The following is a 55,737-nucleotide window of genomic DNA, read 5'->3' on the forward strand; positions in this document are numbered from 1 at the left end:
TGGCTCCCCGAACAGGACTCGAACCTGTGACCCAATGATTAACAGTCATTTGCTCTACCAACTGAGCTATCGGGGAATGACCCTATCGATCACAATGCTCCGTGTGGCTCCCCGAACAGGACTCGAACCTGTGACCCAATGATTAACAGTCATTTGCTCTACCAACTGAGCTATCGGGGAATGACCCTATCGATCACAATGCTCCGTGTGGCTCCCCGAACAGGACTCGAACCTGTGACCCAATGATTAACAGTCATTTGCTCTACCAACTGAGCTATCGGGGAATGACCGGAACACGCGACGTAGTATAAGGATTGGTGGCGCAAGGTCAAGGCCAGTGTGTAAATTCTCACCATAATCCATGGCGAATCAATCACCTGACGCCACAACCAAACCGAAGCAGTGCTGAGCCTGACCGAGACCCATATACGAAACAGGCCCGCACCATCGGTGCGGGCCTGTTGTCTTGATTCCTGGTGGCTACGCCCTGATTCGAACAGGGGACCCCATCATTATGAGTGATGTGCTCTAACCAGCTGAGCTACGTAGCCACACCGCTACCGATGGCTTAGCGCTCGGTAACGGGGGCGTATTATGCATGCCCCAGCTACGCTTGGCAAGCATGCGATGGTAACGAGCTGGTTTAAATATCCAGCGCCTGCTTCACCGCGGGCAAACCTGACTCACCGTCTACGGTGGTCACGCCCTCAAGCCAACCCTCAAGGACTGCCGGGTTGGCCTGCAGGTAAGCGCGTGCAGCCTCGCGCGGCTTTTCCCCGTCGTCCATGATGTTACCCATCAGTTGGTTTTCCATCTCCAGGGTAAAGGATAGGTTATTGAGAAGCGTTCCAACATTGGCACATTCCTGCGCATAGTTGGCGCGGGTGTTGGTATAGACGGTAGCACCGCCCAAGTTAGGGCCAAAGTAGTCATCGGCGCCTTCAAGGTAGGCAATGTCGAAATTGGTGTTCATCGGGTGCGGCTCCCAGCCCAGGAACACCATCCAGTCCTCGCGGCTGGAGCGAGAGCTCAACTCGGCCAACATGCCCGCCTCACTGGAATCGATCAGCTCCCAGTCGCCAAGGCCAAAGGCTTTGTCATCAATCATGTCCTGGATCAACATGTTGCCGTCGTTGCCGGCTTCGATGCCGTAAATTTCGCTATCGAACTGTTCGGCATGATCGGCCAGATCCGCCACACTGGTAACACCAGCGTCATAGACATACTGCGGCACCGCCAGGGTGTACTTGGCACCCTCGAGGTTGGCGTTCAAACGATCCACCGTACCCTGCTCGACGTAGGGGTCACTGATCGACGCCATTGACGGCATCCAATTGCCCAGAAAGACATCAAAGTCGCCGTTCTTCATGCCAGAGTAGGCGATCGGCACAGAGACCGTATCGACCCGTGTCTCGTACCCCAGCGCCTCGAGCACCTCGGAGGTCAGGGCGGTCGTCGCGGTGATATCGGTCCAGCCCACCTCAGCAAAGCGCACTTTCTGGCAGGATTCCGGAGCAGCCGCCTGGCTCTGTGTCGCCGCCAGGGTGAGCGCGCCGGCGCTCAGGGCCATCAAGGACATCTTGAGAGTCGGGATCGTCTTGGACATAGGGATCGAACCTCTTATTGGTCTAAAAAAGGGAGCGACTGAGCCATGCAGAACGGGACGCGCAAGACATCGCCTGGTGCACGGCAAGCCCCCGGATCATAGGCCGAGTTGGCCGACATCTTTTATTGATTGAACGTTCAATAAAAAAGATGCATACTTAACACCATAGAACATTTGCCTTCCCCTGCCCACCCGGCATGGGAAAGACCAAACAGAAGAGGAGTTGCCACGGTGCCGAAAGTCGGAATGGAACCCATCCGCCGCCGTCAGCTGATCCAGGCCACCATGGAGGCCATCGACGAAGCAGGCCTGGCCGATGCCACCGTGGTTCGCATCGCCCGGCTGGCAGGGGTCTCGGCAGGCATCATCAGCCACTACTTCGGTGGCAAGGATGGGCTGCTGGAGGCCACCATGCGCCAGATCCTGAAAGACCTGGGCGATGCGGTTCATCAACGCCGTCAGGGGCTGCCCAAACATGCCCCTCGGGCCCACATGCGCGCCATCATCGACGGCAACTTCGACCGCAGCCAGGTCAGCCAGTCGGTGATGAAGACTTGGCTGGCCTTCTGGGCAAGCAGCATGCACCGCACCACGCTGCATCGGCTGCAGCACGTCAATGATCGTCGGCTTTACTCCAATCTCTGCCATCAGTTCAGGCAGTGCCTGCCGAAGCAGCAGGCCCGGGAGGCCGCTGGCGGGCTGGCTGCCATGATCGATGGCCTCTGGCTGCGCGGTGCCTTGGCGCCCGAAGGGCTCGATGTGGATCGTGCCCGCAAGCTTGCCTACGACTACCTGGACGAGAAACTTGCCCACGGCGCAGAGCACAGTGCACTGCGCAGGGCCTAACGCACACTTTTAGGAGGTTCTCATGACGACACTTCCCACTCAGCAACTCTATATCAACGGAAAGCTGACCGACGCCACCTCCGGCGAGACCTTCTCCGTCACCAACCCGCTCGACGGCTCGCTGATCGCCAACATCCAGCAGGCTAGCCAAGCCGACGTGGATGCCGCCGTCGCTGCAGCCCGTGAAGGACAAAAAGTCTGGGCAGCCATGAGCGGCATGGAGCGGTCACGTATCCTGCTCAAGGCCGTGGCACTCCTGAGAGAGCGCAATGACGAGCTGGCCAAACTCGAGACCCTCAACACCGGCAAGCCGATCAGCGAGACCGCGGCGGTCGATATCGTCACTGGCGCCGACGCCCTCGAATACTTCGCCGGACTGGCGCCTGCCATCGAAGGCACCCAGATCCCGCTGCGTGAGGACTCCTTCGTCTACACTCGCCGGGAGCCGCTGGGCGTAATCGGCTCGATCGGCGCCTGGAACTACCCGATCCAGATCGCCTGCTGGAAGGCCGCCCCAGCCCTGGCCGCCGGCAATGCCGTGGTCTTCAAGCCCAGCGAAGTGACCCCGCTGACCACCCTGAAGCTTGCCGAGATCTTTACCGAAGCCGGCCTGCCCGCTGGTGTCTTCAACGTGGTGCAGGGCGATGGCCGCGTCGGCCAGATGCTGACCGCCCACCAGGGCATCGACAAAGTGTCCTTCACCGGTGAAGTCGGTACTGGCAAGAAAGTCATGTCCGCCTCGGCAAGCTCGAGCCTCAAGGACGTGACGATGGAGCTAGGCGGCAAGTCTCCGCTGATCGTCTTCGAAGACGCCGATCTTGATCGCGCTGCCGATGCGGCGATGATGGCCAACTTCTATTCCAGCGGTCAGATTTGCACCAACGGCACCCGCGTATTCGTTCATGCCAGCGTCAAGGAGGCCTTCGAGGCTAAGCTCGTCGAGCGCGTCAAGCGCATCAAGGCCGGCGACCCGATGGACCCGGCGGTCAACTTCGGTCCGCTGGTCAGCTTCGAGCATCAGGAGAAAGTCCTGTCCTACATCGCGCTCGGCAAGCAAGAAGGCGCTCGCGTGCTGATCGGCGGCGAAGCCTGGGACCAGGGCGATGCACACGGAGTCGACTGGGCCAAAGGCGCCTGGGCGGCCCCGACCGTGTTCACCGACTGCACCGACGAGATGCGCATCGTGCGTGAGGAAATCTTCGGTCCAGTCATGTCCGTGCTGGCCTTCGACGACGAAGACGAAGTGATCCGCCGCGCCAACGATACCGAGTACGGCTTGGCCGCAGGCGTCTTCACCGAAAACCTGAACCGAGCGCACCGCAGCATCCATCGCCTTGAGGCTGGCATCTGCTGGATCAATACCTGGGGTGATTCCCCGGCGGAGATGCCGGTGGGCGGCTACAAGCAATCGGGCGTAGGCCGTGAGAACGGTATTTCGACCCTGAATCACTACACCCAGATCAAGTCCGTGCAGATCGAGATGGCGCCCTTCGAATCGGTGTTCTGATTCTCCCCTGACGCCACCCTGGAAAACGGCACGACCCACGCCTGCCATGCCCCATCAGGGCATGGCACGGTGTTTTGCGTCCTTTCTTCTGAGGCCGTCGTTTTCCTGCGTCACTCAGTGTTTGTTCGTTACTCCAATTTACTGATCAGGAGGGCTTGTCGATGACACAGCCTAGAGAGTTCGATTACATCATCGTTGGCGCTGGCTCGGCCGGCAATGTGCTCGCCACTCGACTGACCGAGGACGCTGACGTCTCGGTACTGCTGCTCGAGGCCGGCGGCAAGGACCATCGCTTCGATTTCCGCACCCAGATGCCGGCGGCCCTGGCCTATCCGCTGCAAGGCAAGCGCTACAACTGGGCCTTCGAGACCGATCCTGAACCGCACATGGACAACCGTCGCATGGAATGCGGTCGTGGCAAGGGCCTCGGCGGCTCCTCGCTGATCAATGGCATGTGCTACATCCGCGGTAACGCCCTGGACTATGACAACTGGGCCAAGAACTCGGGGCTCGAGGACTGGACCTACGCCGACTGCCTGCCGTACTTCCGCAAGGCCGAGACCCGCGACATCGGCCCCAACGACTACCACGGTGGTGACGGCCCGGTCGCAGTGGCCACCCCGAAAGCGGGCAACAACCCGCTCTATCACGCCTTCATCGACGCAGGCGTCGAGGCCGGCTACCCGCGCACCGAGGACGTCAACGGCTACCAGCAGGAAGGCTTCGGGCCGATGGACCGTTTCGTGACCCCCAACGGCCGTCGCGCTTCCACCGCCCGCGGCTACCTGGACACCGCCAAACAGCGCTCCAACCTGACCATCGTCACCCGGGCCACCACCGATCGCATTCTCTTCGAGGGCAAGCGTGCGGTGGGCGTCAGCTACCTGCACAAGGACCAGGCGGTCGAGGCCCGCGCCCGCCGCGAGGTGCTGGTGTGTTCCGGTGCCATCGCTTCACCGCAACTGCTGCAGCGCTCCGGTGTCGGCAATGCCGAGCTGCTCAAGCAGTTCGACATCCCGGTGGTCCATGACCTCAAGGGCGTGGGCGAGAATCTCCAGGATCACCTGGAGATGTACATCCAGTACGAGTGCAAGAAGCCGATCTCCCTGTACCCGGCGCTCAAGTGGTACAACCAGCCGAAGATCGGCTTGGAGTGGATGCTCAACGGTACCGGCATCGGCGCCAGCAACCAGTTTGAAGCGGCCGGCTTCATTCGCTCGAGCGATGACGAAAAGTGGCCTAACTTGCAGTACCACTTCCTGCCGATCGCCATCAACTACAACGGCACCAGCGCCATCCAGGCACACGGCTTCCAGGCCCACGTCGGCTCGATGCGCTCTGAGAGCCGCGGTCGCGTCAAGCTGACCTCGCGCGACCCCAAGGCCGCGCCGAGCATCCTGTTCAACTACATGTCCACCGACAAGGACTGGCAGGAGTTCCGCGACGCCATCCGTCTGACCCGCGAGATCATCGCCCAGCCAGCCATGGACGAGTTTCGTGGTCGCGAGCTCGCCCCCGGCCCGGACGTGCAGTCCGATGCCGAGCTCGATGCCTTCGTGCGCGAGCATGCCGAGACCGCTTACCACCCCTGCGGCACATGCCGCATGGGCGAGGGCGAAGATGCCGTGGTCGATGGCGCCGGCCGCGTGCACGGCCTCGAGGGTCTGCGGGTGGTCGATGCCTCGCTTTTCCCGCTTATCCCTACCGGCAACCTCAACGCACCGACGATCATGCTGGCCGAGAAGATGGCCGACAAAATCCGTGGCCGTGAGCCCCTGGCTCCCTCCAAAGCGCCCTACTACGTCGCTGAAGATACACCGGCCCAGGCGGCGCCCCAATACCGCCTGAACTAATCAAAAGCACTAGATATGCATGCACTTAAAAGCCCCCGAAGGTTAGGCCTTCCGGGGCTATTTTTTTGCTTCTTTTCGGTGAGACCTCACCTGCCACAATTCGTCTCCAAAAAGTGACCACCAACATAATATCCTTGCAGCACTCTCAACTTGCGCCTGATTAGTTTTGTAACACTACAAGTATTAGGCATCTAATATATTAATGTATTAGAAAAACCACATCACAGAGAAATTGACGCCCCAACTAGTGAGTGCCAGTATGAGTCCGAGCGTAAAGAAACGTTACAAAACGTATCCGCTCATTCCATCGTCGAGCCAGTGGATGGAATTACGACGATATCTCATCGCTATACAGCAAGGGTGATTAAAATGAAAAAACTTCTCCTCTCCGCAAGCATTATGGCCATCATGTCCACTCCGGTCCTGGCGGATAGCAATGAAGTATATATGGAACAGCTGGGCATTATTAACCAGTTCAACTCCGACCAAAGCGGAAACAACAACACTATTGGCTCTTCTCGTAATGCGGCCACCCAGGATGGTACTGGTAACTACGCAGACCTGGATCAGACTGGGAATCGTAATGGCATCGATCGCTTCATGCAAGATGGCAACTATAACCGTGCAGACATCGACCAAGTCGGCTATGGCAACGACTCCAACACCTACCAAAAAGGCGATGGCAACCAGACAAATGTCGCCCAATATGTCTATGACAACGAATCCAACACCGTGCAAGTTGGCGATGAAAACGTAATTGGCGCCTTCCAGTTTGGCTCCCAGAACGATATTTACGCAGAACAGCGTGGCGATGGCAACACCATCAATGCCAGCCAAGTTTTAAACAACAACGACCTCGATGCTGAACAATTTGGCAACGGCAATATGCTAACGTCATCACAGTTCGGTTCCTACAACCGTATCGATTCTCACCAGCATGGCACTGACAACATGGCACACCTGAGCCAGCAAGGTATCGGAAACCGCGCCAATGTCGTTCAGCACTGATTAAGGGCTGAAACCTTCAAGATCTGCCGGGCATCCAGTGGGGTGCCCGGGTTTTCTCAAGGTGCAATGCATGATGCCCCACAGCACAGCATGGAACATCAGACGCTCGAGAACGCTATCGAAAGCACTGATCGCTGGCTTTATCACGATCAGTACTGCTCCCTCGGCCATGGCTCAACAGGTATTCACTCAGCTCAATTGCAAAATTGTCATCGAGCGTGAGGCAGAGGCTGTCAGGGCGACAAGTGTTATCGAGGCTAACAAGCCGACCCGTGCCGACTATGTCTTGAGGACACTCAAGATTGATGCCGCCGGCTCCGGAACAAGCGAACAATCCGGTTCCATTTCACTGCTACCCGGTGAGTCCGCTACTACTGCACAGACAATTCACCGACTGGCTAAGACAGGTTGGCTCGAATTCCATTTACGCGTTACTGAGCGGTTGACAGGGACCTCGTGTGAGGCCAAGGAAATCGTTAGCCCAATGTAGCATCAGCCAATACAACCACCTGCTAACGTATCGATTAAAAAGGTAAGTGCCATGCAATCAAGAACCTCCCATTATCTCGCTGCACTGGTATTTACCTTTTTACCAGCACTTGCATCAGCTAGTGACAGCAGCGCATTCATTACCCAGATCACTAGGAATGATGCTCCAGAGCAGGCTAATGAACGTCAAATCGCTAATTTCTCAACACCTGGAACCGGCCAACTCGGCGCCTTGGATATCGACCGTCTGGCACTTTCGCAAGTATCAGCAAGCAACCAGCACGGCACACTTTCGGTTGCTAACCAGCAGGGAAAAGACAATCGCCTCTCCGTTGTCGCCATGGGTAGGGGAAATATCACCCTGCAGCAACAGCAGGGGGTAGGCAACACATCGGATATAGCGCTTGCTGGTCAACGCAATGCTATTTCAGTAGATCAACGTGGCAACTACCTAGACTCAGACATAAAGGTAGTAGGAAGTAATAAAGTCATTTTCCACTTTCAGCGAGGCACCGGTCAGAGTGGCCATCAACAGCCACTACTTTATACGGGGAACCAGCGAGAAGCACAGGTCATCCTCGACACCCCCAAGGGGCGGCTGACCAAAACAATAGCCAACTGACAATCGTCCTTAGAGGAAGATACGTAAATGAAGACTACTACGCCACTCACTATCTCATCACTTACTGCCGCCTCATCACTTACTGTCTCATCACTTACTATAATAGTGGCAGCTACTCTGCTCTTTCCCATTAGTGCTTGCGCAGGCGATCTGACCTATCGCCCCATCAACCCTTCATTTGGCGGCGACCCCTTCAATAGCTCTCATCTGCTGCAAATGGCTGACATACAAAATCAGTACAAGGACGATGGTAGCGACCTTGACTCACTGTTCGCGGAGGAAACGGCTGCTGATCAGTTTGTCTCCTCAATGCAAGGCACGATGATTTCCGGCGCATCCTCACAACTGAGAGAAGCCATCTTCGAAGATGGGGCACCACCCTCGGGAACCTTCACATTGAACGGTGCCACAGTGACATATGAGACGGTCAACAGCCGTGTCCTAGTAAAGGTGTCGGATGGCATCACTACCAATTCCTTTGACATCCCTAAGCCCAATACTAACTAATCAGCATTTACGCGCAGGGAATATCATGAAAACGTTAACTCAAGCTCTGTGCCTATTGGCCAGCGTCATACTCTCAGGGTGTGTATCGACCTCTGGCCCGATGTCAGAGCCCGCATCCTATATCAGTGAAACCAGCACCTCTTCACTGCTCAAGAACCTGCCCGCGGCGGCCAGGCCAGTCGACATCGCAGTGTATGAATTTTCTGATCTGACGGGACAATACAAACCCAATGAAGGCTTTGCGGAATACTCCCGCGCCGTGACTCAAGGCGCCGATGCGATTCTTGTCGATGTGCTAGCCGATGCAGGCCAGGGTCAGTGGTTCAATGTTGTCGAGCGCCGAGGTCTCCCCAACCTGCTGCGCGAGCGCCAGGTCATACAAGCCACTCGTCAGCAGTTCAATGGCCAGGCGGCGGCTCCCTTGCCTCCGCTGACCTTCGCTGGCGTGATCATCGAAGGTGGCATCATTGCCTATGAAACCAATTTATCGACCGGTGGTGCCGGCGCCAGATACCTGGGCATTGGCGTCAACTCTGAATACCGCACCGACCTGGTCACCATTAACCTACGCTTGGTCAGCGTGCAGACGGGGCGCATCCTCAACAGCATTACCACCACCAAGAAGATTTACTCCGTTCTGGTCCAAGGGTCGGTATTCAAGTACATCGCGGCCGATGAGATCCTCGAACTCGAGGCTGGCTATACCCGCAACGATCCACCGCAACTTGCCGTACGTGAAGCCATCGAACTGGCAGTCTACACCGCCATCATCGAGGGCGCAGAACGGGACACCTGGGGGTTCGCGAATACTCAGCAGGGACGAGAGGCCATCGACACCTTCCAACAGCGTGTGGCGGGGTTGCAGCCCTCTTCCCATGGTCAGGCGTTACAGGACAGCTAACACCGACCAGAAAGCTGCTGCTATCTGACTTCAAACAGCCCCGCACATGCGGGGCTGTTTGCTGCTTTACCAGCCGCAGCCTAGCGGATATTGCCTGTCACCTCAGGGGGTGGTCGCCGGTCGAGCAATGGGCTAGGCTACAAGAATTCAAACGCTCGTTAGAATGCTGCCACTTATCGTAACGGAGCCTACCCATGATCCACCTCTTGCTGATCGTTCTGGCCCTGGCGGGCCTCACCGCAGTAATGCGGCGTGAAGCCGGCGCCCTCGCCGCCCTTGGCGTGCTCGCCGTACTTGGCATCGCCGGCCTCGTGCTCAACGCACCTCTCCTTGGTTTGGTACTGCTCATTGCTGCCGCCGGCGTGGCGGCATGCGGCCTGCCTCCGCTGCGTCGCCGCTGGCTGTCGCCTCGGCTCTTCGCCATGTTCAAGCGAGTCGCCCCCAAGGTGTCGGCCACCGAGCGCACGGCTCTCGAGGCAGGCAGCGTCGGCTGGGACGGCGAACTGTTTTCCGGTAAGCCGGATTGGCAGGCCCTGCTGGATACAACAGACAATGGCCTGACGGACAAGGAGCAGGCCTTCCTCGATCAGCAGTGCTCCGTGGCCGCCGGCATGTGCAACGCCTGGGACATCGCGCGGGATCGCGCCGACCTGCCGCCGGAGCTTTGGGCCTACCTCAAGCAGGAAGGCTTCTTCGGCATGATCATCCCCGAGGCCTACGGCGGTCTCGGCTTCTCGGCCAAGGCGCAGTCACTCGTGTTGCAGAAGCTTGCGGTCAACGAGACCCTGATGGTCACCGTCGGCGTGCCCAACTCACTGGGGCCGGGCGAGCTGCTGCTCAAATACGGTACCGACGCCCAGAAGGATCACTACCTGCCGCGCCTGGCCGACGGCCGCGAGATACCCTGTTTCGGTCTTACCGGCCCGCGCGCGGGCTCCGATGCCACCGCCCTGCCGGACACCGGCGTGGTCTGCAAGCAGATGGTCGACGGAAAGGAAGTACTGGGCCTCAGGCTCAACTTCGAGAAGCGCTGGATCACGCTTGCACCCATCGCCACCGTGGTTGGCCTAGCGTTTCGCATGTTCGACCCGGATCACCTGCTCGGTGATAGCGAGGACCTGGGTATCACCTGCGCGCTGATTCCCCGCGACACCGACGGCATGGAAATCGGCCGCCGCCATCACCCCATCGGCAGCCCCTTCATGAACGGCCCGATCAAGGGCAAGGATGTGTTCGTACCGCTGGACACCATCATCGGCGGCCCGGAAATGGCCGGCCAAGGCTGGCGTATGCTGGTCGAGTGCCTGTCGGTGGGGCGCTGCATCACCCTGCCCTCCGGCGCCACTGGCACCGCGCGCTACGCACTAGGCTGGAGCGGTGGTTTTGCCCGCATTCGCCGCCAGTTCAACGTTCCTGTCGCTGAAATGGAAGGGGTGCAGGAGCCACTGGCCCGCATCGCCTCGATGGCCTATATCGCCCAGGCCACGGTTCGCCAGACCGCCAACATGATCGACCACGGCCACAAGCCAGCGGTCCCCTCGGCGATTCTCAAGAGCCAGCTCACAGAGTTCCAGCGCAGCCTGCTCGGCGACGCCATGGATATCCACGGCGGCAAGGCCGTCACGCTTGGACCAAGCAACTATATTGGCATCGGCTACTCGGCCAACCCGGTAGCGATCACCGTGGAAGGTGCCAACATCATGACCCGCAACCTGATGATCTTCGGGCAGGGAGCGATTCGCTGTCACCCCTATGTGCTCGAGGAACTGGCCGCCAAGGACGCCGACGACCTCAAGGCCTTCGATCAGGCCTTCTTCGCCCATACCGGTCTGATCTTGGGTAACGCCGCCCGAGCACTGACCCAGGGGCTCGGTATCGGCCGCCCGGCGGTGCCCTTCGATAGCGTCGCCGCACCTTATGCGCAGGATGTTGCCAGGCTCTCGGCGGGCTTCGGCCTCGCCGCGGATGCGGCAATGGCGAGCCTCGGCGCCAGCCTCAAACTGCGCGAAATGCTCTCGGCAAGGCTTGGCGATGTATTGTCGAACCTCTATCTGGCGTCGATGGTGCTCAAGTCCTGGCACGAAGGCGATAAGGTCGAAGGCGAGGATGAACTCTTGCACTACAGCTGTCGCTTCCTGCTGCAGCGCGCCGAACAGGCCTTCGTCGAGTTGTTCGACAACCTGCCCAACCGCGCTCTAGCCCGAGTGCTCAAGCCCATCGTGATGCCACTGGGGCGGCGTTGGGCTCGCCCATCCGATAAGCTGACTCGCCATATCGCCAAGAACGTCTCACAGGCGTCAGCACTGCGCACCATGCTGCTCGCCCATACCTGGGATACTCAGGAAGAAGGCCAGCAGGATAATCCTCTGGCCCACTACAACGCCTTGCTTGTTGACCAGGAGCGCGCCGAGCCCATTTATCGCACCCTCAACAAGGCCTACGCCAAGGGCGAGCTGCCTGCTGACGCGCTACACCCCGAACAGCGCATCGAAGCGGCCCTGGCCGCCGGCCTGATCAGCGAGGACGATGCCCATTTCATGCGCCGGCATGAAGCCGAAGTATTGGAGATGCTCAGCGTCGACGACTTCGCTTTCGACGCCTTCGCCAGCGCCAAGGAAAACGTCACCTGGCACAACGCAGCCTGAGGCCGCTCCATTCACCGTAATCGCCTGACGATCAGAACCCATCGCCCCGCCTAGGACCTCCCCTGGGCGGGGCGATTTCATTTCAGGCTCCGCCGTTGGTGCCCTACAGCGGCCAGACCCAAAGAATCAAAGGAAGCGCGGTGAGCATCACCACCAGCGACAGCGGTAGGCCAAGCTTCCAGTAGTCGCTAAACCGATAGCCGCCGGGCCCCATCACCAGAGTATTGGACTGATGACCGATCGGGGTCAGGAAGGCACAGGAGGCACTCACCGCCACCACCATCAGAAAGGGGTCCAGCGATGCCTCGAACCCATTGGCAAGGCTCGCGGCAATGGGCGCCATCAGCAAGGCGGCGGCGGCGTTGTTGATGACGTTGGAAAGCAGCATGCTGAGGCCGAACAACCCCGCCAGCGTGGCCACCACTGGCCAGTCGCCCCCCAGCGCCAGCATCTGATCGGCAATCAGCGCGGCACCGCCGCTGGTGTCCAGGGCTTGGCCCACCGGCAGCATCGCGCCCAGCAACACGATGACCGGCCCATCGATGGCCTGATACGCCTCGCGCAATGGCAGCACCCCAGCGAGTAAAGAAGCCAGCGCCGCCGTCGACAGCGCCACCGCCGCGGGCAACCAATCGAGCAGCATGGCCACGATAGCCAGTGCGAAAATAGCCAGCGACAACGCCAGCGAACGCGGCTGGCCGAGGGTCAGGTTGCGACTGGCCAGGGGCAGACAGCCAAGGATGGCCAGGCTCTCGCCAAGCCCGCCCTCGTCGCCCTGCAACAGCAACACGTCGCCAGCGCGAAAGCGGATATCGCGCAGGCGCTGCTTGAGGCGCGCACCGTCCCTGGCCACCGCCACCAGATGCAAGCCGTGCTGATTCAGCAGGCGCAGCTGCACCACAGTGCGATGGATCATCATCGAGTCGTTGCGCACCACCGCCTCGACCAGCTGCAGCCCCTCGGAGTCCAGTCGGCGTGGCTGTTTTTTTGCTTTATCGGCCTCGGCTCTGTCGTCTTCCCTGGCAGCAGATTTTGCCAATACCGCGCTATCCGATGCCTCTTTGTTTGAGGTCGCTTTGTTGGATGCCTCTTGATTCAGGACCTCTTCTTTCAGGGCTTCGCTGTCCTCATCGCTCGTCTCACTGTCTTCGTCATCGCCATTAGCCTCGGTACCGAGCCGCAGGCCGGCCTTGTCCTCGAGCAGCTTCATTTCATCGGGGCCGGCCTCGATCAACAGGATGTCACCGACCTCGAGTTTGCCCATGAAGGCATGACCGGCACGGCGGGTTTCGTCGCGGACCACCGCCAACACCGGTACCGGTTCTTCGAGCGCAGCCTGCAGCTCACGCAGGCTCCACCCCAGAGCCTTGCTGTCCTCATCGACTCGCATCTCGATCAGATAGTGGGCGGTATCGAAGAGCTCGTCCGCTGAGGCCTGGCCCTCTCGGCGCGGAGTCAGTCGCCAGCCCAGCAACACGATAAATAAAAGTCCCGCCAGCGCCACCCCCACCCCGACCGGGGAAAACGCGAACATGCCGAAGGCCTCGCCGGTCTGGGTCGCACGGTAACTGGAGATGATGATGTTGGGTGGAGTGCCGATCAGGGTGGTGAGGCCACCGAGCAGCGAACCAAAGGCCAGCGGCATCAGTAGCAACGACGGAGAGCGAGCATGCTCACGGGCCATGCGCATCGCCACCGGCAGCATAAGCGCCAGGGCGCCGACATTATTCATCACCGCCGAGAGCACCAGCACCGTGCCCGTCAGCACCAGCACCTGCCATACCAGCTTCTCGCCGACTTTAAGCGTCTGCTCGGCAATCACATCGACAACCCCGGATCGCTCGAAGCCACGGCTCAGCACCAACACCGCCGCCACCGTGATCACCGCCGGGTGGCCGAACCCCAGGAAGGCCTCATTGGCCGGCACCAGCCCTGTCAGCGTCGTTGCCAACAAAGCCGCCAATGCCACCAGGTCATAGCGAAAACGCCCCCAGGCGAAAGCCGCCAGTGTCAGGCCAAGAATCAGAAATATCTGGGTACTATCGGCCATGCGTCTCACCTCCCTGTGGCAGCATCTCGAGCGGAGCTACTTGGTTAAGAACACCAGCAGGCGACTGAAAACGCTAGCTAAAACGACGACGCCCGCCATAGAAATGGCGGGCGTCGTCATATCGGCTGTTTTATCCCCTTTTCAGCGGGTCAGGGCACCAGGATGGTCGAGCCGGTGGTCTGACGGGCGGCTAGGGCCTGCTGGGCCTTAGCCGCATCGGCCAGCGCAAAGCGTTGGCCGATGTCGATGGTGATCTTGCCGCTCTCGAGCATCGCGAAGAGCTCCTCGCTCATGGCCTCCAGCCGCTCGCGGGTATCGGCATAGCCGTTGAGGCTCGGCCGGGTCACGAACAGCGAGCCCTTCTGATTGAGGATGCCGATATTGACGCCCTCCACCGGCCCGGAGGCGTTGCCGAAGCTGACCATCAGGCCGCGCTTCTTGAGGCAATCCAGTGACATCTCCCAGGTGTCCTTGCCAACCGAGTCGTAGACCACATCGACCATCGCGCCATCGGTGAGTTCGCGTACACGCTCGACGACGTTCTCCTTGGTGTAGTCGATGGTCGCCCAGGCGCCGTTCTGCTCGGCAAGCGCTGCCTTCTCGGGTGAGCTGACGGTACCGATCAGCTTGACGCCCAGGGACTTGGCCCACTGACAGGCGATCGAACCGACGCCGCCGGCGGCGGCGTGGAAGAGGATCGTCTCGCCACCCTGAAGCGGATAGGTCTGGCGCAGCAGGTATTGGACCGTGAGGCCCTTGAGCATCGAGGCGGCGGCGGTCTCGACATCCACGCCCTCCGGCAGGCGGACGACCTTCTCGGCGGGCAGCGTATGCAGTTCGCCGTAGGCTCCCAGCGGGCCCTGGGCATAGGCGACCCGATCGCCGACCGTGAGCTGCCCCACGCCCTCGCCCACCGCCTCGACCACGCCGGCGCCCTCGGTACCCAGGCCCGAGGGCAGCGCCGGCACCGGATAGAGGCCGGTGCGCACATAGATGTCGATGAAGTTGAGCCCTACCGCCTGGTTGCGGACCCGCACCTCTCCTGGCGCTGGCTCCGCGGGGGTAAAGTCGATGAATTCGAGAACTTCTGGGCCGCCAGTGCTGGCGAACTGGATACGCTTGACCATGAAATACCTTCCTTGCGTTGGAACATGCGTGAACACAGACAGAAACTGCTTCTATCCAAGCGTCCGCAACGCAAGGGGTCAAGCCCGCCATTGGCAGCAGCCGCCGGGGCAACAACGGTTGGTGTCTTGCTGGTCATGACGAGAAGGCATGACGAGAAGACATGACGAGAGTCCTTACAGAGGAGACGTATCGCCGGGACGACCGACAGCATAGTCGGCTTACAGTGTGATCGGAAAGGATTCCAGCCCGCGCACAAAACGTGACTTGTAGCCCTCGAAGGCCTCCTTGTCCTGCTTGAAAGAGGCCACCACCGAGCCCTCATCGAAGGCGAGGGTGCGCGTCACGTCATCAAGCCCTTCGGCCGGATGCTGGGCACCGAGCCCGATGCGCCGCCCCTGCTCGCCGTCAAACCAGCGCTTGATACCGGCGTCGCGGAACATGGTTTCCTGCTTGGAATCTGTGGCCACCACCTTCAGCGGCGCCCTGAGGGCAAGTTCCTGCACCAGACGCTGGACGGGGTTCGCCACGCTGCTTTCCTCTAGGCCGGTGAGCAACGACACTTCCATGCCCTGGCCCGCCTCATCCAGCACCAGCAGCGCCAAGGCAACCGGGCGCGACTGATTGTCGACCAGCGCAAACACACGCGCGGCCTCCTGCTTGACCAGCACGCCCAAGGTGCCAGCAAAGGTCACCAGTGGCGCCAGACCCGCCTGGTGACCGTAGACTTCGGCACACAGCCGGGCGAGGCAGGACTCGCGCTGCTGAACGTTATTGACGTGCACGACTCTCATCGACTTACCCCTATCGCAGCACCCGCCAGCGCGGGCCTTGATGTAAAAAAGCCGCAGCCTAGCACAGTCAGGCGTCGCTGGCCCCGTTACACACTTTCGCACCTGGATGCAGGGCCAAGCGCATCATCGGCACTGCGACGCCCGGCACATATCGTTTAGTCTGAAAACCGTCCCCTCCCGCTCAGGAGCCACCACATGTCGGCCTCTTCCATCGATGCGTCAGAGACGTCACCGCTTTCTTCTTCGGTCTCTTCGCCAGGTGCCTCGTCGCTGTCGCCATCAGCCACGGAAGCGCTGCCGCGGCTGATGGCCCATCGCGGCCTTTCGGCGAGCGCACCGGAGAACACGCTTGCCGCAGTGCGGGCCGCCCATGAGGCCGGCTTCACCTGGGTGGAACTGGACGTCCAGCTGCTCGCCGACGGCGCGCCGGTCATCTGGCATGATGCCACCGTCAAGCGTTGCTCGAATGGCCACGGCCGGCTGGCAAAACTCAGCCTTGCCGAGGCACGGCGGCTGGACGTGGGCACCTGGTTCGACGCCTCCTTCGCCGGAGAGCGCATGGCGACCCTCGATGAGATGCTCGCACTGATCGACACGCTGGGCATGGGGCTCAATCTGGAACTCAAGCTCGCTCGTGGCCGCGACCCGGCGGCGCTGGCCGAGGCGACAGTGCCCAGGGCGATGGCAATGCTGCCCGCCACGCGGCTGATCGTCTCATCATTTTCTAGGTCGGCCCTCAAGGCCGCCCGGGGCCTCGAGCCAGACCCCACGCGGCTCAGGCTTGGCCGGCTCTACGACAAGATAGCCAAGGGCTGGGAAACGGAGGCGCGCAGCCTCGAGGCATTCAGCGTGCACGGCGACTGGACTCGACTGACCGAAGCTCGCGCCCGGGCGATCAAGGCCGCCGGCTATCGGTTGATCTGCTACACCGCCAACGACCCAGAGGCCTTCGCACCGCTGTGGCAATGGGGGGTCGATGCGGCCATCAGCGACGACCCGCGACGCTTTTGCGGCCGGCTGCCCGATGCCGTCTAGCAAACCCATCTAGGTGAAATCTGGCTAGATAGGGCGCAATTCCTGGCAAGAATTGATCTGGATCAAGCCGGCGCGACACTATGATCAAGAACGCCAGCCGGGTGCCGATAGAGATTCATGACTTCCCACGGATCGGAGATTTGCATGAACCCGTCGACGCTGATCGGCATACTGGCAAGCATTGGCCTGCTCGGCACCGTATTGCTATTTACTGCCGAATCGCCTCAGAGCTTCATCAATCTGCCGGGGCTCGCCATCGTCGTCACCGGCACGCTAGCCGCCACCTTCATCAGCTATCCCCTCAGGGAAGTCGTGCGCGTGGTGCGCCTAGTGAGCCTGGTCTTTCGCCGCGAGAATACCTACACCCGTGGCGATATCCAGGAACTCGTGGCGATCTCGCGGCTGTGGTTCAAGGGCGATGTGCGCGCCGTGGAGCAGTCCCTGGAAAAGGCCAGTAATCCCTTCCTGCGCACTGGCGTGCAGTTGGTGATCGCCAACACCAAGGAAGAGGACATTCTCGAGCTGCTGCGCTGGCGTATCGCCCGTCTCAAGGCCAGAGAGTACGCCGAAGCACAGATATTTCGCACCATGGCCACCTATGCCCCGGCATTCGGCATGATCGGCACCCTGGTCGGTCTGGTGAACATGCTCGAGGTCATGGAAGCAGGCGATATCGGCGTGATCGGACCGCGCATGGCGATTGCCCTGCTGACCACCTTTTACGGCATCCTGCTGGCCAACCTGGTCTTCAAGCCCATCGCCGTGAAACTCGAACGGCGCACCGAGGAACGGCTGATCGCCATGAACATGGTGCTCGAGGGCATTTCGCTGATCTGCCGGCGCCGGCTGCCCTCCTTCATCGAAGAGACCCTCAACTCCTTCATGGCCAACTATCGCGACGAGATCCGCGATGTGCCGCCGGGGATCGACATCGAGAGCACGAGTCCAGACACCGGGGGTTCCGGCGTTCAGGAGGCTCGACAGGATGGCTGATTCAGATGACGCCCTGCTGCCAGGCGCCGGCCAAGCCGGCAAGGACAGCGACGGCGAAAACTGGCTGACCAGCTATCTGGACGTGCTGACTCTGCTGATCACCCTCTTCGTGCTGCTTATCTCGATGAGCGGCGGCGAAGCAGGCGATGCCACGTCGTCACAGGCAGCGGCCACCCCCAGCTTTACTCCCTTGGCCAAGGTGGGCGAGCGCCAGGCAGGAATACTGCCGCAACAGGGCGATGGCGTGAACGACGCCTTCGACGACCTGGCAGTAGACGGCGTGGTGGTGGCCCGCCACGCCCAGGGCACGATGCTGCGCATCGCCGATCACCTGCTGTTCGACAGCGCCAGCGCCTCGCTAACGCCCAGCGGCGAGGCCACGCTTGCCCAACTGACCGACAAGCTGAGCGCCTTTCCGGGGCGTATCTCCGTCGAGGGGCACTCCGACAATCGCCCCATTACCACCTCGCGCTATCCTTCCAACTGGGAGCTATCCAGTGCGCGAGCAAGCGCGGTGCTGCGCTTTTTAACCCAGCAGGGCATTGATGCCACGCGCCTGCGTGCCATCGGCTATGCCGACACCAAGCCGCTGTCTTCCAACGACGACGCCCAAGGCCGGGCCAGCAACCGCCGCGTGGAACTGGTGCTGCACAACGACTGATGCCCAGGCGTCAGCCGGGATCGGTTCTGGCATCAGTGCCGGCCAACCAGCTCGAGCACCTGCGCCATATCGAGCTGTTCCTCCAAGGCATCGGCGAGGCGGTCGAGCTCGCGCTCGCGATGGGCCGCGTAGTCTACCGCCTGGGCCTCTGCATCACCGAGACCCAGGCGGGCCAGCAGCGCGGTGCAGGCGCTCGCTTCATCGAAGAGACCGTGCAGGTAGGTACCCAGCAGTTGGCCATCCTCGCTGACCGCCCCGTCCGGGCGACCCTCGAGCTGCATCAAGGGCCTCTCCAGCGCCACGCCCTCGCTGATGCCGTTATGAATTTCGTAGCCACTCACCGCCACGCCTTCGCCGGCCTGGGTGGCTAAGGCAGTACCGACGCGAGGACCGACGAGAGTGCCACGCACATTGCGCAACTGCTTGCCTGGCACCATACGGGTGCGCATGGGCAGCAGCCCCAACCCGGGCGTCACGCCGGGCGCGCCTTCCAAGCCATCGGGGTCGTCGATGGTCTCCCCCAGCATCTGGAAACCGCCGCAGATACCGAGCACCTTGCCGCCATAGCGCAGGTGGCGCTGGATCGCCGCCTCCCAGCCCTGAGCGCGCAACCAAGCAAGATCGCTTGTCGTCGCCTTGCTGCCGGGTAGCAGGATCACATCGGCCGGCGGTATTGGCTCCCCCGGCCCTACCAGGCTCAAGGACACCCGCGGATGCAGACGCAGGGGGTCGAGGTCGGTGTGATTGCTGATGCGAGGCAACATCGGCACCACGATATTCAGCGCGGGCCGATCCGTTTCCTGGCCGACGAGCCCGACGCCATCTTCGGCGTCGAGCAGCAGGCCATCGAGGTGGCGCAGAACGCCGAGCACCGGCTTGCCGGCATACGATGTCAGCCAGTCGAGGCCAGCTTCCAGCAGCGCAATATCGCCGCGAAAGCGATTGATGATAAAGCCTTTGGTACGGGCCCGTTCGGTCTCGGAGACAAGCGCCAGGGTCCCCACCAGCTGGGCGAAGACGCCGCCCCGATCGATATCGCCCACCAGCAGTACCGGGCAGTCGATGGCCTCGGCGAAGCCCATATTGGCGATATCGCCCTCACGCAGGTTGACCTCGGCGGGGCTGCCCGCCCCCTCGGCGATAATCACCTCGAAGCGGCTCGACAGTCGCTCCCAGGCCGCCAGTACCGTAGCGCGCGCCTGACGTTTGAAGGCGTGATAGTCGAGCGCGCCCATGTGGCCATAGACCTGACCATCGAGAATCACCTGCGCGCCCTGATCGGTCTCAGGCTTGAGCAGCACCGGATTCATGTCGCAGTGAGGAGCAATGCCGGCGGCTCGCGCCTGCAGGGCCGTAGAACGGCCGATCTCGCCGCCCTGTGGCGTGACGGCGCTGTTCAGCGCCATGTTCTGGGGCTTGAAGGGTGCCACCGCGATACCACGACGCGACAGCACGCGACACAGCCCCGCCACCACCGTGCTCTTGCCGGCATCCGAGGTCGTGCCCTGGATCATCAGAGTCGTCATGGCCGTGTCCTTATGGGGGCATTACAGCTCCACGCCCTTCTGGGCCTTGATGCCCTGGTCCTTGAAGGCGTGCTTGATCACTTTCATCTCGGTCACGGTGTCGGCCAGCTCGATCAGCGGCTCCGGCGCATGGCGCCCGGTGACCACGACGTGCTGCATGGCCGGGCGCGCCTGCAAGTCGTCGAGCACGGTATCCAGGTCCAGGTAGCCATGGCGCAGGGCGATATTGAGTTCGTCCAGCAGCACTAGTCCGTAGCCTTCGTCGGCAAGCATGCGCCTAGCCTGCTCCCAGGCGGCTTCGGCGGCGAGAATGTCGCGCTCGCGGCTCTGGGTGTCCCAGGTATAGCCATCCCCCATGACGTGATAATCCACGCCGGGCAGGTCACGGAAGAAAGCCTCCTCGCCGGTGCTGAACGCCCCCTTGATGAACTGCACCACGCCAACCTTCATGCCGTGACCGAGTGCGCGGGCGGCCATGCCGAAGCCTGAACTGCTCTTGCCCTTGCCGGGCCCCGTAAGCACCAGCAACACGCCCTGCTCCTTGTCGGCGGCTTTGATCCGCTCATTCATGATGCGCTGCTTGGCGGCCATGCGCTGCGCATGACGCTCTGGGTCGATGGATGCTCGGCTCATGGGTCTCTCCTTTTCAGAACCGCAGGGCTTTTCAAAACGTCGTGGCTTTTCAGAACGGCTCGGCTTTTGAAAACGGCTGAGCTTTTCAAAAAGACGTAGCACCGAGGAAAATCGTCATATCAGCGTTTGGGCACGAAGACCGGCGCGCCATCCACCATGGCGGTGGTCAACGCCTGACCGTAGAGGCCTTCAAGCGCTGCCGGCACCAGCATGCTGTCCGCCGCGCCCCAGCAGGCCTCGCCGTCGGGGTAGAGCAGCAGCAGGTGGCTGCACCAGCGGGCCGCCAGATTGAGGTCATGCAGGCACATCACCACGCCACAACCCTGATCGGCCTGTTCGGCCAGCAGCTCCATGACCGCCACCTGGTGGTGCAGATCGAGATGGTTGGTGGGCTCGTCGGCAAGCCAGAAACGCGGCGCCTGGGTCAGGAGTGTGGCGAGGCTGACGCGCTGACGTTCACCGCCGGAGAGGGTGGCGAGCTCTCGCTCGGCCAGCGGCGTCAGGTCCAGGCGCTCGAGCGCCGCCTGGGCCCGGGCGATATCCTCCGCGCCTTCCTGTTGCCAGGGAGCAATGAAAGGATGGCGGCCGATCAAGGCCGTCTCGCGGACGGTGGCCGGGAAGTCGTCGTGGTGTGTCTGGAAGACGATGCCCAACCGGCGTGCCAGCTCCCGACGCTTGAGGCGTGACAGGGGCTTTCCACCAAGGCGCACTTCCCCTGAGCGTGGTGCCCGCAGCCCGGCCAGGGTGTGCATCAGCGTCGTCTTGCCGGCGCCATTGGGACCCAACACACCCCAGCGCTCGCCGGGAGCGATGCGCAGATACAGCGGCCTGCCTGCCGGGCGTCCAGGAATATCGATGACCAGCTCACGGGCTTCGAGGGTCTCTATCTGCGGTTCCGAGATAGCCATCAGCGGCTCCGAGACAGCAGGTAGAGAAAGCTCGGCACCCCGAGCAGTGCGGTGATCACGCCCACCGGCAGTTGCTGAGGGGCGATCAGGGTACGCGCCAGGGTGTCGGCCAAGGTCAAGAGCGTCCCCCCGGCCAGCAGGCTTGCCGGCAGAATCAGTCGCTGATCGTTGCCGAGCCTCAAGCGCAGCATATGGGGCACCATCAGACCGACGAAGCCCACGCTGCCGGCCGTGGTAACCGCCACCGCCGTCAGCAGGCTAGCCAGCAGGAAAAGGGTCCACTCCAGCGGTCGTACCGCCACGCCCAGGGCTGCGGCTTGAAGACCGCCGCGAGCCAATACGTTGAGGGTGCGTCCCAGCGGCATGACCACCAGCAGGCTGGCAATGGCTACCCCCAGCACTGGCCAGGGGCTGCCGGCATAGGCCATGTCGCCCATCAGCCAATAGAGCATGCCGGGCAGCCGCTCCACCGGACTCACCGCCAGTAGAAAGCTGATCAATGCGCCCCAGCCAGCGGCCATCACCACCCCGGTGAGCAGTAGGCGGGTCGGCGTCCAGCTGCCGGTACCATGAGCCAGGCCGAAAACGATCAGGATCGAGACCAGCGCGCCGACAAAGGCCGCACCGGAGACCAGCGCCATGCTAGCCCCGGCGAGCATCGCCAGCAGCGCCGCCACCGAGGCCCCGCCGGAAAGCCCTAGCACATAAGGGTCTGCCAGTGGATTGCGCAGCAGTATCTGCATCAGGGCGCCGGCCAGGGCCAGCAAGGCACCGGTGCCGAAGGCAGCCAGCGCCCGCGGTAGCCTCAGCTCCAGCACCAGCGTCTGATAAAGGGCATCGCCGCCGCCCAGAAGCACCGCCACCAACTCATCCGGGGCAATGCCGACACTGCCCAATGCCAGGGCTATCGCCAGCGCCAGCAACGCGGCCAACGCCAGCCAGGCTAAAGGCCTCAGACCCCGCGTACGACTCACCCTATCGGCGCTAGCGTCGGCCACGCGCGACCTCCAGCCGGTCACATAGCGCCCGAGTGCCGTCCAGCAGCCGCGGCGTAGCGCGCTGCACTAGATCTGGGTCGACAAAGAAGAGGTTGTCCCGCTGCACCGCCGTCAGTTGGGGGAAATCCCCCCAGGCCTCGAGCCAGGTCGAGTTGGGATCGCCCATGCCGCCAGTGATAATCGCTTCCGGGTCGCGGGCCAGCACTGACTCGACGCCGATCCGCGGCGCCAGGGTGGACGCATCGGCAAAAAGGTTGACCCCACCACACAGTTCAAGCGAACGGCTGATCCAGTGTTCACCATTGATGGTCATCAGCGGCTGCTCCCAGACCTGATAGAAAACCGGCACCGGATCGGCACCAGCATAACGCGCCCGCAGCGTCGCCACGTCTTCGCGCAGTGACGCCGCCGCTGATGCGGCGACTTCAGGGGTGCCGGCCAGGGTGCCGAAACGCTCGAGGGTCTCGGCAATCCCCGCAAAGTCTTCCACGTCAGAGTAGTAGACCGGCAGGCCGAGTCGCGATAGCCGCTCGACCTGCTCACGGGGATTGCCACCCTGCCATGCCACCACCAGGTCGGGCTCCAGGGCCAGCAGGGCTTCAAGGTCCAGGCGGTCGTAACCGCCCACTTGAGGAATCGACCGAGCGGCGGCCGGGAAGTCACTGAAATTGACCACGCCGACCACGCGCTCGCCGGCGCCAGCGGCAAAGAGCAGTTCGGTGACGCTGGGGGAAAGCGCGACGATACGCTGAGCCGGGGCCTCCAGGCAGAGTTCATGCCCGGCGTCATCGCCCACGCAGACCTTTGCCCGGGCAACGCCGGGCAGGCAAGCCCCTAGCCCTATGATCAAGGTTAGGGGCAGGGCCGCCATCGAGGCCAGGCGAGCGTTCTTGCGCATCACTCGCCGAACCGCACGCTGAGGAAGGCCGCACGGCCAGGACTGTTATAGCCGTCGACGGTCTGGTACTCCTTGTCCAGCATGTTTTCCAGCGTCAGGCGGGTCGACCAGCGCGGGGCGAAGTTCCAGCCAGCGCGCAGGGCGAGGGTAGCAAAGCCGCCGACTCGCTCCTCATTGCCCGCATCGTCATAGCGATGGTTCTGGGCAATCACCGAGCCGCCCAGCGTCCAGTCGCCCAGAGCACGGTCTGCGTCGAACCGCAGGCTGCGCGATGCGCGGCGTGCAAGGCGCTTGCCGGTCTCGCGGTTCTCGGGATCGGTGTAGGTCAGAGCGGCGCGCAGCGTCCAGTCATTGACGTCGGCGCCGGTGGCAAGTTCCACGCCGCGAATTCGAGCCCGGTCGACGTTATCCGAGGTATCGACGCTGCCATCGCCGTCGGTATCGACCGTCGTGATCATGTCATCGATATTGCTCTGATAGACCGCGAGGTCCCAGAAACCGAGCCCCACCTGGCCCCGAATGCCCAGCTCATAGGTCTCCGAGGTCTCCGCATCGAGATTCGGATTGCCTTCGTAGAAGCCATCGTCTGGATAGTAAAGGTCATTGAAGGTCGGCGCGCGGAAGGCAGTGCCGTAGCTGGCGCGCAGGGTATGAATCTCGTCTAGCGCTACCCCCAGCGCCAGGCTGCCGGTCGTCTCTTCGCCGTAGGCCTCATTGTCATCATGGCGCAGCGAGGCCTGCACGCTCAGCGGTGAGAAGTCCATCAGCGCCTGAGTGAAGACGGCCGTGTTGTCGCGGCTGTCCTCGTCGAAGGCAGTGCTGGAGTCGACCTCATCGCGGGAATATTCAGCGCCGGCGATCAATTCATGACCACCCAAGGCCAGCGTATTCTCCCAGCGGGCGGTGCGCGTTTGAGTGTCGAAGACGCTGCTATACACAGGTGTTTCCTGTTCGTCTCGCGCTTCGCTGAGAGTCAGGCGGCTTGACCAGGCCTCGGTGATTGGCAGCTCAGCGTAGATGCCGGCCACCTGCTGCACGTAATCGGTGTCGCCGGGCGAGCCATAGGCATCGAACTCGGTATTGCCGCGCGCCCGCAGCCCCAGTACACCCAGCTCGGCACCACCGGCGAAGGTGTGCGAGAGGCGCACCAGGCCGGTCGTGTTGTCATAGCCCTTGTCGCCCTCGCCGTCGACGATCTCGTAGCCATCGCTCTCCAGACGGCTCGCCGCCACGTAATAGCGCGTACCGCTCTCGGCTCCGGACAGCGAGGCGCTGGCACGGCGGGTATCGAAGCTTCCGCCCCCCAGGCTGATGCTGGGAGTGGGCTCGCCCTCGCCTTCCGGCGTGAACAGCTGAATCACGCCGCCCACGGCATCGGCGCCATAGAGGCTACCGCGCGGGCCACGCACGATCTCGACCCGCTCGAACATGCGTGGATCGAGAAACTGCCAGGAGGGGTTGCCCGCGGTCGCAGAACGCAGCCGGATGCCGTCGATCAGCAGCGGCGTGGACTTGCTGCCGGTGCCGCGCAGGTAGACGCTCGTGTTCTTGCCAAAGCCGCCACTCGAGGAGACATCCACACCGGGCTGGGCGCGCAGAATATCGGTGATGTCCTTGGGATCCTGGCGGCGCAGGTCGGCCTCATCGATCACCGTGACCGAGGCCAGGCTCTGGTCGGCGGTGCGCGGCGCGAGGGCCGCGGTCACCACCATCGGGTTGAGCGCCTGCTGGCTGGCGGCAGTGTCGGAAGCGGCCTCGGAGGACGCCGTACCGGAAGCGGCGCTGGCAAAAGGCGCGACGCCAATACACAGGGCGGCCAGGCCCTGACGGCGGGGGAATGGTGTCATCATGATCGTGTATCCCTGAGCCGCACGCACCCGTGCGGCAAGAACCCTTGAAGGGCCGGGAAACGGAGGGATAAACAGGCCTGCCAGCGATAAAGACAACGCGAGCCCTGCCCAAGGGTCGCCCTCCGCGTCCTGGCATGCGCTCACCGGCCGGTATCCGGACTGACGAATGAAGGGCCTGACACTGCAAGCGAGTACTGCAAGCTTGCAATGCCAGAAAGGCACCTTCCGGACCGCCGCCTTCCCATGCCGCAGGGGCACAGTGGCGTACCATCAAAAGTAGTGGCGGACCTTGATTCGATCACCGTTGCGGGGGCAGCGTCGGAATGGCCGTTTGGCATCACCGACTTCCCGTTTAAACCCGGCCCATCTGCGCGGGCCTGGGTCACCTGAGAGTGGACGTAAGCTAGCAACCGGGGGTAGGCGAGTCAACGCGAATTCCTCAGCAGGGCCGCTTCAGGCATTGAGCCAGCCCGTGGCGCACGTACCAGACGGCATCGGCACGGCAGGCCGCATCCTGGTTGAACCAGCCGGCAAGGTCACGCAAGCGGCGTTCCTCGCTCGCCAATGGCACGATGCCCCGCCCCATCTCCGGCAGAATTAACACGACCTCACCGCCCGAGCGCTCCTCGGCCTCGAGCATGGCCTTGAGGGTGTCGACCAAACGCTGGCGCAGCCGGTCATCATCGCCTTCATCGGCCAGTGCTCGCGCGAGCCAATCGGTCCACCCGGTGATCACGACCGCAGGCGCTGACGCGAGCCGGTCCCGCCAGCCGGTCAGCGTATCGCCCTCGCCCACCTTCCCCGCCTTCAGCCAACTGGCATCAGGGAAGCGCGCGGTTACGATGTCGCCTTTGCCGGCGCAGGCACCACCGATGAAGAGCTGCATGACCAGCCATCCTCCTGGAGCGTAAAGGTGAAACAGCGTCCCTGGGCCTGGCCGACCACTCCGTCCCAGAAATCGGCCGCCTCGAGGCGGCGACGCAGCTCGCGGATGGTACCGCCATGGCTGACCGCCAGCACGCGACGCTGCTGGCGATGGCGTGCCTCGGCGAGCACGTCATCGAGCCAGGCTGATAGCCGTGCCCAGAGATCATCCGCCGACTCCCCGCCGGGCGTGGCCAAACGGCCCTGGCTGTCGACCCAGGCCCGATAGTCGGGGTCGTCCTTGAGCGCGTCCCAGGTTTGGCCTTCATAGTCGCCGAAGTTCAGCTCGCGCAGCCTGGCATCGTAGCGCGGCGTATCAGGATGGCCCTCCCACACCTTCGCAAGCGTCTGACGACAGCGAGCCAGATCACTGCAGTAGACGGCATCGAAATCGGTATCTGCCAGGTGGTCACGCAGCCGGTCCAGGTCTGGCTCGGCATCGGGCAACAGCAGCGGAATATCGCGGTGGCCCTGATAGCGACGCTGCTGGTTCCAACTCGTCAGACCATGGCGAACGACCACCACGTCGAGGCAGCGGGTACCGTCCAGGTGAAAGTCGCTCATCGACGCTCCTCCTCTTTACAAACCCAACTCGTCAGACCATGGCGAACGACCACCAGCTCCAGGCGATCATCAACAACCATAATTCTCCCCCCTCGATGGCGGCGCCGACGATATCGCCATTGATGCCGCCGAAGGCCCGGCGCATCGCCAGGCCGTAGATGATGATAAAGCTCGCAAGGCCGCTCAGTAGCCAAGCCATGCTGGGTATGATGACCAGCGCGGCCAGCGGCAGCAGCGCCGCCAGGGCGATATCCCGCAAACCGAGACTCTGCTGCCAGGCATGTGCCAGGCCCTCGGGCCGTGCCGCCGGCACCCACACCAGCAAGCCGACGCCGCCCAGCCGCCCCAGGGCGGCAACGGACACCAGCCACCAGGGGCTGGCGCCTGCCTCGAGCAGCGCCCATAGCAACATGGCCTTCCAGGCCAGATGGAAGACCAGCGCCAATATGGCGAAGCTGCCCACCTGGGAATCCTTCATGATCGCCCAGCGCCGCTCCAGCGGCGCATTGCTGCCCAGGGCATCGGCCAGGTCCATCAAGCCATCCAGGTGCAGGCCACCGGAGAGCGCCACCCAGAGACTCAGCAGCATCAGGGCCAGCATGGGGGTGGGCAGCAGCGGCTGCAGTAGTATACCGGCCCCGCCCACCAGGGTGCCGAGTAGCGCCCCCACCAGCGGATAGGCCCGTGCCGCCCAGCGCCTGGTGCCAGATGTCCAGGGGCAGGCCACGGGTACCGGTATCCGGGTCAGAAACTGAATCGCTAGCAGTACGCCGTAGATAGCGTCCTTCATGAGGCTTCTCCCTTGCCGTCATGGTGTGGCTTGCCGTCAACCAGGGTCTTGGCGCAGGCTGAGCCCTTCCAATCGATCGAGCAGCCGGCCACCACCTCGATCACCCGGTCAGCCTGATGGGCCAGATCGCGGTGCAGGCGCTGCAGAAAAACCAGGTAGCGCCAGACCATCTCGTCTCGCGGCGGCAGGTCCTCGTTGAGGTCGTTGGAGACCACCACCAGCGTTATCTCGCGACGGCGCGCCGTGTCGACCAGCTGACGAAGCATCCGGCGCCCGGCTTCTTCCTCAAGCCCGGCCTCGAACATCACTTGGCTGGCCCACAGCGTCAGGCAGTCGAGCAGCACGCTGCTGCCGACCGGCACATGGTCCAGCGCATCGGCTATTTCCAGTGGCGCTTCCAGGGTCAGCCAGTCCTCGCCGCGATCGCGACGATGCCGCGCGATCCTGGCGGCCATTTCATCGTCGCTAACCCGGGCCGTGGCCAGATACACCAGGCCGCCGGGCTCTGGCGAGCGCCAGGCCCGAGCCAGCGTCTCAGCCACTGCACTCTTACCGCAGCGGGCACCACCGGAGACAAAGGCGATCATGCTTGCCTCCAGGCGGCCAGCGCCTCGAGCAAGCACGCATTGTCCGTGCTGTCGCGCAGCGCCAGGCGCAGCCAGCGGCCATCGAGGCCGACAAAGTTATGGGTATGCCGGGCGAGCAGGCCACGGCGCAGCAGGAAGGCAAACAACGCTTCTGCCTCGGCGGCATCTCGGCCGTCCAGCAGCATGAAGTTGGCCTGCGTCGCCGGCACCCTATAGCCCAGCGCGCGCACCGCATTGGGCACGCCAGGACGCACACCGGCAAGCCAGGTGCGCGTGCGGGAGAGGTAGTCGGCGTCGGCCAACAGTGGCGCGACAAGCCCCAGCGCCAGGGCATTGACGCTCCAGGGCATCTGCAGGTCACGGGCACCTTGCACCAGCGAGGGCGAGCCAAGCATGTAGCCAAGTCGCAGGCCCGGCAGGTCATAGAGTTTGGTCAGCGAGCGCAGCAGTACCAGGTTGGGAGCCGACGCCAGCAAGGGCGTGAGAGCTTGCTCGTCGCTGAAATCGATGAAGGCCTCATCGACCACTAACGTCGTGCCCGTCTCAAGGCCTCGCGCCAGCAGACGCTCAATGGTCTCGGCCGCCACCATGGTACCGGTGGGATTATTGGGGCGGCACAGAAAGAGCAGCGCGGCAGGACGTGTCGTACCCGCCATGGCCCGCTCGGCCGCGTCGACGTCGAGCTCGAACGACTCGCCTCGCAGCCTAAGCGACTCGACCGAAAGACCGTAATGGGCGCAGGCGAGGCGGTATTCGCTGAAGGTCGGCTCGATCACCAGCGCCCGGCCACCGGCGTGCAGGGCGGCGGCCAGATAAATGGCTTCGGCACCGCCGTTGGTCACCAGTACTTGCTCGGGCAGCACACCGTCGCGTTCGGCGATGGCCCGGGCAGGCGTCTCGTCATCCGGATTCGGGTAGGCAGCAAGCCGGTCGGCGGCACCGCTCAGCCAGTCGCTCAGCCAGGCAGGCGGGCCCAAGGGATTGAGATTGGCGCTGAAGTCGATCAGCGAATGATCCGCCGGCAGGCCGAACCGCGCCAGCAAGGCCGCCCGACGCCCACCGTGATCGGGCCAATTTGTGCTCCCCGGCGTCATAACAGCCACTCCCGCATCAGCACCAGCGGTGCCGCCAGCAGCAGGAAGACCAGCCAGCCGCCGTGCATGTAACCAATCGCTCGCTCAATGTGGGCGACACTCAAGGCCTTATGGGGCGTACCCAGGGTAGCGCGCGGCGAGGGACGTCCGGCGTAGTGATTGAGGCCGCCAAGCTGCACCCCCATCAGGTTGGCTACCATGGCCTCTGGCCAGCCCGCATTGGGGCTGGGGTGCCGAGGCGCCTCGCGGCGAGTGCTTGCAAGGGCGCCGCGCCAACGGCTGCCGGGAATGGCCCATGCGGCCAGCCACAGCGACAGGGCGGTGATCCTTGCCGGTAGCCAGTTCGCCGCATCGTCGAGCCGCGCCGAAGCCCAGCCGAAGTCTTCCAAGCGCGGGCTGCGATAGCCAACCATGGAATCCAGGGTGTTGGTGGCCTTGTAGGCCAGCGCCAGCGGCGCACCGCCCAGCAGCGCCCAGAACAGCGGTGCAGTGATGCCATCCACGGTGTTCTCGGCCACGGTTTCCACCGCGCCCCGGGCGAGTTCGCTCTCATCAAGGCCGGTCGTGTCCCGGCCCACGATCATGGAAAGGGCGTTGCGGGCGGCCTGCATATCGCCCTGTGCCAGCGGCGCGGCCACCGCCCGCGCGGCGTCGGCAAGCCCCCGAGCCGCCAGCGTGGTGGCCAGCAACACAAGCTCCACGGCCACCGACAGCCAAGGGCTGACCCAGGCGAGCACGGCAAGGACACTCCAGGCGAGCGCCCAGGTGCCACCCACCACCAGCACCGCCAGCCACTGGCCGCGCCGCCGGCGATCGGCGCAAGTCCCGTGGTTCCAGGCTCGCTCGAGTCGAGCGATGACCCGGCCAATGCCAACGACCGGATGCGGTAGCCAGCGCGGGTCACCCAGCAACAGATCCAGCAACAGGGCGGCGCCGATCAGCGCCAGCAGCTCGATGGACAAAGGCGCCACGATCATTGATTCAGACAGCATGGAACCGAATGCGTCTGGCATGGCATGAGGGTGAGGGGCATCGGATCAGTGGGCCTCACGGTTATCGACGCCGGCATCGGCGAAGGTCGCCATCTCCGAGAGCATGGCGGCGGCCGACTCTAGCAGCGAGAACGCCAGGGCGGCACCACTGCCCTCTCCCAACCGCAGGGAGAAATCGAGCAGCGGATCGGCGTCCAGCGCAGCCAGGGCGCGATCATGGCCGGGCTCATGGGAACGATGAGCGAAGATCAGATAAGGACGCAGTGACGGATCGAGGCGACAGGCCGTCAGCGCGGCGACGGTGGCAATAAAGCCATCGACGAGAATCGGCAGGCGATGCGCGCCAGCGCCGAGGTAAGCCCCTACCATGGCAGCGATCTCGAGGCCCCCCAGGCGCGCGAGCACGTCCATGGGATCGTCGGGACCGGCCCCCCGAGCGACCAGGGCGGCCTCGATGACGGACTGTTTGTGGACCAGGGCATCGCCGGCCACACCGGTGCCCGGCCCTACCAGCTCGGCCACCGGCACATCGATCAGTACGGCCAGCATGGCCGTGCTGGCGGTGGTATTGGCGATGCCCATTTCGCCGACGATCAGGCAGCGACAGCCGGCCTTCGCGGCGCGCTCGGCGGCACGTCGACCGACCGCCATGGCCGCTTCGGTCTCCTGCTGGGTCATGGCGCTCTCTCGCGCCATGTTGCGCGTTCCCGGACGCACCTTGTCATGCACGATGCCGGGGCCCGACAAGTCGCTCGCCACCCCGACATCGACCACCTCGAGCCGAGCGCCAATGCGTCGCGCAAAGACATTAATGGCCGCCCCACCGGCGACGAAGTTGGCGACCATCTGAGCGGTCACCGCCTGGGGAAAGGCGGAAACGCCCTCCTCTGCCACGCCATGATCGGCAGCGAAGACCACCACCCCGGGCGGGCTGACGCGGGGAAAATCTTCCCCGGTCACGGCGGCCAGCGTCACCGCCAGGGACTCGAGACGCCCAAGGCTGCCGGGAGGCTTGGTGAGGGTGTCGAGGTAGCGGCCAACCCGCTTGGCACAGGCCGTGTCGAGATCAGGGATCAGTGGCGAAGAATCATTCACGAGACGTCTCCGGAGCTGCTTTTCAAGCCAGGTATCTTACCAGAGCCTCACTTGCGGAGCCTGGCCTGGCGACGCCGTGCGACAGACACTGACCTTTTCCCCCCCCGTCGGCCAGAGACTCGGCTAGCCTGAGAAAAGCACGCTCCAAGCAAAGGGTGCATGGGCGATAATCACAGAGGGCATAACGATGCGCTTTCATCAGGTAAAAGAGCTGGTGCGCTGGGCGGCGGATTATCACCAGCGCTTGGCGGAGTACTACGCCAAGCACGCCGGCGGCAATGTCAAAGAGCGAGTGCGCATGGCCCTCGAGTATCTGGCCAATCATGAACGCACCCTGCAGGCAAACCTCGAGGATTACTTCACCGACGGCAGCGACCACCACGCCGTGCTGGACACCTGGTTCGACGACCCGGTCGACTTTCCCCACCTACCGGTTCTCGATCGGCTTCCCGAATGCATGGACTGCGACAGCGTGCAGGACGTGCTGGCCACCGCCCTGGCCACCCACAAGACGCTGCAGGATCTCTACCGGCACCGGGCCGACCGGGCCAGCATCGAGGAAGAGCGCGACTTCTTTACCGCCCTCGCCGCCGGGCACGACGGCGAGGTGCGCCGCCTGGCCCGGGATATTCAGCGTCTCGAGGATTATTGATGGTTTACGCTGGACCTGCCTCACGTAGGATAAGCAGGCCATTCGCTGCCAGGAACGCCGATGTCTCCAAGCCAGATCAGCAAGACCAAGACCAGCTTCTATCGCCGCCTCTATGTGGCCTACCTGATCGATCAGGGCATCGCCAGCGTGCCCGCCCTGACCGAGGCCACCGGTATGCCAAGGCGCACCGCTCAGGACACCCTCAACGCCCTGGCCGAGCTGGACATCGACTGCCGGTTCGAGCCCGAGCCAGGCGAGCGCCACAACATTGGCCGTTACGTGATTCATGACTGGGGCGCCATCAACCCCGAATGGATCGCTCGCCACCAGGCCGCCATCAAGGCAGCGCTGGGCTATCCATAAGCGCCGCATCGAACCGCGGTCGCCAGCCGACTCGCGCGCGCTCTATTCCCACACTATCTATTCCCACACTTTCTATTCGCACATTCTCTAGAAACGATCCGCGCGAAAGGGTGCCATATCAATGGCCGGCGTCTCGCCGTCCATCAGCTCACCGAGCAGGCGCCCGGTCGTCGGCCCCAGCGTGAAGCCCTGATGGCCATGGCCGAAGGCAAACCACAGCCCCTTGTGTGACGGCGCCGGGCCGATCACCGGCTTCATATCCGAGGTGCAGGGACGGGCGCCCTTCCAGGGCGTGTCGTCGCGCCGGGCCCCCAGCGGCACCAGCTTGCGAGCCACCGCCTCGGCGGCATCCAACTGATCCAGGGCCGGCGCAGCATCCCGGTTCGCCAGCTCAGCCCCCGTGGTCAAGCGCACACCGGCGCGCATCGGTGCCAGCAGATAGCCGACCTCGGCATCCATGACCCAGTGATTGAGCGTACGCCCTTCCTGCAGGGCGTAATGCATGTGATAGCCGCGTTTGACGAACAACGGCAGCCGGTAGCCCAGGCGACTCAGCCAGTCGCCGGACCAGGGGCCCATCGCCATCACTAGCTCAGCGGCCTCCAGAGAGCCAGCGTCGGTTTCCACCTTCCAGCCATCAGCGCTCTGTTCAACCGACTCGACGCTTGCCTTGACTACCTTGCCGCCCAGCGCCTTGAAAGCCTCGGCATAGGCCGCCACCAAGCCACCGGGATCGGCGACGGTCCAGCTGTCGCGCCACAGAATCGCGCCGACGATCTCATCGGACAGATCGGGCTCCTGTTCGGCGAGCGCTGCTCGGTCGAGCCGGTCGTACGTAAGGCCAAACCGTTTGGCCAGAGGGGCCACCTTGGCCAGACGCGCCTCGAAGGCCTCAGGGGTGCGATAGAGCTCCAGCCAGCCGTCGCGGCTGACCAGCGCATCCGCCCCGGCAGCCTCGATCATCGGCGCGTGCTCCTGAGTGGACAGCGCGATCAGTGAGGCATATTCGGGCAGAATTCGCGCATAGGGGCCCGGCGCTGAATTCTGCCAATAGCGAAACAGCGAACCGGCCGATTCCAGCATGCCGCTGGGCCGGTAACGGATATCCACGCGCTGATTTGGCATCACCTGCATGAGGGTCTTGGCATCCCGCGGGAAGGCATAGGGCGCCACCGCTTCGCGCTGAATGATGCCGGCATTGCCAAACGAGGTCTCGTGGCCCGGCTCCCGGCGATCGACCAGCACCACCGAACGCCCCCGCTTGGCCAAGTGGTAGGCGATCGATACACCGACCATGCCGGCCCCCAGGACGATGGTATCGCTGACATCAGGTTTCTTGGACATGCGCACTCCTGACCTTGGGGGAAAACAACCGGCAATTACCGGACCTCCATTCTAGAGCATCTGCCGACGCATGCCATGCCGATCCAGGTTGGGCTCAGGGCCTCTGCTCCAGCTGGACGGCTGACGCCATGGCATGGCTCGCGTAAGCTTGGGTGCATTCACTTTCCCGCCGGAGCTCCCATGACCGATCGCGATACGCGCCATCAGCAATCGATGCAGAAACTCAAGGCCCACGTCGACGACAAGGTGGCCAACGCCACCGAGGAACGCGGCTTGCTGATGGTCTTCACCGGTAACGGCAAGGGCAAGACCACCGCCGCTTGGGGCACCGTGACCCGCGCACTGGGCTACGGCTACAAGGTCGGCGTTATCCAGTTCATCAAAGGGCTATGGGAATGCGGCGAGCGCGAGCGGCTTAACGACGACACCAACCTCGAGGTCGCGATCATGGCCACCGGCTTTACCTGGGACACCCAGAACCGGGAGAGCGATACTCAGGCCTGCCAGGAAGTCTGGCAAGAAGCCAGGCGCATGCTCGAGGACCCCGAGGTCTACCTGGTGGTGCTCGATGAGATCACCTACATGATGAAGTACGGCTACCTGGACAGCGCCGAGGTTATCTCTGCACTCGAGAACCGCCCGACAGAGCAGACGGTGATTATTACCGGCCGCAACGCCAACCGCGAGGTGGTTGCCATGGCCGATACAGTGACCGAAATGCAGGAGACTCGCCACGCCTTCAACGCAGGGCTGAAGGCACGCCGCGGCATCGATTTCTAGGCCACGAACTTTCTCACTGCCTACGGCTCACACATGATGACGCCTTCGCCTCACAGGCCGAGCTGGCCCCATGCGCAAATGGAGACGACCGATGAATGCCAAGGGAATCCTCGATCAACTGATGAAGCAGGCCAGCGGCCAAAGCAAATCCAGCGGCGGGTTCGACGCCCAGCAACTGGTCAAAGGCCTTTCCTCTCAGTTCAGTGGCAATAGCGGCAAGGAAGGCGCTTCCAGCGGTGGCTTCGACGTCAAGAGCCTGCTCGGCGGCGGCGCCATGGGCGCACTGATTGGCTCCAAACGCGGCCGCAAGATGGGCGGCAAGGCCCTCAAGTACGGCGCCATTGCTGGCGTCGGCGTGCTGGCCTGGAAGGCGTGGCAGAATCGCCAAGCCAGCGGCGACTCTGCCCAAGAAGGCGCGCCCATCGACGACCTGAATGGCCAGGCCCAGGAGCAGCGCAGCCTGGAGATCCTGCAGGCAATGATCATGGCGGCGCGGGCCGATGGCCATATCGACGACACCGAACGCCGCCAGCTTGGTGAACAGATAGAAGCCCTGGGCGCCGACGCTGAGCTACAAGCCTGGGTTGAACAGCAGTTTCAGGCCCCGCTGGATGCCGAAGCACTGGCCCAGCAGGCCGACTCGCCCCAGGCTGCCCGGGAGATCTATCTTGCCAGCGTGGCGATCATCGACGACCAGAACCCCATGGAGCGCGCCTGGCTCGATCAGCTTGCCGCCGCCTTGGAGCTGGACGCCGAGATGCGCGCCGAGCTGGAGCGTCAGGCCCTGGGTGCCGCACAGGGCTGAATGACCCGACGCTTCTGAGCAGGCGCTTCCGAACAGAGACTAACGACTAGAACGATTACTAGAGAGCTACCGCTAACGATGGCCGAGCCGATCGAGTAAGGCCGCATCATCGACCACAGGTTCGGTCATCTCGGGCAACACCTCGGCCGGCAGCGCCATGATGCCGGCTTTCTCATGGATAGTAAGCACCCACTCCTGGCAGCGCCCACAGCGTAGCTTCTCGCCACCGTGCCCCGCGTGTTGATGCTCTAGCTCATCGAAGCCGCCGGCGAACTGCACCGACACCTCTGGCCAGAACAGCAGCTTGGTGGCACTGCCATCCGCCCCGCAGCAATCCGCACAATCACAGTGTGCCGCCCCCAGCGGCGCCCCGGTGGCCATTAGCGTTACCGCCCCGCAGCCACAGTCGCCCTGGTAGAAGGGTCCGTTACTCATGATGGGCTCCATTGGCCAACAATGATGTTGCCAGTGTGACAGCGACCGGCCGCGCTCTACCAGCTGACACCTTGCTCGCAGGCAGACGGGAGCATCGAGTTGAAAAGTGCTCAAACGGCGCTTGAAACTAAACGTAAAAGGGCCGCTTCAGCGATGAAGCGACCCAAAAACTTCGGAGCAGGGTCAGTGGCTACCACTCTTTTATTGCCGGTAGCAATGCGCGCCAGCGCAGCGTAGGTGCGTCCTGCAGCAGCCAGTGGTTAAGCTGCATCGAAGTCCAGGGGATGAATTTCATCAAGATTGACCGTGTTGCGAGCCACCCACAAATCGTACATATCCTGCATCGCCAACCAGCTCTCAGGTGTACGCCCCAGAACCTTGGATAGCCGAAGCGACATTTCCGGGCTAACACCACTCCCCCCTTTGAGTAGCCGAGACAACGTGGAGGGTGAAACCCCCAGACTGGAAGCAAGCTGACGGGCACTGATACCGAAAGGCTCCAAGTAGACCTCCCGAATGAATTCACCAGGATGCGGCGGATTATGCATAGTCATTAGTGATAATCCTCATAATCAAGAATGTAGGCGTTGCCGTCCTGAAACTCGAACGTCATGCGCCAATTTCCGTTAACTCTGACCGACCACCGCCCCTTATCCTTTCCCATCAATGGATGAAGCCGAAAGCCAGGGATGTCCATGTCCTCCACCGAAGTAGCCGTATCCAGAGCAGCTAACTGCATACGCAGCTTCTTGGCGTGATCTGGCTGGATGCCAGATGTGCTGCCGGTCGAGTAGAACCGTTTCAGTCCTTTGTGACGGAATGATTTAATCATGAAGAAATAATAGCATGTTGCGCATCACGCAACAACAGATCTTAACACCGGAGCACATCGGCGACCTTGAAGTGGCGACAAAGGAGCCACGTAAAGGGCGTCCGGCGGCCGCGAACTGCTGCGTCTTGCTAATTGGATACCTCAATGTACCACTTGGGTTTGATGCGCCCGAAATCCCGGCGAACATTTGATTTCAGTGCCTTTTTGGAGTCTAGCACCTTTGCCTCGCCATTTTTTCGGACGAACAAAACCCAGTGCCAAAATGGCTTGCCCTGCTCTATTCGCCATTTAATGGCGAATAGAGCAGGGCCTTATCTGGCAACTGCTCCCAAGACTCGAATGGTGTTTCTTTGGGAGATACGGAGATACCAAATTCTCGCAGAAGAGTTCGGACGTACTCCGTGTCGGACCAGAGTGATGTGTCTGATGCGTGAATACCAAGAGCGGAGGCTCTACTTCTGGCCTCAGCATAGCTGAGTCCCGCCAGTGCGGCAGATGCTGCAATGCCACAACCGGTCACTTCTTCTTGAACGACAACTTCCATATCTTTACCAACGCCATCCAGCATGCGTGGCTACGGAATGGAGGCGAAGCCGCAATGTAGTAGACGTCGCCGTGCCTGGCCTTGTTAGATTGCTAGCTACGCTCCTCATCAAGCCTCTTTGCGAACTTGTTTAGCTCGCGAGCGAGCTTTTTAAGGAATTTTGTGTCTGATGGAATCTCAAGCTCTGCGTAAGATTCACCTGCTTGCTCGCCAGCATAATGAATCCACGCCGAAGAGTGGTCATAGGTTATGTATAGGCCACTTGGGTTCATGGTGAACTTCTTTTCTCTTCCAGGAACTACAACAGTAAAATCTTCCGGAAGTTCTATGTAGTGACCCTTTTGAGTTTTCTGCCTTCCCACTTCTTATCCTCCTTTTGCAAACTAACGCCTAGGCTCAGCGGCCGCTTTGGAGGCGCAACGCGCCGGAAACGAGGTCCGCTGCAGCCCCTGGTTATAAGGTGAACCTTTATCCACAGTACACGTAACGACGACAGTTCCAGTCAGACGGGATTTTGTTTTTTTTATAAAGCCAGTGAAAACTGGGATAGAGAACTTTGACTAAAGGTTCGCCGTCTGTCTCAGAAATGGTGGAAAGCCACGCATGTATGGTATCCATCAGTTGCCCATATTTATGGTAGAAGATTCTGAGGTCGAGAGTACGCTTACGCGCTTGCTCCGCCACTAGATCGAAAACCTGGGATATCCGATCTATTGCACCGTTATCGGGTGGCCCCTCGGCATATAAAGCCCTAAAGGGGATCTGTTGCCCTCCCTCAGATACAAAGCATCCATGCTTCGCACCAGCTGGCTCAGATGCGGCATGGAACAGTTCAATCCATTCCTCAAAATCATCGTTTGAGATGCTATCTCGGAAAAGCTGAATCATGCGAAAACTATTCTCCAGCTTTCGCTGATTCTGGCCTCTGTGATAGGTCAGCAAACCAACCGCACCGCCTACCACACCAAGACATAGCATTAACCAACCCCGAAGCTCTTCGATCAAGGCGATATCCATATGAAATTCTTATAACGCTTCAAGCAGAGGCGCCAGCTTCGCTGGCGTCCTGCTGGCTTGACTTTTTATGCGATGACCTAGCATGCCGTATAGGTAGTATATTTTCGCCAACAAGCCGTTTTTTATTGTTTATAATTTCATCCTCAATTGCACGCAGGTAATTTCCAAAGCTAACGAAGGTAGAAATAAATTCTTCTTGATCTATTTGTCCGTGCTCAAGAAGCATGTAGATCTTCTCCGTTATTTCTCTATTCCCATGAAACAGCTCAATATGAGTCTCTTGGAGTTCAGGAAAATACAAGCGAACATACATAAGTATCTGCTTGTTAATATCTAACAAGTAGAGCTTATGTGTATGCTCAGGATCCTCCAATATAGAATTATCACCATGGGTGATATTCCTTATCATCTCAAACCTAACAGCGTGCTTGTTAGATAGATCATTAACTGCAAGATACAGCTCTTCTAGTTTTTTCGTGCGAAGTTCAATAGAGTTTCTGCGAGATAGAAACCATTGCGATAGGAAAAACAGCGCTATAGCGACAAACGCACTTATTATTGCAGGAAGCATTTTAGACCCAAGAAGTTCTTCCATATTCACATCCATACTAGATTCGCATAACTGTTAAGCATTTCTTCGCCGTGCGGAGCATGGCGTATAAATGCTTGTTGGACTAAGCCGACATCCTAGGTCCGACCATAGCCTTTTGCTTATAAAAGGCACAATGCCGCCGATGATCACGCCAGGCTTTCTTGTAGCGCTCGCTGCGCTTGATCGAGTTCAAACTGGCTAAACACTCGCACGCCGTGGCGTTCGAGCAGGGCGGCGGTGACGCCTTGGCCGGGCACGCGGTGGCCGGTGAAGCTGCCGTCGTAGAGGGTGCTGCTGCCGCAGGAAGGGCTGGCTTCGGTGAGAATAGCGACGCGGATATCATGCCGCTTGCACAACGCCAGGGCCTGCTCGGCGCCGCTTAGAAAGGCTTGGCTGACATCTTCGCCGTCCCGGGCGATCACCCGGGCGGTACCGTCCCAGACACCAGCGCCTCCGCCGCCCTGGATCTCGGCGGGAGCGCGGGGAGTACTCAGGCCGGCCTGTACTTCGGGGCAGGCGGCCACCAGGCGCCCTTCCCGGCGCCAGCGCTCAAGGGTGGGATCATGCAGCGTCTTGGCGCCGCCGTCGTAGCGCACCGGTTGGCCAAGCAGGCAGGCGCTGATCAGTAGTTTTTCCATAAGCGCTAGCCTGCCATGCCATACCGGCGCATGGGAATATCCTTTACCGGCTCAGGCCCCCTGCGCCATGGCCTGCTGGAGAAAGGCCTCGCAGCGCTGGCGCGCTGGGCGCTCGTTAAGGCCGGCACAGTAAGCCTCGAACTCGGGGCGCCAGGGGATGGAGCCGAACTGCAGTCCCCAACTGAGATGAGCCCCCACATAGATATCCGCGGCACTGAAGGCGTCGCCGGCGATATAGCGCTTGCCCGCAACAGCGCCTGCCAGGGTATCGAGCACCGCTTGAAGGCTGCCGCAGCCAAGCTGCATGTGCTGACGCTCGTCCGGATAGACACCCAGCAGGCCTTTGAGAGAGACGGCGGTTTCCAGCGGCCCGGCCGCGAAGAACAGCCAGCGGTAGTAGTCGCCCCGCAGCGCCAATGGTGGCGCTAATCCGGCTTGGGGGAAGGCATCGGCCAGGTAGGCGCAAATGGCAGCGGTCTCGGTGACCACTACGTCGCCGTGGCGAATCGCCGGCACCTTGCCCATCGGGTTGATGGCCAAATAATTCGGCGCCTTCATCGAAGTGCCATAATCCAGCACCACCATGCGATAGGCGACGCCGAGCTCCTCGAGCATCCAGTGGACGATGCTTCCCCGCGACAAAGGGTGGGTATAGAAGATTAGCTCGTCTGTCGCCGCCTCTTCCCGGCGATCACTACCCCAGGGTCCCTCGGAGACTAGGCTGGCCGCATCCTGTTCGACGACGCCTTGGTCGCTGCCTGCCAGTTTGAGGCCGGTCAAGCGCTCTGCCTGCTCATCGGGCAAGGCATCGGCCACCTTGTCGCGCAGCTGTGCGGCCGGGGCGGCCAGCGGGCCCGCCGCATCCTCGACCTTCACCAGCCCCAGCGCCAGCGCATCGAGTTGCTCGTCGGTCAGCATCAGCGCCGGCAGCAGCACGCCGGGCGCCAACGTATAGCCGGTGCCGGGCACATGCTCGATGTCGACACCGACCGCTTTCAGCACGGCGATATCCTGATACAGGGTGCGCAGCGAGATACCCTGTGTCTCGGCCAGGGTCGTGCCGTTCACCGGCCCCTCGTGGCGGCGCATCACACGGACAATATCCTGCAAGCGAGTCTTACGGGACATGTAGTTGGTCTCCTCGGGTTGCTGGCACAGGCGTCATCTTCGCGGCAGGTTGCTCAACGATGAATGGCTCAAGGCCGGATGCAAGGACTGACTGGCAGCAAAACTCGGCAGCACAACCTGCTCAACACAATGCGGCCAGCAATATCGACACAGGTATCGGCTCTTGGATCATGCAGTAAGCCTCAGCCTTGGCGTCCTTGATGCGTGCTCTCGCAGATCTCTTAGCCTTCCGTGAGCGCGAACGCTTACAGACTAGCAGTAAGTGTCAAAAAACGAAGGGATGGCCGTAAAAAAAAATCAACAGCAGCCACCTGCCGGCATCATATCAGCGCAGGGGCTTGGCTGAGGCTGCCCGTCAATTGGCGTAGGTTACCTCAAGGCGTGAAGGGCCAGGATCGTAGAAACAGGCCTTGAAGAACTAGGCCTTGAAGAACCAGGCCCTGTCGAACCAGGCCCTGTCGAACCAGGGCAGGAAGCATCAGGGCTTATAGAAGATGAAATCGCCGACTCTGGCCGTTTCGGTGAACTCCGCCGCCCAATAGGGAGAGATGGTGCGCTGATGGAAAAACATCGCTCCGCCGGTGTGATCCGAAAGCTGCCCATTGAGTGCCTGGCGCGCGACCTCCTTGACGATCGCATAGCGCTGCGGCTCCTGGACATCATCCCCGCGACCATCGCACCACCAGGAAAACTGGCAGTAGCCCTGCTCGCCGCCTTGCTTGACCACGCCGCAAATGGTGTCCGGAAAGCGACTATCCGCGAGCCGGTTCATCACCACATTGGCCACGGCGGCCATATCATCGGTGCCTTCTCCCTTGGCTTCCCAATAGACAGCACGCGAAAGGCAGGTAATCGCATCATCGAGTGGCGACGCACCCGCGGGGTCCACCGCCGCAACGCCGGGACGAGTGATGGCCACGGCCGGATCGGGGCGCGACTCGCTGCCACCGTCGACGATGCTCTGCTCGATCAGTTCCGCCTTATCCTGAGCGATCGTCGACTTCTGCTCTCGGGTCAACGGCGCACTCTCCGCGGCCATCACGGGGTCTGCGAGCATCAGCACCGCCAGGCCGAGCACCAGAACGAACTGGTACATAGGTGAACCTCCTCAATGCAGTACCGCGGCGCCATGCCGACAAGGTTTCTCGACCGATAATACTCCAGCAGCACTATCGATGTGGATAATCCACAAAATCGGCTAGCCGACACCGCATGTCTCGCCCATAAAAAACGGCGAACCGAGGTTCGCCGTGGAAGGTGGTCAGAGCGCCTGACCGAGAGAGACCGTTGTCGTGGAGATCAGATCTCGAAACCGAGACCGAAGTCCTCGGCGGAGATCGCCATCAGCGAAGCGCCGCCGGCCTTGATCATTTCTGCATGAGCCCGGGTGCGCGGCAGCAGGCGCTGATAGAAGAAGCGCGCGGTATCGAGCTTGGCTTGGTAGAAGGCGTCTTCCTCGCCGCCAAGCGACTGCTGTGACTGTTTGGCGGCGCGGGCAAACAGGTAGGCAAGGGTCACGTAGCCCGAGTACATCAGGTAATCGACGCTGGCGGCCCCGACCTCTTCGCGATCGTTCATCGCCTTCATGCCCACGCCCATGGTCAGCTCGCCCCATTCGGCATTGAGCCCGGCAAGGGGTGCGACGAATTCCTGAAGGGCCGGGTTATCGGCTTCGGCCTTGCAGAACTGGTGAATTTCCTTGGTGAAGACCTTGAGGGTCTCGCCCTGGCTCATCAGCACCTTGCGGCCCAACAGATCGAGGGCCTGGATACCGGTGGTGCCCTCGTAGAGACGAGTGATACGCGCATCGCGCACCAACTGCTCCATGCCCCATTCCTGGATGAAGCCGTGGCCGCCGAACACCTGCACGCCCTCGTTGGTAGCCTCGAAGCCGACCTCGGTGAGGAACGCCTTGACGATCGGCGTCAAAAGGCCAAGCAAGGTCTCGGCCCGCTCGCGCTCGGCAGGATCTTGACCGTGCTCGACCAGGTCGACCAGCTGGGCGGTATACATCACCAGCATCCGCCCACCTTCGGCAAAGGCCTTCTGGGTCAGCAGCATGCGCCGCACATCCGGGTGCACGATGATCGGATCGGCGGGCTTAGCCGGTGCCTTCGCGCCAGACAGCGCCCGCATCTGCAGACGGTCGCGGGCATAGGCCAGCGAGTTCTGAAAGCTTGCCTCCATTAGCCCGAGGCCCTGAATACCCACGCCGATGCGGGCCACGTTCATCATCGTGAACATGCAGGCAAGCCCCTTGTGGGGACGGCCCACCAGGTAGCCTCGAGCACCGTCGAAGTTCATCACACAGGTGGCGTTGCCGTGGATGCCCATCTTGTGTTCCAGCGACCCACAGGAGACGCCGTTGCGCGCGCCCGGGTTGCCGTTTTCATCCGGCAGGTCCTCTGGCAAGTACTTCGGCACCACGAACAGCGAGATGCCCTTCGAGCCTTCTGGGGCGTCAGGCAGCTTGGCGAGCACCAGGTGCACGATGTTTTCGGCCAGGTCATGCTCGCCCGCCGAGATGAAGATCTTGGTACCGCTGATGTCATAGCCGCCATCATCGGCCGGCACCGCGCGGGTCTTGATCAGGCCCAGGTCGGTGCCGCAGTGAGGTTCGGTCAGGCACATGGTGCCGGTCCAGACACCCTCGACCAGCTTGGTCAGGTAGGTGGCCTTCTGCTCCTCACTGCCGTGATGACGCAGGGCATCGGCGGCGCCATGGGAAAGCCCCGGATACATGCCCCAGGCCAGGTTGGTGGCACAGGTCATCTCGGAAAGCGCCATGCCCAGCGAGTGCGGCAGGCCCTGGCCGCCGAATTCCGGCTCAGCGGCAAGGCCCGGCCAGCCCCCTTCGATGTACTGGCGGTAGGCTTCCTTGAAGCCTCGGGGCGCCTTGACCTCGCCGCCTTCCAGCAGGCAGCCCTCACGGTCACCGCTCTGATTGAGCGGCAGTAGCACCTCGCGGGAGAAGCGTGCGCCCTCCTCGAGAATCGCGCCGACGACATCCGGCGTGGCGTCATCGCCGCCCGGCAGCCGTGAATAGTGGCCGGGGAAGTCCAGCAGCTCGTCCATCACGAAGCGCAAGTCGCGCAGGGGGGCCTGGTAGTCGGGCATCTCGCACACTCCTGAAAGCATCATCCACTCGGCCGCTGCCGAAGGATTAAAACATGTGTTTGAAATTATCCAGCTACCCGCCTGTAGTCAAGCGGTCGTTTAAAAAATGGCAAGCCGGCAAACAGCATAAGTTTGCCTGATCCATAGCAAACGCCCCCGTAGCACTGCTACGAGGGCGTTTTTCTTCAAGCTTCGAGCTTATGGCTTACAGCTCCCGGCGTAGCCGGGTCATTGCATGCGAATGCCTCCGTCGAGGCGGATCACCTCGCCGTTGAGCATCACGTTGGTGATGATCTGCTCGGCCAGGCTCGCAAACTCAGCAGGCTTGCCCAGGCGCTTGGGGAAAGGCACGGCGGCCGACAGCGACGCCACCGCATCCTCGGGGATGCCGCTCATCATCGGGGTCTCGAATACCCCGGGGGCGATACTCATCACCCGGATGCCGTGGCGCGACAGCTCACGGGCCAGCGGCAAGGTCATGCCCGCCACACCGGCCTTGGAGGCACTGTAGGCGGCCTGGCCCACCTGGCCGTCGAAGGCCGCCACCGAGGCGGTGGTAATGATCACCCCCCGCTCACCATCATCCCCCGGGGCGTTGGCGGCCATGGCGGCGGCGGCCAGCCGCATGACGTTGAAGGTACCGATCAGGTTGATCTCGACGGTGCGGGTATAGCCGGCGAGGTCTGCGGGGTTGCCCTCACGATCGAGCAGCTTGGCTACGCTGACCACGCCAGCACAGTGCACCACCCCGTGCAGGCCACCCGCGTTCACGGCGAGATCGACGGCGGCCTGGATATCCGCTTGCTGGGTCACATCGCCACGACAGGCCGTGGCAGCCTCGCCGAGCCGGCCGGCCAGTTCGTCTACTGCGCCGTTGAGGTCACAGAGCACCACTCGGGCACCGCCAGCGACCAACCGCTCGGCGGTGGCAGCGCCGAGTCCGGAGGCGGCGCCGGTGATCAGGAAGGTTTTTGCATTGACTTGCATGGTCTCTCTCCGGTCTAGGCAATGTCTGAAAGTACTGCGCTCGTCGACTTTTCAGACACAACCTAAGACGTGCGAACGTCGTCGGCTGCCTGGGCACGCAGCTTGAAACGCTGAATCTTGCCACTGGGTGTCTTCGGCAACTCGTCGATGAAGGTGATGATCCGCGGAAAAGCGTGAGTCGACAGGCGCTCGCGCACCCGCTGGCGAATCTCGTCGGCCAGTTCGTCGCTGGCCTCGAAGCCTTCGCGCAGCACGACGTAGGAAGTGATGATTTCGCCACGGATCTCGTCGGGCTGGCCGACGGCGGCACTCTCGGCCACCGCCGGATGCGTCATCACGGTATTCTCGACATCGGTGGGGCCAACCCGGTAGCCGGCCGTGCTGATGATGTCATCGTCGCGGCCGGCAAACTGGAAGGTGCCGTCCTCGGCCTTTACCACCACGTCGCCGGTCAGATAGTAGCCATCAGCGAAGGGTCGCTTTTCCTGCCAGGTGTAGCCTGGGAAGAAATGCGCTGGCGAATGGGCGATATCCACGGCCAGCACACCCGGCTCCCCCGCTGGCTGCTCGTGATTTTCGGCATCGAGTATTACCAAACGATAACCGGGCATCGGCACCCCCATGGCGCCGACATGCTTGGGGTGCTCGAGGCCATGATGGTTGCAGCAGGTCATGCCGGTCTCGGTCTGGCCGTAGTGGTCCATCACCGCACAACCCAGCGCCCCTTCGACCCAGTTCACCACTTCGGTGTTCAGCGGCTCGCCAGCGGAGCTGGCGGCCCGCAGTGAGAGGTTGCGGTGGGCATCATCGAAGAGTCCCGAGGCTTTCATCAGCCGATAGGCGGTCGGCGCGGCGGCGAAGTTGGTAATGCCATGGCGCTGCATGAAGGCAAGTGCGCCCTCGGCCGTAAAGCCCGCCTCGCAGAAATGGGTGGTGCCACCCAGCAGCAACGGGCCGGTGATGGCGTAATACAGGCCATAGGCCCAGCCCGGGTCGGCCATGTTCCAGAAACGATCATCGTCGCGCAGCCCGATGGCCAGCTCCATGTAGCTGGCAAAGGCCGGCAACGCCGCCAGCGGCACCGCCACGCCCTTGGGCTTGCCGACGGTTCCGGACGTGAACATCTGCAAGAAGGGCGCATCGCGGCTCAGGCGCGGCGGCGTTGCGGTCATCGGCGCATGGCCGATAGCCGTCTGCCAGTCGAGATCCTCTGGGTGCTCGACATCGGCGCCTTCCATGCACATTACCGCCGGACACTGGGTCAGGCCATCGAACTTGGCGCGATTGGCGTGATCGGTGATCACCAATCGCGTATCGGCCCGCGACAGGCGGTAGTCGACGGCATCCGGCCCGAAGGCGGTGAACAGCGGCTGATACACGGCGCCGATGCGCCAGGTGGCCAGTACCGTGATCAACAGCGCCGGCGTGCGCGGCAGCATGCTGGCGATGCGATCACCGACGCCCAGCCCGCGTTCTTGAAACCAGCCGGCCAGCCGAGCGCTCTGGGCATCTAGCTCGGCATAGCTCAAACGCGACACCTGCCCATCGCAGGATTCATGCACCAGTGCCGTTACGTCACCGCGACCGGCACGCAGCTGGCGCCCACAACAGGCCTCATAGGCATTGAGATGGCCGTCACGATGGTCATCGAGACGAGCCACCATGTCATCGAAAGAGAAGCGATCAGTGGGCGACTGATAGGGCTGAGGCGGTGTTGTCATATTGAGCCTTCTCCTGGGGCTTGGGCCTGTGACGACCTTGGCTACCACATCATCTAGTTAACGTTAACGTCAACTAGTAACTTAGCAGCATGGACAGACCTAGCAAGCGCTTGCTACAACGTCTTTAGTCGCGCACGCAAAGCGCCTTGGCATGCCCTTGTCGCTCACGTCCAAGACGATGACATGGCCAAGCGTCATGACTGGCCAACGCGATGAGACAGGAAAAGTTAAAAGCGGTGAGAACGCGCTGCTAGGCTAATCGGGGAGCAGCGCAGAGGTATCGGAAAGGGAGTCGCCGCGCCGGCGGCAAGCGCCATCGACCGCGATAGAGGACAAGCCGCCAGCAAGGGTTAGGCGGGCGTCGCCGCCGGCGCACCAAGCATGCCGATCAGCTCGCTTGCCAGGGCGTCCGGCGAGTAGGCACCGGCAGGGTCATACCAGCGCACCGTCCAGTTCAGGGCGCCGAGCACGAAACGCGAGACCAGAAACTTGTCACCGCGGATCAGCCCGGCCTCCAGGGCGTCGCCTATCACCTCCTGCCAGAGCTGTTCGTAGGCATCGCGCAGGTGGCCAAGGTGGTCACGAGAGGCTTCGTCCAGCCGCCGCCATTCGTAGAGGGCCACCACATGGGCATTGCGGTCGGTGAGCAGGGTCTCGAGGTGCGCACGCGCCATGGCATGCAACCTGGCCTCGGCGCCTCCGTCGCACTGCGCAAGGGCCTCGTGAGCGATGGACAGGGCGTTATGGGTGCCCTCTTCGATGACCGCACAGAGGATTTCCTGCTTGTCGCGGAAGTGATGGAAGAGGCTGCCCGATTTAATGCCCATTTCCTGGGCCAGCATGCGCACGGTGGTGCGATCGAAGCCTTCCTGAACGAACAGTTGGGCGGCGACGCGAATCAGTTCCCGGCGCCGCGGCGAGTTATTCACTACATTCATCGCATTTACACTAGCGCTTGCTTGGTTAGCCTTGAGAAAACCATAGCCCCCATCTGCGGTCAACGGCTCTGCCCCGCGACCGCCAAGGAGTCATACCATGTCCACTTCCCACGAGATCGTGATCCTGGCCGCCACCCGCACGCCGATGGGCGGCATGCTGGGCAGCCTGTCGAGCCTCACTGCGCCTGAGCTCGGCGCTACCGCTATCCAGGCCGCCCTGTCCCGTGCGGGCATCGATGCCGCCGCCGTCGACGAAGGCATCTTCGGCTGCGTACTACCGGCCGGGGTCAAGCAAGGACCGGCGCGCCAGGCGATGCGCCAGGCCGGGGTGCCGGATGCCATCGGTGCCACCACAATCAACAAGCTGTGCGGCTCCGGCATGAAGGCCACCATGCTGGCCCATGACCTGATTCTCGCCGGCAGCGGTGAGCTGGTGCTGGCGGGCGGCATGGAGTCGATGTCCAACGCCCCTCACGTGCTGACCAAGGCCCGTCGTGGCTATCGGCTGGGCCATGGCGAGCTCAAGGATCACATGTTCTTGGACGGCCTCGAGGATGCCGAGACCGGGCAGCTGATGGGGGTGTTCGCGCAGAATATCGCCGACCAGCGCGGCTATAGCCGCGAGCGCATGGATGACTTCGCGATCGCCTCTCTGGAGCGCGCCATGACCGCTCACGAGGCCGGGCACCTGGCCGCCGAGTTGACGCCGGTCACGGTCAGCGGTCGTGGCGGTGACAGCATCGTGGATCACGATGAGCAGCCCTTCCAGGCGCACCTCGACAAGATTCGCGACCTGCGGCCGGCCTTCGCCAAGGACGGTACCATCACCGCCGCCAACGCCAGCTCGATCTCCGATGGCGCCTCGGCACTGGTGCTGGCCAGCCACGAGGCCGCCAAAGCCCACGGCGCCCGGCCGCTAGCCCGAATCCTCGGCCACAGCACTCACTCCCAGCATCCCAGCGAGTTCACCATTGCCCCGGTGGGTGCGATCGGCAAGCTGATGAAGCGCCTCGACTGGACGGTGGATGACGTCGACCTCTTCGAGATCAACGAAGCCTTCGCGGTGGTCACCCTGCTGGCCATGGATGGGTTGGACATTCCTCACAACAAGGTCAATGTGTTCGGCGGCGCCTGTGCCCAAGGCCACCCCATCGGCTCCACCGGCTCGCGGATCATCGCCACCCTGATCAATGCGCTGCGGGTCACCGGCGGCAAGCGTGGCATCGCCAGTTTGTGCATCGGTGGTGGTGAGGCCACCGCCGTGGCGGTCGAGCTGCTCGACTAGCCGCCAGCCAAGCAGTGCTCGATCACTGCGCGCTACAACGTAAAAGAGGGGAAGCCGGTTGGCTTCCCCTCTTCTCTTTCAGGGCTAGGCAGTTTCAGGATTCATACTTCAGGAACCGTGTGTCAGTACCCGGTGCGTATTGGGCCCGCGACTTAGCCGTAACGGCCGGTGATGTAATCCTCGGCTTTCTTGGTATGCGGGTTGGCGAACATCGTCTTGGTATCGTTGTACTCGACCATTTCCCCCAGGTGGAAGAAAGCCGTGTAGTCCGCCACACGTGCCGCCTGCTGCATGTTGTGGGTCACGGTGATGATGGTGAAGTCCTGCTTGAGCTTGTCGATCAAGTCCTCGATGGTCGCCGTGGAGATCGGGTCCAGCGCTGAGGTCGGCTCATCCATCAGGATCACATCGGGTTGCACGGCGATTGCCCGGGCGATGCAAAGACGCTGCTGCTGGCCACCGGACAGGGAGGTGCCGGGCTGTTGCAGCTTGTCCTTGACCTCGTTCCACAGGCCGGCCTCGCGCAGCGCCTTCTCCACCAGCTCGTCCTGGTCGGCCTTGCGGCTCACCAGATCGTGCATGCGCGGGGCATAGGCGATGTTCTCGTAGATCGACTTGGGAAAGGGGTTGGGCTTCTGGAAGACCATGCCAACCCGACGCCGCAGCGCGACCTCGTCCATCTTGGCCTCGTTCACATCGCGACCATCCATCTCGATCAGCCCCTCGAGATGCACGCTGGGGATCAAGTCGTTCATGCGATTCAGGCAGCGCAGGAAGGTCGACTTGCCGCAGCCCGAGGGGCCGATCAAGGCAGTTACGTTCTTCTGGAAGACATCGACGTTGATGTTCTTCAGCGCCTGGGTCTCGCCGTACCAGAGGTTGAGATCGCGTACGCGAATGCTCAGCTCGTGGTGGGCCTGCTCGTTGCGAGTAACCGGCTGGCCGGTATCGTGACCTGACATGGTGACTCCACGGTCGGCAACTTTCATATCCATAGTGACGTATCCTGTTGCAAGTGCCGGTCGGTTACCAGCGACGTTCGAATTTCTTGCGCAACACCACGGCCGTTGCGTTGAGAGTGATCAAGATGGTCAACAACACCAGAATGCCGCCGGCGGTCCTCTCGGTGAAGGCGCGATCCGGCTCACCGGCCCAGGTAAAGATCTGCGCGGGCATCACCGTGGCAGCCTCGGTAAAGGTCGCCGTGACATCGGGAATGAAGGCCACCATGCCGACGATGATCAGCGGCGCCGTCTCGCCCATGGCCTGAGCCAGACCGATGATCGAGCCCGTCATGATGCCCGGCATGCTGACCGGCAGCACATGGTCACGCACCACCTGCCAGCGCGAGCAGCCCACCCCGAAGGCAGCATGACGGATATCTTCCGGCACGCTGCGCAGCGCCGTACGGGTAGCGATGATGATCACCGGCAACGTCATCAGCGCCAGCGTCAGGCCGCCCACCAGCGGCGAGGAGCGCGGCACACCGAAGAAGTTGATAAAAATCGCCAGACCCAGCAGACCGAACAGGATCGAGGGAATCGCTGCCAGGTTGTTGATATTGATTTCGATGATCTGAGTGAAACGGTTGTCAGGAGCGAACTCCTCGAGATAGACCGCCGTCATCACGCCGATCGGGAAGGCCACGGCAAGCGTCACCAGCAACGTCATCACCGTCCCCATCGCGGCAGAGGCGATACCGGCGAGTTCTGGCATCTTGGAATCGCCGCGGGTGAAGAAGTTCGTGTTGAACTTGAGTTCGGCACGTCCCTCAGAGGCGAGCTGGTCGACCACCGCCTGCTCGCTGGCGCTCAGGTTGGTGTGATGGCCCTTCAGGTATTGGTCGACCTGGCCATCGGCCAGCACCCATTCCATCCGGGAGGTGCCGAGCAGATCGGGATTGTCTTCCATGCGCCCCGGGATCAGCCGCAGGTAACCGCGGCTGACCAAGGGACGCACGTCCTCATTGACCGCCGCCGGGGGAATCTCCTGGGCCATCTCGTTGTAGTCGACCTGCACCTGAATCTGGGCCTGCTGAAACGCCGGCAGCCCCTTGATCAGCATGTCGGTAAAGAAGAACACCAGGAATAGCCCGGCCAGGCCAAGGGCGCCCATCGACATCCACTTCAGTCGAGCGGACTTGCGATGGCGGCCCTTGAGCTGAGCGCTGATATCGTCGAAGGATTGTCTCATTGTCCGATTGGCCTCAATCGATCACAGGTTATTGGAGCGATACTTTTCGCGGAAACGACGGATCATGATCACCGAGACCATGTTCAACGTCAGAGTCACCACGAACAGCACCAGACCCAGGGCGAAGGCCGATAGCGTTTCGGCGCTGGCGAACTCCTGGTCACCGGTCAACGCCGCGACGATGCGCACCGTCACCGTGGTCATATCTTCCAGCGGGTTGGCGGTCAGGTTGGGACGCATGCCGGCCGCCATCACCACGATCATGGTCTCGCCCATGGCCCGCGACACGGCCAGCAGCGAGGCTGAGATGATGCCCGGCAGGGCGGCCGGCACCACCACATCTTTGATGGTCTCGGCACGGGTCATGCCAAGCGCCAGCGAGCCCTGACGCATGCTATCCGGGACCGCATTGATGACGTCATCGGAAAGTGATGAGATGAAGGGAATGATCATGATGCCCATCACGATGCCCGGCGCCAGGGCGTTGCTGAAGGAGGCCTCCAGCCCCACCATGCCAGCGAGGCTCACCACCAGCGGCGCTACGGTAATCGCGGCGAAGAAGCCATAAACCACCGTCGGGATACCCGCCAGCACTTCCAGCACCGGCTTGGCAATGGTGCGCACCTTGGCAGGTGCATACTCGGACATGTAGATCGCCGACATGAGACCAATCGGGATAGCCACCAGCATGGCGATCAGGGTGATCATGAAGGTACCGGCAAACAGGGGCACCGAGCCGAACTGAGCGGCCGTGGCGCCCTCTTCGGCGCGACCCGCAGCGGCCAAGAAGCTCGCACCGGGGTTCCATGTGGTACCGGTGATGAAATCCCAGAAACTCTGCATCTGGAAAAAACGAATCGCTTCGGAAATGATCGAGATCAGAATGCCGAAGGTCGTAAAGATCGAGATCATCGCCGCACCGGCCAGCACGAAGCGAATGGTTCGCTCGATGGCCTTGCGCGCATGGAAATCAGGGCGTACCTGCATCATTGCCACCATCATGCCGCCGGCGGCGACGACCAGGCTGGCGGCCAGCAGGTAGGGTGTGGGGATCTCTGCCCCCATCAACAACAAGGCGAAGGCGCCAATGGCCCCCACTGCCACCGCCGGCCCGGCAGTGGCAAGGGCCGCGAACCAAGCATATTGGTCGGGCTGTGCATACATCGCGGTACCACTGGCACGCACCTTGGCGGCCTTGGCACGGCCCATGAAGAAGGCTATCAGCCCCAACACCAGCAAGGCGCCGCTGAATAGCAGGATCAGTTGGTTAGTCTGCATGGGAAGCTCTCAGTCAACGGGGCTCGGCAAAACCAGCTTGCCGGAACGTACAGAAGCCGGCAGCTCATCGCTGCCGGCCGATTCAACCATCAGGCGACGTTGTCGTTCACTTGATGTCAGACAGTTCCAGAGTCTTGTGGTTGGCCACTTGCTCACGAAGCTCGGCGCGCATCTCCTTCGGAGCCGGGATCAGGCCGATGCCCTTGAGGTAGCCCATGTCACCGATCATCTTCTCGCTCATGAACAGGTCGGCGTACTCGTACATGGCCGGCACATCGTCAGCGTGCTGGTTCTTCACGTAGAAGAACAGCGAGCGAGACACCGGGTATTCGCCGCTGCCGATCGCCTCGGGAGTCGGTGCCACACCGTCGATATTGGAGCCAATCAGGGTGTCGCCGTTCTCTTCCAGGAAGGAGTAGCCGAAGATACCGAAGGCATCAGTGTTCTCGGACAGGCGCTGAACGATCAGGTTGTCGTTTTCACCGGCGTCGATGTAGGCGCCATCGGAGCGGATGTCGGTGTAGGCCTCACCACCGTAGGCTTCCATGTCCTCAGAAGCGGCTTCCATCACCAGCTCTTCGAAGGCATCGCGGGTGCCAGAGGTAGTGGGCGGACCGTAGACGGCAATTTCACGAGCCGGCAGAGACGAGTCGATCTCGTTCCACTGGGTGTAGGGGTTGTCGACCAGTTCGCCATCGACCGGCACCTGGGCGGCCAGCGCCATGAACAGCTGCTCGCGAGTCACGTTCATCGCGTCATTTTTGCTGGACTGGGCAAAAGCAATGCCGTCGTAGCCGACCATGGCCTCGGTGATATCGGTAACGCCGTTCTCTGCACAGCGCTCGAACTCGGAAACCTTGATACGACGCGAGGCGTTGGTGATATCGGGGGTATCATCACCTACACCGTTGCAGAACAGACGCAGACCACCGCCGGAACCGGTGGACTCGATGACAGGCGTCGGGTAATCGGTAGTGGCACCGAACTCTTCTGCAACGTAGCTGGCAAACGGATACACGGTGCTGGAGCCGACGATGCGCACTTGGTCGCGAGCCTGAGCGGCAGTCGCAAAGCCCATGACGGCGGCAGCAATAGCGGTGGTCTTGAGAATACGGTTCATGCAGGTAACTCCTGTCGATGAGGGTGTTCAACCTTCGCGACACATAAGATGACGCAAGTAGATGACAACTTCGTGACATGCGAGACATCTTCGACACGCTAGACCAACGCACCCACTACCGCCAGGCTGCACAGCAGCATTAACCCTCGTACTAGCGCCTGTCGCCTGCCTGGCAGAGCACCTCTCGAACCTCGCGTCACCCCCTCGCACTCACCGAATCGCCGCTGATATGCCCCTACCACTTCACATCATGTCCACTTCACATCATGTCACCGGGTATTGGTATTTCTTCCCACCAAGAACCTGAGGCCCAGGTTACCCAGGGTCGAGACACCCAGCATGGTCAGCACCATCGGCCAGGGGCTCTCGACCTCGAAGGCGCCGACCAACACCCCAGCCAGGGCACCGCAGGAAAATTGAATGCTGCCCAACAGTGCCGTCGCAGTGGCGCTCATATGGCTGAACTTTTCCAGCAACGAACTCATGGCATTGGGCGTAATCAGACCGACCTGCCCCATGAACAGCATGATCAGCGGCACCACGGTATAGAGCGAATCCTCCCCCAGGGCCACGACAAGCACCAGACTAATGGCCGCCAGCAACTGTACCCCGAGCCCCAGGCGCAAATTCTGCTGAGGCGAGCGGTACCGCAGAAGAAGGATGTTGAGCCGATTCGACGATGCCATGACCACCACATTGGCGCCGAACACCACCGGATACATGGCAGGCGACAGGCCGTAATAGTCCATGTACAGAAAGGGCGAGGCGGTGATGAAGGCGAACATGCCGGCAAAGGCCATCGCCACCGCACAGATATATCCCATGGCCTCGCGGTGGCGAAAAACACTGGCGTAGTTGCCAAGCACTTGCCGAAAGGACGCCGTGGGCTGGTCCGGCGAGCGCGTTTCGGGCAAGCGCGTGCCGAGCAGCCAGCCAAGGAAGGCGGCATAGACCGCCAGGAACACGAAGATCAGCCACCAGTCAGCCAGGTACAGCAGGCCACTGCCCACGGCCGGGGCGGCCAACGGCGCCAGCATCATGATCATGGCCATGGTCGACATCACCTTGGCCGCTTCGCGACCGCTGAAGCAGTCGCGCACGATAGCCGCCGAGTTGACCACACAGGCACCACCGCCCAGTGCTTGTATGAAGCGCCATACCCACAGCGTTTCGAGCGAGCCCACCTGAGTGATGGCCAGGCTGGCCAGGCAGAACACGAACAGGCCAGTCAGCAGTACCGGCTTGCGCCCCAGACGATCAGACATGGGGCCGCCGGTCAGTTGGCCGATGGCGAAGCCGAACAGAAAAACGCTGATCGACAGCTCGGTGTGATGAATGCTCGCTCCCACGGCTTCGGCCAACGCAGGCATAGCCGGCAGGTAGGCATCAATGGCAAAGGGTGCCAGCGCCGTGTTGGCAGCCACCAGCAGGGCCACTCTTCGGGTACTCAGTGTCAAAGGATGCTCCTGAGAAAAAGTGAGCGAAAAACAGGGAAAGCCAAAAAATAGCGGGCTAAGGATAACCGATCCATCGCGACACTGCCGCCCTGCCCCGCCAATACCGTTGCCAAGGTGCAATCCCCGGACGTGTGTCAGGCGTACCAGGTTCATGACCTCAGGCTGTCATACTTTGCTGATAAATCAGGGAGCTATCATCAAGCATTCCTTTGAGTTCCGGGCACACGGAGCCGAGGCCTAGCGGCCCATCACACAGCAGGGGACAGACAGCAGCATGCGACTCTTCGACAACATGACGGTCAAACTCAGTGGCTCATTGGTACTGATTGCCTTAACGCTCATGCTACTGGTCAGCGCGGGTCTCGGACTCTTCGCCAACCATTACAGCCGCCAGGCCTTCGGCACGCTCAACCAGATCAACGTCGAACAGGCTCAGGCCCTCAACCATGCCTATGTCGATATTTTGCGCGCCCGAGTGGAGTTGAACCGGGCAGCCCAATTGATCCGCAAGCCTTCATTCGACCGCCCCGGACCGGTCATCGAGCGCGCCGAAGGCCTGATGAGCTCGGCCGAAAAAGCCTTTCAGAATTTTCTGGCAATTCCTCCCCAACCGTCTCAGGCCGAACCCATCGACACCCTCGAGAATCACTTCCAATCGCTGCTCAATACCGGCCTATCGCTGCAGTTAATGGTACTCAAGGAAAACGACGTCGGCGCCTATGACTCCGGACAGTCCCGGGTGAGCGATATGAGCAAGGCCTTTATGGAAAGCGCAGACGCCTTCTTTGCAGCCTCGCAGGAGAGCGGCAACGGCCTCGCCGCACAGTTCGACCGTATGGGCACCTGGATGAACACCGCCATGGGCGGCGCCGTGGCCATCACGCTGCTGCTCGTGCTAGTGACCGTATGGGGCGTCACCGTTAACGTCATCCGGCCGCTGCGCCGACTCATCGCGCACTTCCGCCACATGGCAGCGGGGGATCTTTCCCAACCCATCGAGACCAAGGGCA

General features: G+C 61.9%; 56 protein-coding genes, 4 tRNA genes and 1 riboswitch (1 of these 61 cut by a window edge). Of the genes, 19 read left to right on the plus strand and 41 right to left on the minus strand.

All coding sequences use genetic code 11. The annotated features are described in order from the left end of the window. The 5 genes from HUS66_RS04385 to HUS66_RS04405 all read right to left on the minus strand — a co-directional run bounded on the left by HUS66_RS04385 (window position 1) and on the right by HUS66_RS04405 (window position 1,606). Window positions 1-76, minus strand: a tRNA-Asn gene (locus HUS66_RS04385). A gap of 28 nt (window positions 77-104) precedes the next feature. Further along, window positions 105-180 (minus strand) — tRNA-Asn (locus tag HUS66_RS04390). Window positions 181-208: 28 nt separating this feature from the next. After that, window positions 209-284: transfer RNA gene (locus HUS66_RS04395), tRNA-Asn, on the minus strand. Between the two features lie 190 nt (window positions 285-474). Continuing rightward, a tRNA-Met gene (locus tag HUS66_RS04400) sits at window positions 475-551 on the minus strand. Between the two features lie 92 nt (window positions 552-643). Then, window positions 644-1,606 (minus strand): choline ABC transporter substrate-binding protein, encoded by a 963-nt coding sequence (locus HUS66_RS04405; protein ID WP_175069727.1) that lies wholly within the window; start codon window positions 1,604-1,606, stop codon window positions 644-646. Window positions 1,607-1,837: 231 nt separating this feature from the next. Here HUS66_RS04405 and betI point away from each other — a divergent pair, with 231 nt between their 5' ends. From betI to HUS66_RS04445, 9 genes are all read left to right on the plus strand, one after another. After that, entirely contained in the window at window positions 1,838-2,452 is a 615-nt protein-coding gene (gene betI, locus HUS66_RS04410) for a transcriptional regulator BetI (RefSeq protein ID WP_175069728.1), read from the plus strand. A 22-nt stretch (window positions 2,453-2,474) separates the two neighbouring features. After that, window positions 2,475-3,959, plus strand: a complete 1,485-nt coding sequence (gene betB, locus HUS66_RS04415; protein ID WP_175069729.1) for a betaine-aldehyde dehydrogenase — start codon at window positions 2,475-2,477, stop codon at window positions 3,957-3,959. Window positions 3,960-4,120: 161 nt separating this feature from the next. Then, window positions 4,121-5,812 carry a choline dehydrogenase gene (betA, locus tag HUS66_RS04420; protein ID WP_175069730.1) on the plus strand — a complete coding sequence of 564 codons (1,692 nt, stop codon included), beginning with the start codon at window positions 4,121-4,123 and terminating at the stop codon, window positions 5,810-5,812. A 369-nt stretch (window positions 5,813-6,181) separates the two neighbouring features. Continuing rightward, complete coding sequence (locus HUS66_RS04425) at window positions 6,182-6,820, plus strand: hypothetical protein (protein WP_175069731.1); 639 nt, start codon at window positions 6,182-6,184, stop codon at window positions 6,818-6,820. Window positions 6,821-6,890: 70 nt separating this feature from the next. Next, window positions 6,891-7,310 carry a curli-like amyloid fiber formation chaperone CsgH gene (gene csgH / locus HUS66_RS17630; protein WP_217487899.1) on the plus strand — a complete coding sequence of 140 codons (420 nt, stop codon included), beginning with the start codon at window positions 6,891-6,893 and terminating at the stop codon, window positions 7,308-7,310. A 51-nt stretch (window positions 7,311-7,361) separates the two neighbouring features. Next, window positions 7,362-7,931 carry a hypothetical protein gene (locus HUS66_RS04430; protein ID WP_175069732.1) on the plus strand — a complete coding sequence of 190 codons (570 nt, stop codon included), beginning with the start codon at window positions 7,362-7,364 and terminating at the stop codon, window positions 7,929-7,931. A gap of 27 nt (window positions 7,932-7,958) precedes the next feature. After that, window positions 7,959-8,438, plus strand: coding sequence for a curli assembly protein CsgF (locus tag HUS66_RS04435; RefSeq protein ID WP_175069733.1), 480 nt, complete (start codon window positions 7,959-7,961; stop codon window positions 8,436-8,438). A 100-nt stretch (window positions 8,439-8,538) separates the two neighbouring features. Further along, window positions 8,539-9,339: a CsgG/HfaB family protein gene (locus HUS66_RS04440; RefSeq protein WP_175069734.1), complete on the plus strand. Its 801-nt coding sequence runs from the start codon at window positions 8,539-8,541 to the stop codon at window positions 9,337-9,339. A gap of 194 nt (window positions 9,340-9,533) precedes the next feature. Continuing rightward, complete coding sequence (locus HUS66_RS04445; protein WP_175069735.1) at window positions 9,534-11,984, plus strand: acyl-CoA dehydrogenase; 2,451 nt, start codon at window positions 9,534-9,536, stop codon at window positions 11,982-11,984. A gap of 103 nt (window positions 11,985-12,087) precedes the next feature. On the opposite strand, the gene HUS66_RS04450 is transcribed toward HUS66_RS04445, so the two are convergent. From HUS66_RS04450 to HUS66_RS04460, 3 genes are all read right to left on the minus strand, one after another. Further along, a complete protein-coding gene (locus HUS66_RS04450) occupies window positions 12,088-14,034 on the minus strand; it encodes an SLC13 family permease (protein ID WP_175069736.1) in 1,947 nt (648 codons plus the stop codon). 149 nt (window positions 14,035-14,183) lie between these two features. After that, a complete protein-coding gene (locus tag HUS66_RS04455; RefSeq protein WP_175069737.1) occupies window positions 14,184-15,161 on the minus strand; it encodes an NADPH:quinone reductase in 978 nt (325 codons plus the stop codon). A 219-nt stretch (window positions 15,162-15,380) separates the two neighbouring features. Beyond that, window positions 15,381-15,953, minus strand: coding sequence for a hypothetical protein (locus tag HUS66_RS04460; protein WP_175069738.1), 573 nt, complete (start codon window positions 15,951-15,953; stop codon window positions 15,381-15,383). 195 nt (window positions 15,954-16,148) lie between these two features. Between HUS66_RS04460 and HUS66_RS04465 the strand changes: the two genes are divergently transcribed. From HUS66_RS04465 to HUS66_RS04475, 3 genes are all read left to right on the plus strand, one after another. Next, window positions 16,149-16,988 (plus strand): glycerophosphoryl diester phosphodiesterase, encoded by an 840-nt coding sequence (locus HUS66_RS04465; protein WP_175069739.1) that lies wholly within the window; start codon window positions 16,149-16,151, stop codon window positions 16,986-16,988. 144 nt (window positions 16,989-17,132) lie between these two features. Next, window positions 17,133-17,981 (plus strand): motility protein A, encoded by an 849-nt coding sequence (locus HUS66_RS04470; RefSeq protein WP_175069740.1) that lies wholly within the window; start codon window positions 17,133-17,135, stop codon window positions 17,979-17,981. Next, window positions 17,974-18,642, plus strand: coding sequence for an OmpA/MotB family protein (locus HUS66_RS04475; RefSeq protein WP_175069741.1), 669 nt, complete (start codon window positions 17,974-17,976; stop codon window positions 18,640-18,642). Before HUS66_RS04470 ends, HUS66_RS04475 begins: the two co-directional genes overlap by 8 nt. Window positions 18,643-18,674: 32 nt before the next feature. On the opposite strand, the gene HUS66_RS04480 is transcribed toward HUS66_RS04475, so the two are convergent. From HUS66_RS04480 to cobT, 13 genes are all read right to left on the minus strand, one after another. Next, complete coding sequence (locus HUS66_RS04480) at window positions 18,675-20,168, minus strand: cobyric acid synthase (protein WP_175069742.1); 1,494 nt, start codon at window positions 20,166-20,168, stop codon at window positions 18,675-18,677. Window positions 20,169-20,189: 21 nt separating this feature from the next. After that, window positions 20,190-20,801: a cob(I)yrinic acid a,c-diamide adenosyltransferase gene (gene cobO, locus HUS66_RS04485; RefSeq protein WP_175069743.1), complete on the minus strand. Its 612-nt coding sequence runs from the start codon at window positions 20,799-20,801 to the stop codon at window positions 20,190-20,192. 119 nt (window positions 20,802-20,920) lie between these two features. Next, window positions 20,921-21,688, minus strand: coding sequence for an ABC transporter ATP-binding protein (locus HUS66_RS04490; protein ID WP_425340069.1), 768 nt, complete (start codon window positions 21,686-21,688; stop codon window positions 20,921-20,923). Window positions 21,689-21,708: 20 nt separating this feature from the next. Further along, window positions 21,709-22,707, minus strand: coding sequence for a FecCD family ABC transporter permease (locus HUS66_RS04495; protein ID WP_282848116.1), 999 nt, complete (start codon window positions 22,705-22,707; stop codon window positions 21,709-21,711). Next, complete coding sequence (locus tag HUS66_RS04500) at window positions 22,694-23,605, minus strand: cobalamin-binding protein (RefSeq protein ID WP_254628677.1); 912 nt, start codon at window positions 23,603-23,605, stop codon at window positions 22,694-22,696. The genes HUS66_RS04495 and HUS66_RS04500 overlap by 14 nt, the downstream gene beginning before the upstream one ends. Then, window positions 23,605-25,452 carry a TonB-dependent receptor domain-containing protein gene (locus tag HUS66_RS04505; protein ID WP_175069822.1) on the minus strand — a complete coding sequence of 616 codons (1,848 nt, stop codon included), beginning with the start codon at window positions 25,450-25,452 and terminating at the stop codon, window positions 23,605-23,607. The genes HUS66_RS04500 and HUS66_RS04505 overlap by 1 nt, the downstream gene beginning before the upstream one ends. A gap of 131 nt (window positions 25,453-25,583) precedes the next feature. Then, a riboswitch (cobalamin riboswitch) is annotated at window positions 25,584-25,860 on the minus strand. A gap of 34 nt (window positions 25,861-25,894) precedes the next feature. Continuing rightward, a complete protein-coding gene (locus HUS66_RS04510) occupies window positions 25,895-26,341 on the minus strand; it encodes a bifunctional adenosylcobinamide kinase/adenosylcobinamide-phosphate guanylyltransferase (RefSeq protein ID WP_175069745.1) in 447 nt (148 codons plus the stop codon). Beyond that, entirely contained in the window at window positions 26,293-26,943 is a 651-nt protein-coding gene (locus tag HUS66_RS04515) for a histidine phosphatase family protein (RefSeq protein ID WP_175069746.1), read from the minus strand. Before HUS66_RS04515 ends, HUS66_RS04510 begins: the two co-directional genes overlap by 49 nt. A gap of 31 nt (window positions 26,944-26,974) precedes the next feature. Continuing rightward, window positions 26,975-27,733, minus strand: coding sequence for an adenosylcobinamide-GDP ribazoletransferase (gene cobS, locus HUS66_RS04520; protein ID WP_175069747.1), 759 nt, complete (start codon window positions 27,731-27,733; stop codon window positions 26,975-26,977). After that, window positions 27,730-28,320, minus strand: a complete 591-nt coding sequence (locus tag HUS66_RS04525) for a bifunctional adenosylcobinamide kinase/adenosylcobinamide-phosphate guanylyltransferase (RefSeq protein ID WP_175069748.1) — start codon at window positions 28,318-28,320, stop codon at window positions 27,730-27,732. Before HUS66_RS04525 ends, cobS begins: the two co-directional genes overlap by 4 nt. Continuing rightward, on the minus strand, window positions 28,317-29,414 hold the full coding sequence (cobD, locus tag HUS66_RS04530) for a threonine-phosphate decarboxylase CobD (protein ID WP_175069749.1): 1,098 nt from the start codon (window positions 29,412-29,414) through the stop codon (window positions 28,317-28,319). The genes HUS66_RS04525 and cobD overlap by 4 nt, the downstream gene beginning before the upstream one ends. Continuing rightward, the gene (gene cbiB / locus HUS66_RS04535) at window positions 29,411-30,406 is read right to left on the minus strand and encodes an adenosylcobinamide-phosphate synthase CbiB (RefSeq protein WP_254628679.1); all 996 of its coding nucleotides are present in this window, start codon (window positions 30,404-30,406) and stop codon (window positions 29,411-29,413) included. Before cbiB ends, cobD begins: the two co-directional genes overlap by 4 nt. A gap of 45 nt (window positions 30,407-30,451) precedes the next feature. Beyond that, window positions 30,452-31,501: a nicotinate-nucleotide--dimethylbenzimidazole phosphoribosyltransferase gene (gene cobT / locus HUS66_RS04540; protein WP_175069750.1), complete on the minus strand. Its 1,050-nt coding sequence runs from the start codon at window positions 31,499-31,501 to the stop codon at window positions 30,452-30,454. Between the two features lie 187 nt (window positions 31,502-31,688). Between cobT and HUS66_RS04545 the strand changes: the two genes are divergently transcribed. Both HUS66_RS04545 and HUS66_RS04550 read left to right on the plus strand, forming a co-directional pair. Beyond that, complete coding sequence (locus tag HUS66_RS04545) at window positions 31,689-32,153, plus strand: 2-hydroxyacyl-CoA dehydratase (protein ID WP_175069751.1); 465 nt, start codon at window positions 31,689-31,691, stop codon at window positions 32,151-32,153. A 60-nt stretch (window positions 32,154-32,213) separates the two neighbouring features. Next, window positions 32,214-32,516 carry a winged helix-turn-helix domain-containing protein gene (locus HUS66_RS04550; RefSeq protein ID WP_175069752.1) on the plus strand — a complete coding sequence of 101 codons (303 nt, stop codon included), beginning with the start codon at window positions 32,214-32,216 and terminating at the stop codon, window positions 32,514-32,516. A gap of 87 nt (window positions 32,517-32,603) precedes the next feature. On the opposite strand, the gene HUS66_RS04555 is transcribed toward HUS66_RS04550, so the two are convergent. Beyond that, entirely contained in the window at window positions 32,604-33,860 is a 1,257-nt protein-coding gene (locus tag HUS66_RS04555) for an NAD(P)/FAD-dependent oxidoreductase (RefSeq protein WP_175069753.1), read from the minus strand. A 180-nt stretch (window positions 33,861-34,040) separates the two neighbouring features. Here HUS66_RS04555 and cobO (HUS66_RS04560) point away from each other — a divergent pair, with 180 nt between their 5' ends. Together cobO (HUS66_RS04560) and HUS66_RS04565 are read left to right on the plus strand one after the other, a co-directional pair. After that, window positions 34,041-34,640, plus strand: a complete 600-nt coding sequence (gene cobO, locus HUS66_RS04560) for a cob(I)yrinic acid a,c-diamide adenosyltransferase (protein WP_175069754.1) — start codon at window positions 34,041-34,043, stop codon at window positions 34,638-34,640. Between the two features lie 91 nt (window positions 34,641-34,731). Beyond that, window positions 34,732-35,445, plus strand: coding sequence for a tellurite resistance TerB family protein (locus HUS66_RS04565; RefSeq protein ID WP_175069755.1), 714 nt, complete (start codon window positions 34,732-34,734; stop codon window positions 35,443-35,445). Between the two features lie 72 nt (window positions 35,446-35,517). Here the strand turns inward: HUS66_RS04565 and HUS66_RS04570 are convergent, their stop codons facing one another. From HUS66_RS04570 to HUS66_RS04580, 3 genes are all read right to left on the minus strand, one after another. Further along, a complete protein-coding gene (locus HUS66_RS04570) occupies window positions 35,518-35,880 on the minus strand; it encodes a hypothetical protein (RefSeq protein ID WP_175069756.1) in 363 nt (120 codons plus the stop codon). Between the two features lie 260 nt (window positions 35,881-36,140). Beyond that, window positions 36,141-36,434, minus strand: a complete 294-nt coding sequence (locus HUS66_RS04575) for a HigA family addiction module antitoxin (RefSeq protein ID WP_175069757.1) — start codon at window positions 36,432-36,434, stop codon at window positions 36,141-36,143. Beyond that, the gene (locus HUS66_RS04580; protein WP_175069758.1) at window positions 36,434-36,712 is read right to left on the minus strand and encodes a type II toxin-antitoxin system RelE/ParE family toxin; all 279 of its coding nucleotides are present in this window, start codon (window positions 36,710-36,712) and stop codon (window positions 36,434-36,436) included. Before HUS66_RS04580 ends, HUS66_RS04575 begins: the two co-directional genes overlap by 1 nt. Window positions 36,713-36,726: 14 nt before the next feature. On the opposite strand from HUS66_RS04580, the gene HUS66_RS04585 reads away from it, so the two are divergent. Beyond that, window positions 36,727-36,903 carry a hypothetical protein gene (locus tag HUS66_RS04585; RefSeq protein WP_175069453.1) on the plus strand — a complete coding sequence of 59 codons (177 nt, stop codon included), beginning with the start codon at window positions 36,727-36,729 and terminating at the stop codon, window positions 36,901-36,903. A gap of 86 nt (window positions 36,904-36,989) precedes the next feature. Here HUS66_RS04585 and HUS66_RS18065 read toward each other — a convergent pair whose 3' ends face one another. The 11 genes from HUS66_RS18065 to HUS66_RS04640 all read right to left on the minus strand — a co-directional run bounded on the left by HUS66_RS18065 (window position 36,990) and on the right by HUS66_RS04640 (window position 47,394). Then, on the minus strand, window positions 36,990-37,280 hold the full coding sequence (locus HUS66_RS18065; protein WP_425340067.1) for a hypothetical protein: 291 nt from the start codon (window positions 37,278-37,280) through the stop codon (window positions 36,990-36,992). 68 nt (window positions 37,281-37,348) lie between these two features. Continuing rightward, window positions 37,349-37,618, minus strand: a complete 270-nt coding sequence (locus HUS66_RS04595) for a hypothetical protein (RefSeq protein WP_175069759.1) — start codon at window positions 37,616-37,618, stop codon at window positions 37,349-37,351. 106 nt (window positions 37,619-37,724) lie between these two features. After that, on the minus strand, window positions 37,725-38,273 hold the full coding sequence (locus tag HUS66_RS04600) for a hypothetical protein (protein ID WP_175069760.1): 549 nt from the start codon (window positions 38,271-38,273) through the stop codon (window positions 37,725-37,727). 19 nt (window positions 38,274-38,292) lie between these two features. Next, window positions 38,293-38,868, minus strand: coding sequence for a hypothetical protein (locus HUS66_RS04605; RefSeq protein ID WP_175069761.1), 576 nt, complete (start codon window positions 38,866-38,868; stop codon window positions 38,293-38,295). A gap of 143 nt (window positions 38,869-39,011) precedes the next feature. After that, window positions 39,012-39,503, minus strand: coding sequence for a DUF523 domain-containing protein (locus HUS66_RS04610; protein ID WP_175069762.1), 492 nt, complete (start codon window positions 39,501-39,503; stop codon window positions 39,012-39,014). 51 nt (window positions 39,504-39,554) lie between these two features. After that, on the minus strand, window positions 39,555-40,631 hold the full coding sequence (locus tag HUS66_RS04615; RefSeq protein ID WP_175069763.1) for an HTH domain-containing protein: 1,077 nt from the start codon (window positions 40,629-40,631) through the stop codon (window positions 39,555-39,557). Between the two features lie 478 nt (window positions 40,632-41,109). Continuing rightward, a complete protein-coding gene (locus tag HUS66_RS04620) occupies window positions 41,110-41,727 on the minus strand; it encodes a cell wall hydrolase (protein ID WP_175069764.1) in 618 nt (205 codons plus the stop codon). Window positions 41,728-41,930: 203 nt separating this feature from the next. Continuing rightward, window positions 41,931-43,748 carry an acyl-CoA dehydrogenase C-terminal domain-containing protein gene (locus HUS66_RS04625; protein ID WP_175069765.1) on the minus strand — a complete coding sequence of 606 codons (1,818 nt, stop codon included), beginning with the start codon at window positions 43,746-43,748 and terminating at the stop codon, window positions 41,931-41,933. A gap of 228 nt (window positions 43,749-43,976) precedes the next feature. Then, window positions 43,977-44,735, minus strand: coding sequence for an SDR family NAD(P)-dependent oxidoreductase (locus HUS66_RS04630; protein ID WP_175069766.1), 759 nt, complete (start codon window positions 44,733-44,735; stop codon window positions 43,977-43,979). 62 nt (window positions 44,736-44,797) lie between these two features. After that, window positions 44,798-46,456 carry an AMP-binding protein gene (locus tag HUS66_RS04635; protein ID WP_175069767.1) on the minus strand — a complete coding sequence of 553 codons (1,659 nt, stop codon included), beginning with the start codon at window positions 46,454-46,456 and terminating at the stop codon, window positions 44,798-44,800. A 350-nt stretch (window positions 46,457-46,806) separates the two neighbouring features. Beyond that, window positions 46,807-47,394 carry a TetR/AcrR family transcriptional regulator gene (locus tag HUS66_RS04640; RefSeq protein WP_175069768.1) on the minus strand — a complete coding sequence of 196 codons (588 nt, stop codon included), beginning with the start codon at window positions 47,392-47,394 and terminating at the stop codon, window positions 46,807-46,809. A gap of 97 nt (window positions 47,395-47,491) precedes the next feature. On the opposite strand from HUS66_RS04640, the gene HUS66_RS04645 reads away from it, so the two are divergent. Next, window positions 47,492-48,679 (plus strand): acetyl-CoA C-acyltransferase, encoded by a 1,188-nt coding sequence (locus tag HUS66_RS04645; RefSeq protein ID WP_175069769.1) that lies wholly within the window; start codon window positions 47,492-47,494, stop codon window positions 48,677-48,679. A gap of 152 nt (window positions 48,680-48,831) precedes the next feature. Here HUS66_RS04645 and pstB read toward each other — a convergent pair whose 3' ends face one another. The 5 genes from pstB to HUS66_RS04670 all read right to left on the minus strand — a co-directional run bounded on the left by pstB (window position 48,832) and on the right by HUS66_RS04670 (window position 54,727). Beyond that, on the minus strand, window positions 48,832-49,668 hold the full coding sequence (pstB, locus tag HUS66_RS04650) for a phosphate ABC transporter ATP-binding protein PstB (RefSeq protein ID WP_425340070.1): 837 nt from the start codon (window positions 49,666-49,668) through the stop codon (window positions 48,832-48,834). 37 nt (window positions 49,669-49,705) lie between these two features. Further along, entirely contained in the window at window positions 49,706-50,872 is a 1,167-nt protein-coding gene (gene pstA / locus HUS66_RS04655; RefSeq protein WP_175069771.1) for a phosphate ABC transporter permease PstA, read from the minus strand. Between the two features lie 21 nt (window positions 50,873-50,893). Next, window positions 50,894-52,150, minus strand: a complete 1,257-nt coding sequence (gene pstC, locus HUS66_RS04660; RefSeq protein ID WP_175069772.1) for a phosphate ABC transporter permease subunit PstC — start codon at window positions 52,148-52,150, stop codon at window positions 50,894-50,896. A 106-nt stretch (window positions 52,151-52,256) separates the two neighbouring features. Then, window positions 52,257-53,270 carry a PstS family phosphate ABC transporter substrate-binding protein gene (locus tag HUS66_RS04665; protein WP_175069773.1) on the minus strand — a complete coding sequence of 338 codons (1,014 nt, stop codon included), beginning with the start codon at window positions 53,268-53,270 and terminating at the stop codon, window positions 52,257-52,259. Window positions 53,271-53,539: 269 nt separating this feature from the next. Beyond that, window positions 53,540-54,727, minus strand: a complete 1,188-nt coding sequence (locus HUS66_RS04670; protein WP_175069774.1) for a Bcr/CflA family multidrug efflux MFS transporter — start codon at window positions 54,725-54,727, stop codon at window positions 53,540-53,542. Between the two features lie 274 nt (window positions 54,728-55,001). Here HUS66_RS04670 and HUS66_RS04675 point away from each other — a divergent pair, with 274 nt between their 5' ends. Then, window positions 55,002-55,737, plus strand: partial view of a methyl-accepting chemotaxis protein gene (locus HUS66_RS04675; RefSeq protein WP_175069775.1) — the start only. The gene runs 983 nt beyond the window's last position; only the first 736 of its 1,719 coding nucleotides appear in the window; it begins with the start codon at window positions 55,002-55,004; the stop codon falls past the right edge of the window.

The organism is Onishia taeanensis, assembly GCF_013349955.1.
GTDB classification, from domain to species: domain Bacteria; phylum Pseudomonadota; class Gammaproteobacteria; order Pseudomonadales; family Halomonadaceae; genus Onishia; species Onishia taeanensis_B.

What these genes read in the sequence shown, in the direction of transcription:
- HUS66_RS04405 (WP_175069727.1), bottom strand. Translation starts at nt 1,606, where the DNA reads ATGTCCAAGACGATCCCGACTCTCAAGATGTCCTTGATGGCCCTGAGC.
- betB (WP_175069729.1), top strand. Translation starts at nt 2,475, where the DNA reads ATGACGACACTTCCCACTCAGCAACTCTATATCAACGGAAAGCTGACC.
- betA (WP_175069730.1), top strand. Translation starts at nt 4,121, where the DNA reads ATGACACAGCCTAGAGAGTTCGATTACATCATCGTTGGCGCTGGCTCG.
- HUS66_RS04425 (WP_175069731.1), top strand. Translation starts at nt 6,182, where the DNA reads ATGAAAAAACTTCTCCTCTCCGCAAGCATTATGGCCATCATGTCCACT.
- csgH (WP_217487899.1), top strand. Translation starts at nt 6,891, where the DNA reads ATGATGCCCCACAGCACAGCATGGAACATCAGACGCTCGAGAACGCTA.
- HUS66_RS04430 (WP_175069732.1), top strand. Translation starts at nt 7,362, where the DNA reads ATGCAATCAAGAACCTCCCATTATCTCGCTGCACTGGTATTTACCTTT.
- HUS66_RS04435 (WP_175069733.1), top strand. Translation starts at nt 7,959, where the DNA reads ATGAAGACTACTACGCCACTCACTATCTCATCACTTACTGCCGCCTCA.
- HUS66_RS04440 (WP_175069734.1), top strand. Translation starts at nt 8,539, where the DNA reads ATGTCAGAGCCCGCATCCTATATCAGTGAAACCAGCACCTCTTCACTG.
- HUS66_RS04445 (WP_175069735.1), top strand. Translation starts at nt 9,534, where the DNA reads ATGATCCACCTCTTGCTGATCGTTCTGGCCCTGGCGGGCCTCACCGCA.
- HUS66_RS04450 (WP_175069736.1), bottom strand. Translation starts at nt 14,034, where the DNA reads ATGGCCGATAGTACCCAGATATTTCTGATTCTTGGCCTGACACTGGCG.
- HUS66_RS04455 (WP_175069737.1), bottom strand. Translation starts at nt 15,161, where the DNA reads ATGGTCAAGCGTATCCAGTTCGCCAGCACTGGCGGCCCAGAAGTTCTC.
- HUS66_RS04460 (WP_175069738.1), bottom strand. Translation starts at nt 15,953, where the DNA reads ATGAGAGTCGTGCACGTCAATAACGTTCAGCAGCGCGAGTCCTGCCTC.
- HUS66_RS04465 (WP_175069739.1), top strand. Translation starts at nt 16,149, where the DNA reads ATGTCGGCCTCTTCCATCGATGCGTCAGAGACGTCACCGCTTTCTTCT.
- HUS66_RS04470 (WP_175069740.1), top strand. Translation starts at nt 17,133, where the DNA reads ATGAACCCGTCGACGCTGATCGGCATACTGGCAAGCATTGGCCTGCTC.
- HUS66_RS04475 (WP_175069741.1), top strand. Translation starts at nt 17,974, where the DNA reads ATGGCTGATTCAGATGACGCCCTGCTGCCAGGCGCCGGCCAAGCCGGC.
- HUS66_RS04480 (WP_175069742.1), bottom strand. Translation starts at nt 20,168, where the DNA reads ATGACGACTCTGATGATCCAGGGCACGACCTCGGATGCCGGCAAGAGC.
- cobO (WP_175069743.1), bottom strand. Translation starts at nt 20,801, where the DNA reads ATGAGCCGAGCATCCATCGACCCAGAGCGTCATGCGCAGCGCATGGCC.
- HUS66_RS04500 (WP_254628677.1), bottom strand. Translation starts at nt 23,605, where the DNA reads ATGCGCAAGAACGCTCGCCTGGCCTCGATGGCGGCCCTGCCCCTAACC.
- HUS66_RS04505 (WP_175069822.1), bottom strand. Translation starts at nt 25,452, where the DNA reads ATGACACCATTCCCCCGCCGTCAGGGCCTGGCCGCCCTGTGTATTGGC.
- HUS66_RS04510 (WP_175069745.1), bottom strand. Translation starts at nt 26,341, where the DNA reads ATGCAGCTCTTCATCGGTGGTGCCTGCGCCGGCAAAGGCGACATCGTA.
- HUS66_RS04515 (WP_175069746.1), bottom strand. Translation starts at nt 26,943, where the DNA reads ATGAGCGACTTTCACCTGGACGGTACCCGCTGCCTCGACGTGGTGGTC.
- cobS (WP_175069747.1), bottom strand. Translation starts at nt 27,733, where the DNA reads ATGAAGGACGCTATCTACGGCGTACTGCTAGCGATTCAGTTTCTGACC.
- HUS66_RS04525 (WP_175069748.1), bottom strand. Translation starts at nt 28,320, where the DNA reads ATGATCGCCTTTGTCTCCGGTGGTGCCCGCTGCGGTAAGAGTGCAGTG.
- cobD (WP_175069749.1), bottom strand. Translation starts at nt 29,414, where the DNA reads ATGACGCCGGGGAGCACAAATTGGCCCGATCACGGTGGGCGTCGGGCG.
- cbiB (WP_254628679.1), bottom strand. Translation starts at nt 30,406, where the DNA reads ATGCTGTCTGAATCAATGATCGTGGCGCCTTTGTCCATCGAGCTGCTG.
- HUS66_RS04545 (WP_175069751.1), top strand. Translation starts at nt 31,689, where the DNA reads ATGCGCTTTCATCAGGTAAAAGAGCTGGTGCGCTGGGCGGCGGATTAT.
- HUS66_RS04550 (WP_175069752.1), top strand. Translation starts at nt 32,214, where the DNA reads ATGTCTCCAAGCCAGATCAGCAAGACCAAGACCAGCTTCTATCGCCGC.
- HUS66_RS04555 (WP_175069753.1), bottom strand. Translation starts at nt 33,860, where the DNA reads ATGTCCAAGAAACCTGATGTCAGCGATACCATCGTCCTGGGGGCCGGC.
- cobO (WP_175069754.1), top strand. Translation starts at nt 34,041, where the DNA reads ATGACCGATCGCGATACGCGCCATCAGCAATCGATGCAGAAACTCAAG.
- HUS66_RS04565 (WP_175069755.1), top strand. Translation starts at nt 34,732, where the DNA reads ATGAATGCCAAGGGAATCCTCGATCAACTGATGAAGCAGGCCAGCGGC.
- HUS66_RS04570 (WP_175069756.1), bottom strand. Translation starts at nt 35,880, where the DNA reads ATGAGTAACGGACCCTTCTACCAGGGCGACTGTGGCTGCGGGGCGGTA.
- HUS66_RS04575 (WP_175069757.1), bottom strand. Translation starts at nt 36,434, where the DNA reads ATGACTATGCATAATCCGCCGCATCCTGGTGAATTCATTCGGGAGGTC.
- HUS66_RS04580 (WP_175069758.1), bottom strand. Translation starts at nt 36,712, where the DNA reads ATGATTAAATCATTCCGTCACAAAGGACTGAAACGGTTCTACTCGACC.
- HUS66_RS04585 (WP_175069453.1), top strand. Translation starts at nt 36,727, where the DNA reads ATGTTGCGCATCACGCAACAACAGATCTTAACACCGGAGCACATCGGC.
- HUS66_RS18065 (WP_425340067.1), bottom strand. Translation starts at nt 37,280, where the DNA reads ATGCTGGATGGCGTTGGTAAAGATATGGAAGTTGTCGTTCAAGAAGAA.
- HUS66_RS04600 (WP_175069760.1), bottom strand. Translation starts at nt 38,273, where the DNA reads ATGGATATCGCCTTGATCGAAGAGCTTCGGGGTTGGTTAATGCTATGT.
- HUS66_RS04605 (WP_175069761.1), bottom strand. Translation starts at nt 38,868, where the DNA reads ATGGAAGAACTTCTTGGGTCTAAAATGCTTCCTGCAATAATAAGTGCG.
- HUS66_RS04610 (WP_175069762.1), bottom strand. Translation starts at nt 39,503, where the DNA reads ATGGAAAAACTACTGATCAGCGCCTGCCTGCTTGGCCAACCGGTGCGC.
- HUS66_RS04615 (WP_175069763.1), bottom strand. Translation starts at nt 40,631, where the DNA reads ATGTCCCGTAAGACTCGCTTGCAGGATATTGTCCGTGTGATGCGCCGC.
- HUS66_RS04620 (WP_175069764.1), bottom strand. Translation starts at nt 41,727, where the DNA reads ATGTACCAGTTCGTTCTGGTGCTCGGCCTGGCGGTGCTGATGCTCGCA.
- HUS66_RS04625 (WP_175069765.1), bottom strand. Translation starts at nt 43,748, where the DNA reads ATGCCCGACTACCAGGCCCCCCTGCGCGACTTGCGCTTCGTGATGGAC.
- HUS66_RS04630 (WP_175069766.1), bottom strand. Translation starts at nt 44,735, where the DNA reads ATGCAAGTCAATGCAAAAACCTTCCTGATCACCGGCGCCGCCTCCGGA.
- HUS66_RS04635 (WP_175069767.1), bottom strand. Translation starts at nt 46,456, where the DNA reads ATGACAACACCGCCTCAGCCCTATCAGTCGCCCACTGATCGCTTCTCT.
- HUS66_RS04640 (WP_175069768.1), bottom strand. Translation starts at nt 47,394, where the DNA reads ATGAATGTAGTGAATAACTCGCCGCGGCGCCGGGAACTGATTCGCGTC.
- HUS66_RS04645 (WP_175069769.1), top strand. Translation starts at nt 47,492, where the DNA reads ATGTCCACTTCCCACGAGATCGTGATCCTGGCCGCCACCCGCACGCCG.
- pstB (WP_425340070.1), bottom strand. Translation starts at nt 49,668, where the DNA reads ATGAAAGTTGCCGACCGTGGAGTCACCATGTCAGGTCACGATACCGGC.
- pstA (WP_175069771.1), bottom strand. Translation starts at nt 50,872, where the DNA reads ATGAGACAATCCTTCGACGATATCAGCGCTCAGCTCAAGGGCCGCCAT.
- pstC (WP_175069772.1), bottom strand. Translation starts at nt 52,150, where the DNA reads ATGCAGACTAACCAACTGATCCTGCTATTCAGCGGCGCCTTGCTGGTG.
- HUS66_RS04665 (WP_175069773.1), bottom strand. Translation starts at nt 53,270, where the DNA reads ATGAACCGTATTCTCAAGACCACCGCTATTGCTGCCGCCGTCATGGGC.